Source organism: Pseudomonas laurylsulfatiphila (assembly GCF_002934665.1).
In the GTDB taxonomy this organism is placed as follows: domain Bacteria; phylum Pseudomonadota; class Gammaproteobacteria; order Pseudomonadales; family Pseudomonadaceae; genus Aquipseudomonas; species Aquipseudomonas laurylsulfatiphila.
The window spans coordinates 230,189-287,008 of sequence record NZ_NIRS01000008.1 but is presented as its reverse complement, the minus strand read 5'-3'; the positions used below and the strand labels follow the sequence as shown (position 1 = coordinate 287,008).

The following is a 56,820-nucleotide window of genomic DNA, read 5'->3' as shown; positions in this document are numbered from 1 at the left end:
TTGCTGACGTTGTAGAAGCGCATTTCATCGGGTGGTGCGGGTTGCTTGCCGGTGAGGTGGAAATCGATGGCGCGGTAGAGCGCTGAGCGATCCCTGAGTGGGTCGTCGGTGGAGGTTTCGGGGGGATCGGGAACGGATTTTTCCATGAGTGTTACTCCTATTGCTGCATGGGAGCCATCACTTATCGCCTACTAAACGATTGGGTGGCGGCTGTACGCAGGTTAGTAGGCCGGTCAATAGGAAAACCGGTGCACCCGAAGGTACCCCACGCACAGCCACCATATTCTGCATGCGGCAAAATTTGCCGGACATGAGCATGGAATCGCTATGCGCCTATTGTTCCGGGCTACTAAACCCGATCACTGATGAGCAGTGACGGACCGAGACTAGCCACCGGATTTGGCAGGCGCAAGCGAGCGAAATGATCTAGGAAATGTCCTGCAAAGGAAAGGGAACGGGCCTTCGGAAGCACTGATTTCTTTGTACGAAATATCGCCAGGATCGCCACTCGTGTAGGAGCGAGCTTGCTCGCGAAAGACCTGAGGGCGTCGTGGGGAATCAGGTTTCCCGCGTTATCGTTGACCTCCATCGCGAGCAAGCTCGCTCCTACAGGGCTACCGCTTGTTGAGGCCCCGAGCCAACCGATCCCCACCCAACTGAATCACCGCCACCAACGCCACCAGCAACACAATCACCGTCAACATGATCTGGCTATCAAAGCGCTGATACCCATACCGATAGGCAATATCCCCCAACCCGCCCGCACCAATCGCCCCGGCCATGGCCGATGAGTTGATCATCGTCACCAAGGTAATCGTGAACCCGCCGACGATCCCCGGCAGTGCTTCCGGCAACAACACATGCCAGACGATGTGCCAGCGCCGGCAGCCCATGGCTTGCGCCGCTTCGATCAACCCTTGATCGACCTCGCGCAAGCTGACCTCGGCAATGCGGGCAAAGAACGGCGTGGCCGCGATGGTCAACGGCACTACGGCCGCCCAGACGCCGTAAGTAGTGCCGACAATCAACCGCGTGAACGGAATCAAGGCCACCATCAAAATCAGGAAAGGTACCGAGCGAAACAGGTTCACGAAAGCACCCAAAACGCGGTTCAGCGCCGGGGCTTCGTAGATGCCGCCCTTGGAGCTGGTGACCAGGATCACCGCCAGCGGAATGCCCGCCAACAGCGCGATGAGCGACGACACGCCGACCATCAGGAACGTGTCGATAAAACCCTGCAGCAAGCGATCAAACCACATAACCCAGCACCTCCACCTGTTGCGCCCATTGGCTGGCGCGTTGACGCAATTCTTCGGCACCGAGGGGTGAGCCCGTCACCGCCAGCAGCAGTTGCCCGAGGGCATGGCCCTGAATCCGTTCCACGCCGCCTTGCAGCAATCGCACGCGGCCTCCGAGGGCGCTGAACAGTGCCGCCAGGTCCGGCTCGTCGCGTTGGTTGCCGGTGAACTGCAAGCGCAGGACCACGGCTGCATCCGGGGCGCTCGATTGCGGCTGCAGACGGTTTTGCAGTTCTTCCGGCAATGCGTGTTGCAACGGCGCCAGCAACGTCTTGCTGACCTCATGTTGTGGATTGCCGAAGACTTCCCACACCGGCCCCTGCTCGACGATGCGCCCGTGTTCGAGGACGACTACCCGATCACAGATCTCGCGGATCACCGCCATCTCGTGGGTGATCAGCACAATGGTCAGGCCCAGGCGCCGGTTGATCTCGCGCAGCAGGCCGAGGATCGACTGCGTGGTCTCGGGGTCCAGCGCCGAGGTGGCTTCGTCGCACAGCAGAATTTGCGGGTCATGCACTAGCGCCCGGGCAATGCCCACGCGCTGTTTCTGCCCGCCGGACAACTGCGCCGGGTAAGCCTTGTGTTTGGCTTGTAGACCCACCAGTTCCAGCAATTCACGGACTTTCAGCTCGCGTTTTTCCTTGGACACACCGGCGACTTTCAGCGGCAGTTCGACGTTCTGCCAAACGGTCTTGGCCGACATTAAATTGAAGTGCTGGAAGATCATGCCGATGCGCCGACGCAGCGCCACCAGGCGGTCTTCGTCGAAGTCGCCGATGTCGACCTGATCGATCAGTACCCGACCGCTGCTCGGTTGCTCCAGGCGATTGATGGTGCGAATCAGCGACGACTTGCCGGCGCCGCTGCGGCCGATGATGCCGAACACTTCGCCGTGCTGGATCGCCAGGTCGATGCCGTGCAACGCGGCCACCGGGCCTTGTTGGCCGTTGTAGGTTTTGCCCACGCCGATGAAGCGCACGTGGGCATGGTTGAGTTCGGGATGCAGTTCGGTGCGCTCGGCGCTTTGCGGCTCTGGATTCTCCAGTCGCCGTTGGATGGCGGCGGTCATGCTCAGCTTTCCCAGCCGGCTTGATAGAGCTTGCCGTGAGCTTTATCCAGTGCAGCGCGCACCGCAGGTGAGTGCTGGTAGATGTCGACGAACTTGATCAGGCGCGGGTCGGTTTTGCTCTTCGGCTGGATCACGAATTGAATCACGTATTCCTTGTGATCGAGGCCGTCGAACAGCAGTGCGGAGCCGGCATCGAAGGTTTTCGACAAGCGAATGTAGGCCGGGTAGCCCTGCACCAGATCGGCATCGTCATAGGCACGTACCAGTTGCACGGCTTCGACCTGGAGGATCTTGATTTTCTTCGGGTTGGCGATGATGTCTTCTTCGGTGGCCTTGTAGCCGACACCGGGCTTGAGGGTGATCAGGCCGGCCTTGGCCAGCAGTTGCAAGCCTCGACCGCTGTTGATCGGGTCGTTGGCGATGGCCACGCTGGCGCCTTGCGGCAGTTCGTCGAAGCTTTTGTATTTTTTCGAGTAGAGGCCGACGTTGTTGATGATTCCCGGCGCGAACGGCACCAGGTCGAAACCCGAGGCGGCCTTGGCGTTTTCCAGGAACGGGATGTGCTGGAAGTAGTTCACGTCGATGTCGCCGGCGGCGAGGCTGACGTTCGGCGCGATCCAGTCGGTGAACTCCACCAGCTCGACTTTCAGGCCTTGTTTGGAAGCCTCTTCGACGGCTGCTTCAAGGGGAATGGCGAAAGCGGCGGTGGTGCCGATTTTCAGCGGCGCGTCGGCGGCGAAAACCGCAGAGCTGAACAGGCCGAGGGCCAGGGCCAGTGCTTTGACTGGGTGAGAGAGGTAGTGCTTTTTCATGGTGTTTTTTCCAGTCAGGGCAATGAATTTTTGGTGTTTGGTCGGGCCTCATCGCTGGCTTGCCAGCGATGCTCTTAGCGTCGGTAAGTCGAGCCCGTATGTTGCTCAGGCAGATGCGCCTCCTGCTGAAACAGCTTTTCGCGCAAGGTGCCGCTGTCGTACGCCGTCTTGTACGACCCCCGCCGCTGCAACTCGGGAATCACCAGCTCGATGAAATCCTCATAGCTTTCCGGGGTGACGATACGGGTCAGGTTGAAACCATCCAGCCCGGTTTCGGCGATCCACGATTCCAGCTCATCCGCCACTTGCTGCGGTGAGCCGACCACGGTGATGTAGCGGCCACCGAGGGCGTGTTGCTCCAGCAATTTGCGTCGGGTCCAGTCGTTGTTTTGCAGGTGTTTGGTGGCGGACTGGATCGCGTTGCTCTTCACGTACTGGATCGGCTCGTCGATTTCATATTGGGAAAAATCGATCCCGGTGGACGCCGAAAAGTGCGCCACGCCGGCCTCGGCACTGGCGTAGCTCAGGTACTCGGCGTGCTTGGCCCAGGCCTGCTCTTCGGTGGCGCCGACGATCACGTTCAGGCCCATGAACACCTTGATGTCCTCGGGATTGCGCCCGGCTTCGACGGCACTGGCACGGACCTTGTCCACCTGCGCCTTGGTCGATGCCTTGGTCTGGCCGCTGATGAACACGCACTCGGCATGCCGCCCGGCGAACAGCAAGCCGCGATCCGAGCTACCGGCCTGGAACAGCACCGGCGTGCGTTGTGGCGAGGGTTCGCAGAGGTGATAACCCTCGACTTGATAGAACTCGCCCTTGTGCTCGACTTTGTGCACTTTCTCAGGCTGCGCATAGATCCGCTGCTGCGGATCGTTCAGCACCGCGCCGTTTTCCCAGCTGCCTTCCAGGAGTTTGTAGAGCACCTCCAGGTACTCGTCGGCCTGGTCGTAGCGACGGTCATGCTCGACCTGTTCGCTCAGGCCCATGGCCTTGGCGGCGCTGTCCAGGTAGCCGGTGACGATGTTCCAGCCGACCCGGCCACGGCTGAGGTGATCCAGCGTCGACAGGCGTCGGGCGAACAGGTACGGCGCTTCGTAGGTGAGGTTGGCGGTCAGGCCGAAGCCGAGGTTTTTCGTCACCGCGGCCATGGCCGACACCAGCAAGAGCGGGTCGTTGACCGGCAGCTGGATCGATTCTTTCAGCGGCACGTCCACCGAATTCTGGTAGACGTCGTAGACCCCGACGATGTCGGCGATGAACAGGCCGTCGAACAGCCCGCGCTCGAGCAATTGCGCCAGCTCGGTCCAGTATTCGATCGTGTTGTAGCGGGTGGACGTGTCGCGCGGATGCGTCCACAAACCGTGGTTGATGTGCCCGATGCAGTTCATGTTGAAGGCATTGAGCAGGATCTTCTTTTTAGCCATTCAGATGGTCCCCCGCAGTGGCGGGTTTTCATCGTTGAGGTAGTAGTTGCCCACGGCGTGGTACTTCCAGCGCGCCGGGTCGTGCAGGGTGTGCACCCGGGCGTTGCGCCAGTGGCGGTCGAGACCGTGTTCGATCAAGGTCGCCTGGCTGCCGGCCAGTTCGAACAGCGTGCTGCCGGCGGCCAGGGAGATTTCGGTGCTCAGGGCACGGGCTTCGGCGACGGCAATCGATGCGGCTGCGACGGTCTCGGCCTGGGTGTCGGCCTGGGCTTTGTCGAGGTATTCGCCAGCACGCTCCAGCAGTGCCTCGGCGGCGTGCAGGCGAATGCTCAGGTGGCCGAAGCTCTTGAGGGTCAGTGGATCGTCCGTGGCTTTTTCGTGGGTGGCGTCGATCCACGGCCGGGTTTTGGTGCGCACGAAGTGCAGCGCATCCTCATACGCGGCGCGGGCGATGCCGGTGTCGATGGCGGCATGGAGAATCTGCGCCAGCGGGCCGACCGGGGTCGGGCGCTCGAAGGCGCTTTGAAAGGGGATGACGTCTTCGGCAGCGACGTAGACGTCTTCGAACACCACCGAACCGCTGCCGGTGGTGCGCTGGCCGAAGCCGCTCCAGTCGTCAATTACGGTGAGGCCCTTGCTGTTGTGCGGGACGAATGCCAGTTGCTGCACACCGTTTTCATCCACCACCGAGGTGGGAATGCGCTGGGCGTAAATCGCACCGGTGGCGTAGAACTTGCGGCCATTGATGCGATAGCCGCTGCCATCGCGAGTCAGGCTGGTGATGCGATCATGGGCGGTTTTGGTGCCGAGTTCGGCGAGGGCATTACCGAAGCGCTGGCCGGCCAGCACTTCGGCATAAAGACGTTTTTTCTGCTCGTGGCTGCCGTTCACGCGCAGCACTTCGAGGGCATAAAAATGGTTCTGCGGAATTTGCCCCAGCGAGCCGTCGGCCTGGGCGATCAGGGCGATGACCTTGGCCAGGGTGACGTTGGAAACACCGGCGCCGCCATATTCCTTTGGCACGCTGATGCCCCACAGGCCCGAGCGGGAAAACACCTCCAGTTCGGGGTGTGGCAAGCGGCGCTCGCGGTCGCGCAGGGCGCTGTCGCGTTTGAAGTCTTCGGCCAGATCGCTGGCGACAATCAGGGCTTGCTCATCGCTGGTGATGACCGCGACGTGTTGAGAAATGCTCATGTGCTTCTCCAGATGTCTGGTCGTTAAATCCAGGAATGACGATTAGGCAGCGTGCCGTTGAGGCGATAGGCGCCGATGGCGTGGTATTTCCAGCGCACCGGATCGTGCAGCGTGTGCACCCGGGCGTTGCGCCAGTGGCGGTCGAGGTTGAATTCGGCGAGGGTGGCGCGGCTGCCGGCCAGTTCGAACAGCTTTTCGCTGGCCAGCAACGAAATCTCAGTGGTCAGCACTTTGGCTTCGGCCACGGCAATCGAGGCGCGGGCGGCGGACTCTGCGGTGAGCGGTGCGGCGCTGACTTCATCGAGCACCTGCCCGGCTTTGCGCAGCAGCGCTTCGGCGGCGTGCAGTTCGATTTTCAGTTTGCCGATATCGGCGATCACGTACAGGTCATCGCTGGCTCGCTCGACCTTGGCGTCGATCCACGGCCGGGCGCGGGTTTTCACGAAGTCGATGGCGTCGTCGATGGCGCCCCGGGCGATACCGGCGTCGATGGCCGCCTGAATCAGTTGAGAGACGGCGCCCTGGATGTTCGGTGTGTCATTGATCCGCCAGTTATCCACAACCAGTTCGGGGTCGACCTGCACGTTGTTGAGCAAAATCGTGCCGCTGGCGGTGGTGCGCTGACCAAAGCCGGACCAGTCATCGACGATGCGTAATCCCGGCGTGCCGCGACGGATGAACGCCAGCACTTGTTTGCCGTCGTCGTTCAATGCCTTGACCGCAACCCAATGGGCGAACAGTGCACCGGTGGAATAGAACTTCTGGCCGTTGAGGACGCCGTCGGCAGTGAGGCGAGCCTTCAGTTCCAGTGTGTTTTTGGTGCCGCGCTCCGGCCCGGCATTGCCGATGCGCCAGCCATCGAGCACGCTTTTGAACAGTTGCCTTTTCTGCGCTTCGGTGGCGCTGCCGAGGATCAGGTTAAGAATGCCGAACTGGTTTTGCGGGATCTGCCCAAGCGCCGGGTCGGCGGCGGAAATGATCGCGAAGACCTCGGCCAGGGTGACGAACGAAACCTGCGGGCCACCGTACTCGCGGGGGATGGAAATGCTGCCCAGTCCGCTGCGGGTGAACAGTTCGATTTCGGACCATGGGAGCTTGCGCAACTGGTCACGTTTGGCTGCTTGCAGGCGCGCGACGTGCGCCAGTTCGTGGGCTGCCTTGATGGCTTGGGCATCGTTGCGCAAGATTTGCGCGGGCAACAACAACGGGGCGATGTCCAGGTCACTCTGGACGATTGCATCTGCCAGACTGGACATCAGTGCCACTCCTTGGCTGCTCGCAATGCCCTGGCGATCTGCACTGGGGTGATTGTGTTCCGGACCATACCTACCTCACATCTCATGGAAGCGCCGCTTGTGGCCGCGCATGAAAACAAGAATGTCCGGTGGTCCGGTGTATATACCCTAAACGTGTATAAATATTTTATGAACTAACTTTTAGGAATATTGATAGAAGGGTGGCAATGGCGCTGTCGCCAAGATCGCAGCCTTCGGCAGCTCCTACAGGGGTTTATGCCTTAACCCTGTAGGAGCTGCCGAAGGCTGCGATCTTTTGAATTTTTACAGTAACGACATCATCGTCTGTGGGCCTCGGCAGCCTTGAGGTGCTGTCTCTTCGGGACTTTCAGATAAGGATTGGCGCAACCGATCTTCAGCGTGCGGGCCGGTGCCCAGCGGGAGTTGTTGCCCACCCGATCGAGAATGCAGTACGTCACTTCCAGCCGCAGATCTTCGCCGGCTTCGAGGATGATGGCCGGCGGTATCCAGACCTGGATCGGCTGACCCACATCGGCGGACTTGAGCGGTGGCAGATCCAGGCGCACATCGCCCCAGCGCAGGGTAATTTCGTCGTCGACGGCCATGTTCAGGTACGGCTCGATGGTCAAGGGAACACCGCGTTTGACCTGACTCGGATTGACCCCCTGACGGCGAATCGCCTCGGGAATGCTCACCGGCGCCAGGCACTGGTTTTCATCGCCGCACAGCGCCGAGGGTTGGCCGCCTGGACAGTCGAGTTTGATCTGCACGTTTTGACTGGCCGATACCGCCGGACCCCGACCAATCTGCATGACCCGGTAGTGAATGCGCGAGGTACCGTTGGCGACAAAACTCTCAGGCACCCGCAACTGCACCGGTCGGCCGACATCACTGGCCGTCAGCACGCGGGAGGCCACGTAGCAGTTGTCCCAGAACAGTTCGACCAGGTCTCCTGCGTCCATGGCGGGGTAGGGCGCCACATCGATCAGCAGGTGCGCCGCGCAGGTGACGTTGATGCCGGCCTTGTTGGATTGCGCCAGGGTTGGGGCCGCAAGCCCGGATTTGTTCGAGGTGCTATTCATGAAGTCTCCTTGAAGTCTTGCAACGAAGTCCGTTTCTGGAATATCAAAAACCAATAATCGAACAGATAAACCATTCATTACTTTGAGCGGGAATAATGAGTTAGATGTGATGAGTGTCGCTGGCTGGAGACTAGATAAGAGTCAGAGGGATCAGGTGTCAATAAGATTTATTAGTTATGGTGGTTCTATGGTGCTATTCAGAAAGTTCCTACGGTTCAAAGTAATTAAACTATGCCTGTGCGTCGAATTTTTCTGCTGAAAGCGGGGGGAAATGGGTGGAATGGTGCAAATCGTGGGCACCGTCTTACGACAGAGGAACTGATTGAATTGGCATTGCTTAATTAGCATGATGCATATATTTGTACCGTGCACGTGTACAGGAGATGCATGTTAAATAGATGAGTTTGATTTGGTATTAATGAAGCGTCTTTCGAGGGGTGTCACTTCCATCCATGGAAGTTTACCGTTGTTGCGCAGAGTTTTTAGTTGTGAGCGTTATTCAGGAACTTGCTCAGGAACTGCCGGGTTCGCTCTTCTTTCGGGTTGGCAAACAACGCCTTCGCTTCGCCTTGTTCGACGATCACGCCCTTGTCGAAAAACACCACACGGTTGGCCACGTCCCGGGCAAAACCCATTTCGTGGGTGACGATCACCATGGTGCGTTTCTCTTCGGCCAGGCCGCGGATGGTCGCCAATACCTCGCCCACCAGTTCCGGGTCGAGGGCCGAGGTCGGCTCATCGAACAGGATCACTTCGGGCTCCATCGCCAGCGCCCGGGCAATCGCCACGCGCTGTTGCTGGCCACCGGAAAGGCGACGCGGGTAAGCGTCCTCCTTGCCCGCCAGACCGACCTTGGCCAAGAGTTTTTTGCCCAGGGCTACAGCGTCGGCGTGCGGGGTCTTCTTGACCACGATCGGGCCTTCGGTGACGTTTTCCAGGGCGGTGCGATGGGGGAACAAGTTGAAGTTCTGGAACACGAAGCCCACGTGCTGGCGCAAGCGTCGCACCAGGCTCTGCTGCTGGTTCAGGGGACGGCTGGTATCGATCTCGATATCGCCGACCTTGATCCGGCCGCTGGTGGGTTCTTCCAGAAAATTCAGGCAGCGCAGAAAGGTGGTCTTGCCCGAACCGCTGGGGCCGATGATCGCGACCACCTCGCCTTCCTTGACCTCAAGATCGATGCCATTGAGCACGACTTGACCCTTGAACTGCTTTGTCAGTTTTTCCACGACAATCATGGGGTCAGGACTCCTGGTCGTGCCGATTGGCCCGCTCTTCCAACTTGTTCTGCAGGTGCGACAGCACCGTGGCCAGAATCCAGTAGATCAGCGCGGCGGCAAGATACATGGTGAAGACTTCGAAAGTCCGGGCGGTAATCAGCTGCGCCTGACGGAACAGCTCCGGCACCTGAATGGTGGCGGCCAGTGCGGTGTCCTTGACCAGCGAAATGAAGCTGTTGCCCAGCGGCGGTAGTGCCGTGCGCATCGCTTGCGGCAGGATGGCCCGGCGCAGAGTCTGTGCACGGGTCATGCCGATGCTTGCAGCGGCTTCCCACTGGCCGCGTTCGATCGATCCGATCGCCGCGCGCAGGATTTCACAGGCGTAGGCGGCCATGTTCAGCGAGAAGCCGATCAGGGCCGCTGGCAGCGGATCCAGTTCCAGACCCAGTTGCGGCAAGCCGTAATAGATCACGAACAGTTGCACCAGCAACGGCGTGCCGCGAAAGAACGACACGTAGATGCGGGCAATCCAGCTCACCAGTTTGAAGCGCGACAGGCGCATCAATGCCAAGCCGAAGCCCAGCAGCAAGCCGAAGAACATGCCACCCAGACTGAGGATGACCGTGTAGTACGCGCCCTTGAGCAGGAAGGGCGCGGAGTCCAGTGCGAGTTGGAAAGCTTCTTCCATTATTTAGTGACGTCAGCTTGGAAGTATTTTTCCGAGATCTTGGCCAGGGTGCCGTCGGCACGCAGCTCGTCGAGGGCCTTGTTCACGGCTGCCAGTAGTTCCGGCTCACCTTTGCGCAGGGCAATACCGGACTCCTGACGGGAGAACGCTTGGCCGGCAGCGACGGTTTTCGGTGCTTTCTTGGCGTATTCAAGCGCGGCCAGGCGATCGATCAGGATGGCGTCGGTACGACCGTTGTTCAGGTCGGCGAACTTGGTCGGATCATCGTCGTAGGTGCGCACGTCAGCACCCGGCACGTTGGTTCGGACCCACTGCTCGTAGTTGGTACCCAGGCCCACACCGACCTTCTTGCCGGACAGGTCAGCGGCGGTCCTGATGTTCAACGCGGCTTCTTTGCTCTTCAATACCAGCGCCTGAATCCCGGAGACGGTGTAGGGCTCGGAGAAGTCATACTTCTTCTTGCGCTCGTCGGAGATGGTGACCTGATTGACCACAACGTCCAGGCGCTTGGATTCCAGAGCAGCGAGGATACCGTCCCACTTGGTTGGCTGAATCTTGGCTTTGACACCCAGTTTTTGCGCCAGTGCTTCGGAGAGTTCGACTTCGAAGCCGGCCAGTTTGCCGTCGGCATCGACGAAACTGAACGGTGGGTAAGTGCCTTCCAGGCCAACGTTGATCACGCCGGCGTCTTTGATTTTTTGCAGTTGCTCACCGGCAACGGCTTGGCCAATCAGGCCGGCGCTCAGTGCCAGGCCCAGCGAGCCCACCAGCAGATTGCGACGTAGTGCGGAAAAATTCATGACAAGCCCCTGTGTTTTCTTATGGAAGACGCTTAAGGAAAGTTGGCAAATTCGGGATTCGGACGACTGCGATATCCTGCCCTAATGCAGCTTATGCGTCTCGCTGCAAATTCGCCTGTAGCATGACTATATGATGGCGTTTTTAGAATGGAAAATAATAATTATTCTTCTGGTTATTCCATTTTTGAATAGCTTGCGTTTCTACTACTGTAGGAGCGAGCTTGCTCGCGATGGTCGTCAACGATAACGCGGGCAACCTGACACCCCGCGGTGCCCTGTCGTCCATCGCGAGCAGGCTCGCTCCTACAGAAAATCCTTATAGGCAAACAACGCCGGCGCCCCGCCAGTGTGCAGGAAGATAATCGGACCTTCGTCGAAACGCTGACGCCCGATCCCGTCCAGCAAGCCCGCCATGGCCTTGCCAGTGTAGACCGGGTCCAGCAGCAAGCCTTCCTGACTCGCCAGCAGCTTCACCGCCGCCAGTGTTCCGGCATTCGGCTCGCCATAACGAGGGGCGAAGTATTCGTCCCACAACTCGACCTTGAAAGCATCCGGCAGGTCCACGCCCAACAGCTCGGCAGTGCGTTCGGCCAGGCCTTGTACCTTTGGCCGCTGATCTTCATCGCTGCGCGAGACCGTCACGCCGATCACTGGCAGATCCGGCAGTGCTTCACTCAAGGCCAGTGCCAGACCGCTGTGGGTGCCGGCACTGCCCGAGGCCAGGACCACGGCGGCGAACGTCAGGCCGGTGTCCTTGATCTGTTCGGCCAGTTCCAGCCCGGCACGTACATAGCCGAGTGCGCCCAGCGCGTTGGAGCCTCCGATCGGCACCAGGTACGGCTTCTTGCCGTTGTTGCGCAGTCTGTCGGCCAGGGCTTGCAGTTGTTCGTCGGCGTTGTCGAGGTTTTCCACCAGTTCGACCTTGGCATCGAACAGATCGAGCAGCAGGCGGTTGCCGTTGCCGGTGTAATTGTTGTCATCGGTGCCGAGGGGGTTTTCCAGAAGGGCTACGCAGCCCAGACCCAGTTTCGCCGCAATGGCGGCCGTCTGGCGCACGTGGTTCGATTGCAGCGCGCCGGCGGTGATCAAGGTGTCGGCACCCTGGGCCAGCGCATCGGCGGCCAGGTATTCGAGTTTGCGCAGCTTGTTGCCGCCCATTGCCAGCGGTGTCAGGTCATCGCGTTTGACGTATACGTCGCGACCCAGCCAGGTCGACAGGCGTTCGAGTTTTTCCAGGGCGGTGGGTTGACCGAGTAGGTCGAGGCGGTTAAAGCGGGCGAGCTGTTGTTTGATCATGGGTCCGTACTGGCCGTGGAAGATCTCAGGACTATAGGCACGCGAAAAAGGCTGGGCAACCGTCAATTGCTTATAGCTAATCGTAATGAGCACAGCATTATTGGTTCTTAATTTGCCTCGCTGCCCTTGCCGTAAAGTAATCGCCGTCAGTGCGGCCAGACAGTCCGGTCGCCCGTGAGGAGTTTTTACCGTGAGTGAGCGTTCCAGCCATTGGCAATTGCAGACCATCGTCAGCCAGCTGCGCACCGCGCGTGAGCAGTGGCGAGCGCAAAATGGCCGGGCCAGTACTGAGCAGGGCGGTCGCGAGCTGCCCTCCCGGGCGGCCATGGCAGAGATTCTCGAAGCCTTGTGCGGTGCGTTGTTCCCGATGCGCCTGGGGCCGGTTGATCTGCGCGAAGAGAGTGAAGACTTCTACGTCGGCCACACGCTGGATGTGGCGTTGAATGCACTGTTGGCCCAGGCTCGACTCGAATTGCGCTATGCCGCGCGCCACAGTGCCCAGGCCGATACCGAAGTCGAAGCCAAGACCATCCAGATCATTCAGGACTTCGCCCTCGCCCTGCCGGGGTTGCGCAGCCTGTTGGACACCGACGTACTGGCGGCCTATCACGGCGACCCGGCGGCGCGCAGTGTCGATGAAGTGCTGTTGTGCTACCCGGGGATCCTGGCGGTGATTCACCATCGGCTGGCCCACCATTTGTACCGTGCCGGGCTGCCGTTGCTGGCGCGTATCAGCGCGGAAATCGCCCACTCGGCCACGGGCATCGACATTCACCCCGGCGCGCAGATCGGCCGCAGTTTCTTCATCGACCATGGTACCGGCGTGGTGATCGGTGAAACCGCGATCATCGGCGAGCGTGTGCGGATTTATCAGGCCGTGACCCTGGGCGCCAAGCGCTTCCCGGCGGACGAAGACGGCCAGTTGCAGAAAGGCCAGCCGCGGCATCCGATTGTCGAGGATGACGTGGTGATTTATGCCGGGGCGACGATCCTGGGGCGGATCACCATCGGCCAGGGTTCGACCATTGGCGGCAACGTCTGGCTGACCCGCAGCGTGCCGGCGGGCAGCAACCTGACCCAGGCGAATCTGCAGCATGAGGATGGGGCGCAGAAGTAGTCTCCTGAATCTTCTTTGACTAGTCTGGCCTCATCGCGAGCAAGCTCGCTCCCACAATGTTTTTCGTCGTTCACAACGCTTGCGTCCGGCGCAAATCAACTGTGGGAGCGAGCTTGCTCGCGATTGGATTTCAAGCCGAATCGAGCCAGTGGCCCTGATCCAATCCCGCGTCAACCTCTTGCTTGAGCTAGCGTACAACCACTACCGCCGAGCCCTGCGATTAGTCCTTAGCCCCCTATCCATGTTTAACTTGAACGTTCATTCAAGTTAAACCGGTGGTTCGCCGCCCGCTCACAACAGGAGGCTTGCCTTTGCTGAGTCCGATTTCTACAGCCACGTTTTACCCCTTCGAGGTGCACCGTACATGAGTGCATCGTCCATCCCTCCAAGCGGCCTGGTCCGCATGAATCCGCCGGTGTTCTGGTTCTCGGCGAGTTTCATTCTGTTGTTTGGTGTCGTTGTCATCGCCATGCCCGAGCAGGCCGGTGCCTGGTTGCTGGCGGCGCAAAACTGGGCGGCCAACACGGTTGGCTGGTATTACCTGCTGGCGATGACGCTGTATCTGGTCTTCGTGGTGGTCACCGCCTTGTCCGGCTACGGCAAGATCAAGCTCGGTGCCGACCACGACGAGCCCGAATTCAGCTATTTGTCATGGGCCGGCATGCTGTTCGCCGCGGGGATCAGCATCACCCTGTTTTTCTTCTGTGTGTCCGAACCGTTGACCCACATGCTGCAGCCGCCGCAAGGCGAGGCCGGCACGGCGGATGCGGCGCGTCAGGCGATGCAGATACTGTTTCTGCACTGGGGCCTGCATGGCTGGGGCGTGTTCGCCTTTGTCGGTATGGCGCTGGCCTATTTCGCCTATCGCCACAACCTGCCGCTGGCCCTGCGCTCGGCGCTGTATCCGCTGATCGGCAAGCGCATCAATGGCCCCATCGGCTACGCGGTGGATGGCTTCGGCATCATCGCCACGGTGTTCGGCCTCGGTGCGGACATGGGCTTTGGCGTGTTACACCTCAATTCGGGCCTCGATTTCCTGTTCGGCATCGCCCACACCCAGTGGGTTCAGGTCGGCCTGATCACCCTGATGATGGGCGCGGCGATCATCGTTGCGGTGTCGGGCGTCGACAAGGGCGTGCGGGTCATGTCCGACATCAACATGCTGCTGGCTTGTGCACTGTTGCTGTTCGTGTTGTTTGCCGGCCCCACGCAGCACTTGCTCAACACCCTGATTCAGAACCTCGGCGATTACCTCGGCGCCTTGCCGATGAAGAGTTTCGACCTCTACGCCTACGACAAACCCAGCGACTGGCTGGGCGGCTGGACTGTGTTTTATTGGGCCTGGTGGATCGCATGGTCGCCATTCGTGGGCTTGTTCATCGCGCGGATTTCCCGTGGCCGCACCATCCGCGAATTCGTCTTCGGCGTGTTGCTGATTCCGCTCGGCTTCACCCTGGCGTGGATGTCGATCTTCGGCAACAGCGCCATCGATCAAGTGCTCAACCACGGCATGAGCGCGCTCGGCATGTCGGCTATCGACAATCCGTCGATGACGCTCTACCTGCTGCTGGAAACCTACCCGTGGAGCAAAACCGTCATCGCGGTGACGGTGTTCATCAGCTTTGTGTTCTTCGTCACCTCCGCCGACTCAGGCACGGTGGTGCTGTCGACACTGTCCGCCAAGGGCGGCAATCCCGATGAAGACGGGCCGAAATGGCTGCGGGTGTTCTGGGGCGCAATGACCGCTCTGGTGACCAGCGCGCTGCTGTTTTCCGGCAGCATCGATGCGTTGAAGTCGGCGGTGGTCCTCACTTCGTTGCCATTCTCGCTGATCTTGCTGTTGATGATGTGGGGTCTGCACAAGGCGTTTTATCTGGAGTCGCAGAAGCAAATTGCGCAGATGCATTCGTTGGCGCCTGTGTCCGGGTCACGACGCGGCGGCTGGCGGCAACGCCTTAGCCAGGCCGTGCATTTCCCGTCGCGCGACGAGGTTTATCGCTTCCTCGATACGACGGTGCGACCGGCCATTGAGGAAGTGTCGGCGGTGTTCCGCGAAAAGGGGCTGCACGTGGTGATGCACCCGGACCCGGCCCATGACAGCGTCAGCCTGGAAATCGGCCACGGCGATCAGCATCCGTTCGTTTATCAGGTGCAGATGCGCGGCTATTTCACGCCCTCGTTTGCCCGTGGCGGCATGGGTTCCAAGCAACTCAACAATCGCCGTTACTACCGGGCCGAAGTGCATTTGAGCGAGGGCAGCCAGGACTACGACCTGGTGGGCTACACCAAGGAACAGATCATCAACGACATCCTCGACCAGTACGAGCGGCACATGCAGTTCCTGCATCTGGTGCGTTGATCGCGGGCAGGGCGCCGGGGCTTTTCAGCTCTCGGCGCTCAGCACCATGAACAACACCAGCGCCGCCACCGGGATGCTGAACACCATCGTGCCGATCCCCAGTTCCGTACTCAACGACTGGCCGGCGGTCACCACGCCGATGGCGCCATTGATCACCGTCAGCGCCAGCCACAGGATCACGAAACTGTAGGTGAGTGTCTGGCGGCTGAAGCCGAGTTTCTCGCCGATGAACAGCATCATCGCGAGCAGGACCAGGCCGAAGGTGATGATGATGGTGGTGTGCATGGCTCTTCCATCCTTGCGATCGTTATCGCTTCTTCGTTGCTTTGGCGACTGTGTTCCTGTCGGCCCGGATCACGCAAGCCTGTCGCGGTTTTGTTGAATTCTCCGGGCAGATTAAATTTCTGTGAAACGTTTCAGCATTTAGTCGAATCCCGGGTTTTCTGGTGTCCGTCCGGGCGTATGCTGGGCGACTGGCGAAGCAGTCGATACCAGATTCAAGATAGACAAGAGAGGATTCGATGACTTACACCGCTGCCGAAAACCGCTACGACTCCATCCCTTACCGCCGCGTGGGCCGCAGCGGCCTGGTGCTGCCTGCGCTGTCGTTGGGCCTGTGGCACAACTTCGGCGATAGCACGCCGATCGATACCCAGCGCGCGTTGTTGCGCACGGCGTTCGATCTGGGGATCAACCATTTCGACCTGGCCAACAACTACGGCCCGCCCTATGGCAGCGCCGAAATCAACTTCGGCCGTTTGCTGCGTGAAGACTTCAAGCAGTACCGCGACGAGTTGATCATCTCCAGCAAGGCCGGTTGGGACATGTGGCCGGGGCCTTACGGTCAGGGCGGCGGTTCGCGCAAGTATGTGCTGGCCAGCCTCGACCAGAGCCTGCAGCGCTTGGGCGTGGACTATGTCGACATCTTCTATTCCCACCGTTTTGACCCGGACACGCCACTGGAAGAAACCGCCAGTGCGCTGGCCACCGCGGTGCAGCAGGGCAAGGCGTTGTACATCGGCATCTCGTCTTATTCCGGGGTGAAGACCCGCGAAATGGCGGCGTTGCTCAAAGAGTGGAAAGTCCCGCTGCTGATCCACCAACCGGCCTACAACCTGCTCAATCGCTGGGTGGAAAAAGACCTGCTGGACACCACTGACGAACTCGGCACGGGCGTGATTGCGTTCACGCCGCTGGCGCAGGGATTGCTGACCGACAAGTACCTCAACGGCGTGCCGGCGGATGCGCGGGTCAATCGTCCGGGTGGTGGTTCGTTGCAGGCATCGCACTTGTCCGAGGCCAACATCGCCCAGGTGCGCGCACTCAACGAAATCGCCAAACGTCGTGGCCAGAGCCTGGCGCAACTGGCGCTGGCCTGGACCCTGCGCGATCCACGGGTCACTTCGGCATTGATTGGCGCGAGCCGGCCGGAGCAGATCATCGAGAACGTCGGGGCGTTGAAGAACCTGAGCTTCAGTGCAGAGGAACTGGCGGAGATTGACCGGTTTGCCCAGGAGGGCGGGATCAATCTTTGGGAGAAGCCTTCGACGGCTGAGTAAGCGCACCGGGCGGTCCTGCGGACCGCATCGCCGGCAAGCCCGCTCCTACAACGGATCGCGTTTGTAGGAGCTGGCTTGCCAGCGATCGACTGCGCAGCAGTCGGCTTATCGGAAAAACGGCACGTCCCCCAACACCGTCGCCCGCTGCATCACCCGCCGCGCCGGCCGGTAATCATCCACCGCGTAATGCTGGGTCACGCGGTTGTCCCAGAACGCGATGTCATCCTGCTGCCAGCGCCAGCGAATGGTGAATTCGGGCCGCGTGGCGTGGGCAAACAGAAACTTCAGAATCGCCTCGCTTTCGGTTTCCGACAATTCGTTGATCTTCGAGGTGAAGCCTTCGTTGACGAACAGCGAGCGGCGACCGCTCACCGGGTGTGTGCGGATCACCGGGTGCGACAGGGGCGGATTCTTGCGCCGTGCTTCCTCCCACTGGGCCAACGCTTCGGGCGTGTTGCCATAGCGCTCCAGCGGGAACGAACGGGTGAAATCGTGGGTGGCGGTCAGGCCTTCGAGCAAGGTTTTCATCGGCGCCGAGAGGGCTTCATACGCGGCAATTCCACTGGCCCACAAGGTGTCGCCGCCAAACTCCGGCAGCAGCTTGGCGCTGAGCACCGCGCCCATGGCCGGGGTCGGCAGGAAGGTCACGTCGGTGTGCCAGATCGCGTTATCGCGCACGTCGGTGACGGCGGTGTCGAGGATCAGCACTTCCGGCTGTTCCGGCACATTGGGGTAGATCGGGTGAATGTGCAGGTCGCCGAAATTCGCGGCGAATCGCGCCTGTTGCTGTGGCGTGATCGGCTGGTCGCGAAAGAACAGGACCTGATGCTTGAGCAGGGCCTGTTCGATGGCGTCGCGTTGTTCCGCGCTCAGCGGCTGGCTGATGTCGACGCCGCTGATTTGCGCGCCGAGGGCCGAGCTTAAGGGGACAATGGTTGGGTGGCTCATGGTGGTTCTCATTGATCCGGGGTGTCGAGCTTTTGTGGGAGCGAGCTTGCTCGCGATAGCGGACTGTCAGGCGACACAAGTGTTGAACGTGCAACCGCCATCGCGAGCAAGCTCGCTCCCACAGGGTACTCACAGGGCAATTATTCAGTGGGCCTGGCCGTGCCATGGCACCAGTTTGCGTTGCAGGGCGCGCAGGCCCAGCTCCATTGCAAAGGCGATCAGTGCGATCACCAGAATCCCCAGGACCACCACATCGGTGACCAGGAACTGCGCGGCGGACTGCACCATAAAGCCAAGACCGCTGGTGGCGGCGATCAATTCGGCAGCGACCAGGGTCGACCAACCGACACCGAGGCCAATGCGCACCCCGGTCAGAATGTCCGGCAAGGCACTCGGCAAAATCACGTGACGGATCAACTGTGCGCGAGTGGCACCCAACGACTGCGCGGCACGCAGTTTGGCCGGGTCGACCGTGCGCACGCCGGTGGCGGTGGCGATGGCAATCGGGGCGAAGATCGCCAGGTAGATCAGCAGCACTTTCGACAGTTCGCCGATACCGCACCAGATCACGATCAACGGCAGGTAGGCCAGCGGTGGAATGGGTCGGTAGAACTCGATCAGCGGGTCGAGCACGCCACGGGCGATACGGTTGGCGCCGATGGCGATGCCCACCGGTACGGCGGTGAGTATCGCAAAGCCGAGGCCCAGGCCGATGCGGCTCAGGCTCGCGCCGAGGTGCTGCCACAGGGTTGAGTCCATGTAACCCGAGGTTGCCAGCAGCCAGCCTTTTTGCAGCACGGCGGAGGGTGGCGGCAGGAACAGCGGCTCGATCAAGCCGGTCGCGGTCACGGCCCACCAAATGACAATGAGCGCGGCCAGTGTCAGCACGCTGATCCAGCGAGTGCTCAAGCGGCGTCGTGCCGCCGGCACAGGAGTGCCTGGCTTGATCGCGGCGACGGGAATTTCGTAACTGCTCATGCGCGCTCCTGCCGCTGGGCGGCACTGCGTTGGGAGAACACTTTGGCGAGTACGTGTTCGCGGGTTTCGATAAAACGCGGATCGGATTTGATTGAGCGGGCCGACTCACCGGCGGCATAACGTTGACCGAAGTCGAGGCTCAGGCGCTCGACGATTTGCCCCGGGTTCGGCGCCAACAGAATCAGGTCGGTGGCGAGGAACACGGCTTCTTCGATGTCGTGGGTAATCAGGAACACCGGCTTGGCGGTGCGTTGCCAGACTTGCAGCAACAGTTCCTGCATCTGCTCGCGGGTGAAGGCGTCGAGGGCGCCGAAAGGTTCGTCCATCAGCAACACGCGCGGGTCGGCGGCGAGCGCGCGGGCCAGGCCGACACGCTGCTTCTGGCCGCCCGAGAGCTGCCAGATGCGGCGTTGTTCAAAACCGGAAAGATCGACCAGGGCGAGCATTTCCCGGGCACGAGCTTCGCGTTTGTCCCGGGCAATACCGGCCAGTTCCAGGCCGAAGCCGACGTTCGCCAGCACGTCTTGCCAGGGCAGCAGCGCGTCGTCCTGGAACACCACGCCACGTTCGGCGCTCGGGCCTTTGACCGGCACGCCGTCGAGGGTGATGCGCCCGGCGCTGGGGTCGACGAAACCGGCAATCAGGTTCAACAGCGAAGTCTTGCCACTGCCGGACGGGCCGAGGGCGACCAACAATTGCCGGGGCCCCAGGCTCAGGGAGATATCCGCCAACACCGGTTCCGGGTTGCCGGGGTACTGTGCGCTGATGCGCTCCAGCTGTAGCAAAGCCATCGCAGTCAACTCCCGATCAATTGGTGATGAACTTGGCGCTGACGTACGGCGCGTAGTCCGGCAACACGGCCTCGACCTTGCCTTGTTCCTTGAGGAACGCCGCGGTGTCGGTGATGGCTTTGGTGGTCGGCGCGCCGAGGGTGAGCACCTGGTCAGCCGCCAGTGGGTAGACGTTGCCTTGCAGTAGCAGCGGAATATCGCTGGCCTTGGCGCCGGACAGTTTTACAAGCTTGTCGACGTTGCCCTGGTTGGCGAGCCAGGCTTGTGGGTCTTTGCGGTAGTCGGCGTAGGCGTCGAGGGTCACTTTGGCGAACGCGGTGACGATCTCCGGATGCTTCTCGGCGAAATCCTTGCGCACGATCCAGGCATCGAAGGTCGGAGCACCGAACTTGGCCAGTTCACCGGAGGTGATCAGTACCTTGCCGTTTTCCTTGGCCACGCCCAGAGCCGGATCCCACACGTAAGTGGCGTCGATGTCACCGCGTTTCCAGGCGGCGATGATCGCCGGTGGTGTCAGGTTGAGAACGGTGACTTTCGAGGGATCGATGTTCCAGTGCTTCAGTGCCGCGAGCAGGCTGTAGTGGCCGGTGGATACAAACGGCACGGCGATTTTCTTGCCGATCAGGTCTTGCGGGGTCTTGATCCCGGAGCCGTCGCGGGCGACCAAGGCTTCGGCGGCGCCGATCTGGGTGGCAATGAGGAAAGTTTCCACCGGGACTTTGCGAGTGATTGCAGCGGTCAGAGGGCTGGAACCGAGGTAGCCGATCTGTACGTCGCCGGAGGCGATGGCGGCGATGATATCGGCACCGTTGTCGAATTTGCGCCAGCTGATATCGGCCTTGGTGGCCTTTTCGTAAGCGCCGTCGGCCTGGGCGACTTTCGCCGGGTCAACGGTGGTCTGGTAGGCGACGGTGACGTCGGCCGCCTGGGCAAAGAAACTCGCGGTAGCCAGGGTTGCGGCCGCCAGCAAGCGTAGAGGGAAAGTCAGTTTCATCAGAAAGCTCCTTGTCAGGCGACCGAATGTCGGCGTGAGAAAGAGACTAAATGATCTAAGAATTCGAAAATAAATAACTTTTTCGAATTAGCTTATGAGAGGAAAACTTGAGGAGCGACCGCTACGCGGTCATCGCGAGCAAGCTCGCTCCCACAGTGGATCTTCGGTCTGAGCACAATCGTGCAAACACCATTGAACCCTGTGGGAGCGAGCTTGCTCCGGGCGGCGTTCCGACGATAAGGTCCGAAGGACCTTCAGTTGCTGATAGCCAGAATGCTCGCCTGGTAAGCCCCGACAAACACATCGAAATCACCGACTTCGTTCTGTTCCAGCTCAGCCTGTTGAGCCAGCGATGAACGCGCTCGCTCTTCAAACTGCGCTTGTTCTTCAGCCGGCAACGGCTCGCTGCGGAAGAACTCGGCATGCGCCTGGCTTTGGCGCAGGGAGAACTGGGCAAAGCTCTCCTTGTGCTCGGCCATGGCCGCCAACACCTGGGCCGACGGCGTCAGGGACGGGTCCCGGACCTTGGCCATCTGGGCGTCCAGCGCCTTGCTGTGGGCATCGCCGCCATGGCTCTGGTCGAGCAGCGCCGCCAGCGGAGCGATTTTTTCCAGCAGCTCACCGGCCCATTCCTTCAGGTCAACCGGCTGGCCGTCGCGTTGCAGTTGCAGGCCTGGACGACGACCTTCCTTGACCACGCTGAGGAAGTTCGAGGTCGCGTTGCCGCAGCTGGTGTTGGTCAGCAGCGGGCTGTCGTTGAGCGCGCAGTACAGCAGGAACGCATCGAGGAAGCGCGACTCGGTAAGGTCGATGCCCATCGGCAGGAACGGATTGATGTCCAGGCAGCGCACTTCGACGTACTGGATGCCCCGGGCCATCAGCGCCTGGATCGGCCGCTCGCCGGTGTAGGTCACGCGTTTCGGGCGGATGTTGGAGTAGTACTCGTTTTCGATCTGCAGGATGTTGGTGTTGAGCTGTACCCACTCGCCATCCTGGTGGGTGCCGACTTCGACATAGGGTGCGTACGGCGTGGCCACCGCTTTGCGCAGGCTGTCGGTGTAGCTGGCCAGATCGTTGTAGCACGGCGTCAGGCCGGCCTGGGCGTTGCTCTGGTAACCCAGGTCGCTCATGCGCAGGCTGGTGGCGTACGGCAGGTACAGCGTGTGCGGGTCCAGTTGTTCCAACTGGTGCGAACGACCGCGCAGGAAGCCGGCGTCCAGCGCTGGCGACGCACCGAACAGGTACATCAGCAGCCAGCTGTAGCGGCGGAAGTTGCGGATCAGCGCGATGTAGGACGACGACTGGAAATCGCGGTCGCTGCCGACAAAGCCTTCGGCCTGCCTGAGCAGCGGCCAGAGTTTTTCCGGCAGGGAAAAGTTGTAGTGGATGCCGGCAATGCATTGCATGGTCTTGCCGTAACGCAGGGCCAGGCCCTTGCGATACACGTACTTGAGCTGCCCGATATTGGACGTGCCGTAATAGGCGATCGGGATGTCTTCCTCGGCCGGCAACGGGCACGGCATCGATGGGCTCCACAGGTACTCGTTGCCGAGCTTGCTGTAGGCAAAACGGTGAATGCTGTCCAGGCTCGCCAACGTGTCCGCCGGGTCTGGCAGGGCCGGAGTGATGAACTCCAGCAGCGACTCGGAGTAGTCGGTGGTGATCTGTTCGTTGGTCAGCGCGGAACCCAATTCTTCCGGGTGCGGCGTTTGCGCCAGGCGACCTTCGCCGGTCACGCGCAGGCATTCACGTTCGATGCCGTGAAGGCACTGTTCGAGCAGAGAGAGGTTAGCGCGCTCGCCGAGCAGGGCCAGGCGGCGGTTGAGAAGTTCGCTCAAGTTGGATTCCTTCACGCGTCAGTCGCCCCAATATGGGGGTGGGCAAGACGGTCTACAAGGGTGAAGTTAAAACTGGCGTTTTCGCCTCGTTTTGGCGCCGCACAGGCCTCATGCCGATCGGTCAGGAATTGCACAATCCCTGTGGGAGCGAGCCTGCTCGCGAAGAGGGAGTATCAGTCAGCATCGACTTCGACTGACACATCGCCTTCGCGAGCAGGCTCGCTCCCACAGGAAACTCCGACGCTGCGGTCACAACGCCGAAATTAACTCAAATTGATGACGACTAGCTACAGGACAGCGAACGTGCCTTGTGCTTTTGCGACGAGTTTGTCGCCTTGCATCACGTCAGCTTCGACCACCAAGGTGCGGCGACCCGGGTGGATCACCCGCGCCGTGCACATCACCTCGCCGTCAGAGACGGCGCGGATGTAGTTGATCTTGCACTCGATGGTCGCGCTCTGCTGGTCAAAGCCGTGGGTGCTGGAGCAGGCCAGCCCCATGGCAATGTCCACCAGGCTGAACAAGGCCCCGCCGTGCAGCTTGCCACCGCGATTGCGCAGCTCGGGCTCCAGCGCCAGGGCGACGTGCGCCACCCCGGTTTCCAGACTGTGCAAGCGGCAGCCCAACAGCTTGAAAAACGCGCTTTCGGTCAGCCCGGCGGGAATGTCCATCAGCGTTTCTTCAACTGCTTGGCATTGGCGAACAGCGAAGCCATGGCGTTGTTACTCGGTGCTGCTGCCGTGGTTTCCTTGCGCGGTGCAGTGTTCTGGGATTGGCGTGGCGCCGACCCCGGACGCGCGCCGCGAGCGCCGTCGATTTTCTCGCCCGGGGTATCGCTCATGCGCATCGACAGGCCAACGCGTTTGCGCGGGATGTCGACTTCCATGACCTTCACTTTCACCACGTCACCGGCCTTCACCGCTTCGCGCGGATCCTTGATGAACTTCTCCGAAAGCGCGGAGATGTGCACCAAACCGTCCTGATGCACGCCGATATCGACGAAAGCACCGAAGTTGGTCACGTTGGTCACCACGCCTTCGAGGATCATGCCCAGTTGCAGGTCCTTGAGGTCTTCGACGCCTTCCTGGAACTCGGCGGTCTTGAACTCGGGACGCGGGTCGCGGCCGGGCTTGTCCAGTTCCTGAAGGATGTCGGTAACCGTTGGCAAACCGAAGGTTTCGTCAGTGAATTTTTTCGGGTCCAGGCGCTTGAGGAAACCACTGTCGCCAATCAACGAACGAATATCGCGATCGGTCTCGGCGGCGATACGCTGCACGAGTGGATAGGCTTCCGGGTGCACCGCGGAGGCGTCCAGGGGGTTGTCGCCGTTCATCACGCGCAGGAATCCAGCGGCCTGTTCGAAGGTTTTTTCACCGAGGCGCGCGACTTTCTTCAGCGCAGCGCGGGTCTTGAACGCACCGTGCTCGTCGCGGTGGCTGACGATGTTCTGCGCCAGGGTCGCGTTGAGACCGGAAATGCGTGCCAGCAGCGCCACGGACGCGGTGTTCACATCCACGCCGACGGCGTTCACGCAGTCCTCGACCACGGCATCCAGGCCACGGGCCAGTTTCAGCTGCGACACGTCGTGCTGGTACTGGCCGACACCGATGGATTTCGGGTCGATCTTCACCAGCTCGGCCAGCGGGTCTTGCAGGCGACGGGCAATCGATACGGCGCCACGGATCGACACGTCGAGGTCCGGGAATTCCTTGGAAGCCAGCTCCGACGCCGAGTAAACCGATGCACCGGCCTCGGAGACCATGACCTTGGTCATCTTCATCGCTGGGTATTTTTTGATCAGCTCGGCGGCCAGCTTATCGGTCTCGCGGCTGGCAGTACCGTTGCCGATGGCGATCAGGTCCACCGAGTGCTTGGCGCACAGGGCGGCGAGTACGGCGATGGTCTGGTCCCACTTGTTGTGCGGCACGTGCGGGTAAACCGTGGCGTGATCCAGCAGCTTGCCAGTGGAATCAACCACCGCCACCTTGCAGCCGGTGCGCAGGCCAGGGTCGAGACCCAACGTGGCGCGCGGGCCGGCCGGGGCCGACAGCAGCAGGTCGTGCAGATTGTGGGCGAACACGTTGATCGCTTCGGTTTCCGCGCCATCGCGCAGCTCGCCCAGCAGGTCGGTTTCCAGATGGGTGTAGAGCTTGACCTTCCAGGTCCAGCGCACCACTTCGCCCAGCCATTTGTCGGCGGCGCGGTTCTGGTTCTGGATGCCGACATGCTGGCCGATCATGCCTTCGCACGGGTGCATGGTGCCCGGCAGTTCGTCGCCGACTTTCAGCGCGGAGCTGAGGATGCCTTCGTTGCGGCCACGGAAAATCGCCAGCGCGCGGTGCGACGGCATGCTTTTGAGCGGTTCGTCGTGTTCGAAGTAGTCGCGGAACTTGGCGCCTTCCTCCTCCTTGCCGGCAATCACGCGGGCACTGAGGGTGGCTTCCTGCTTGAGGTAGTTGCGCAGCTTGTCCAGCAGGCCGGCGTCTTCGGCGAAGCGCTCCATGAGGATGTACTTGGCGCCTTCGAGGGCTGCCTTCACATCGGCCACGCCTTTTTCGGCGTCGATGAAACGTGCGGCTTCGGTTTCCGGGCTCAGGGACGGGTCGTTGAACAAGCCGTCGGCCAGGTCGCCGAGGCCGGCTTCCAGGGCGATCTGGCCCTTGGTGCGGCGCTTCTGCTTGTACGGCAGGTACAAGTCTTCGAGACGGGTCTTGGTGTCGGCGAGCTTGATGTCGCGTTCAAGTTGCGGCGTCAGCTTGCCTTGCTCTTCGATGCTGGCAAGGATGCTGATGCGCCGTTCGTCGAGTTCTCGCAGGTAGCGCAGGCGCTCTTCCAGATGACGCAATTGCGTATCGTCGAGGCTGCCGGTCACTTCTTTCCGGTAACGGGCGATGAAGGGAACGGTAGAGCCTTCATCGAGTAGCGCGACGGCCGCTTCGACCTGTTGTGGGCGTACACCGAGTTCCTCGGCGATGCGGCTGTTGATGCTGTCCATAAAACCACCTGACAAATTGTGAAAGCAGGCTCGCAGGCGCAAGGATAAGGGCTCGGCGAGTCTGGTTGAGCGGCCTGGCCTGCGCCGCTACCTGGATCAAAAGGTATCCCGTTGACCCGTGAAATCGAACAATTACTGCCGACGCCATGAAAATAAATGGCGTCTGTCTGTAGTACCTGTCTGATGTTGCCTGACACAAAAGGCCGCGCATTATAACCAGCGTTCTGTCGTTCGGGGGCATCACGGGTTGCCGGTGCAATGGCCGGTTTTCTGGCACTAAAGGAAAAATCTGCTAACAATGCACACGGTGCGTATAACGGCAGCTACGCCATAATGCGCGCCGAGATCAAAGGAGCATCCAATGAGCAGCACTGCACAAACTGCTGAAGGCGAGAAAATTCTTATCGTTGACGACGATCCGGGGCTGAGTAGCCTGCTGGAACGTTTTTTCGTCAGCAAGGGCTACCGCGCCCGCGCCGTACCGAACACCGAGCAAATGGATCGCCTGCTGGCGCGCGAAGTGTTCAACCTGGTCGTCCTCGACCTGATGTTGCCCGGCGAAGACGGCCTGACCGCCTGCCGCCGCCTGCGCAACGCGAACAACCAGATTCCAATCATCATGCTCACCGCCAAGGGCGACGAGCTGAGCCGCATCAAGGGCCTGGAACTGGGCGCCGACGATTACCTGGCCAAGCCGTTCAACCCGGATGAGCTGATGGCTCGCGTCAAGGCGGTACTTCGTCGCCAGTCGGCCCCGGTGCCTGGCGCCCCGGGCAGCGAAGACGAAAGCGTGACCTTCGGTGACTACGAGCTATCCCTGGCCACCCGCGAGCTCAAGCGCGGCGAAGAAGTGCACATGCTCACCACCGGTGAATTCGCTGTGCTCAAGGCCTTGGTGATGAACGCGCGTCAACCGCTGACCCGCGACAAACTGATGAACCTGGCCCGTGGCCGCGAGTGGGATGCCCTGGAGCGTTCCATCGATGTGCAGATTTCCCGTCTGCGCCGGATGATCGAGCCCGATCCGTCCAAACCGCGTTACATCCAGACTGTCTGGGGCGTGGGTTACGTGTTTGTACCGGATGGTACCGCCACCAAGTGATTGGCGATTTGTAGGAACGGGTCATGCGGACACCGGATCAATCGATCCTGTCCGCAGACTCGCAAACCGCAATATGCGAGCATCGCTCTCTCCTGCAAGTGTTTAACGGTTATCCATGAAGACCCCCGTTTGGTTCCCCCAGAGCTTCTTCTCCCGCACCCTTTGGTTGGTGCTCATCGTCGTACTCTTCTCCAAGGCGCTGACCCTGGTTTATCTGCTGATGAACGAAGATGTGCTGGTGGACCGCCAGTACAGCCACGGTGTCGCCCTGACGCTGCGCGCCTATTGGGCCGCCGATGAAGAAAACCGTGACAAGATCGCCGGCGCCGTGCCCCTGATACGAGTGGTGGGAGCCGGGGTGCCGGAGGGCGAGCAACACTGGCCCTACAGTGAGATCTATCAGCGGCAAATGCAGGCTGAGCTGGGGGCTGACACCGAAGTGCGATTGCGCATGCATTCACCGCCGGCGTTATGGGTTCGAGCGCCAAGCCTGGGTGAAGGCTGGCTCAAGGTTCCGCTGTATCCGCACCCACTGCGCGGTCAGAAAATCTGGAACGTGCTTGGCTGGTTTCTCGCTATTGGATTGCTGTCCACTGCGGCGGCATGGATCTTCGTCAGCCAGCTCAACCAGCCCTTAAAGCGCCTGGTGTACGCCGCGCGGCAACTGGGCCAGGGACGCAGCGTGCGCCTGCCGATCAGCGATACGCCGAGTGAGATGACCGAGGTTTACCGCGCCTTCAACCAGATGGCCGAAGACGTCGAGCAGGCTGGTCGCGAGCGTGAGCTGATGCTGGCCGGGGTTTCCCATGATTTGCGCACGCCGTTGACCCGCTTGCGTCTATCCCTGGAGTTGATGGGCGATCGCACCGACCTGACCGACGACATGGTGCGCGATATCGAAGACATGGACGCGATTCTCGATCAGTTCCTGGCGTTCATTCGTGACGGGCGCGACGAGTCGGTTGAAGAGGTTGACCTGAGCGACCTGGTCCGGGAAGTCGCGGCGCCCTACAACCAGAATGAAGAGAAAGTGCGGCTGCGCCTGGAGCCGATTCAGCCGTTTCCGTTGCGTCGTGTGTCGATGAAGCGACTGCTGAACAACCTGATCGGCAATGCGCTGCATCATGCCGGCAGCGGTGTGGAGGTGGCGGCGTATGTGTCCGGGGACACCAGCGCGCCGTATGTGGTGCTGAGTGTCATGGACCGTGGTGCCGGGATCGATCCGTCGGAGCTGGAAGCGATCTTCAACCCGTTCACCCGCGGTGATCGTGCCCGAGGCGGGAAGGGCACCGGGTTGGGGCTGGCGATCGTGAAGCGGATTGCTTCGATGCATGGCGGGAATGTTGAACTGCGTAACCGCTCTGGCGGTGGACTGGAAGCGCGGGTGCGCTTGCCGTTGGGGTTGATGTTGCCGAGGGATGCGGTTTAAGGGTTGAAAAGATCGCAGCCTGCGGCAGCTCCTACATGGGAATGCGAACCCTGTAGGAGCTGCCGAAGGCTGCGATTTTTTGCTTTTAACCCTTACCTTTGGTCCGGGTCATATTCGGCCCGCCATTCTTCTCCAGATGCTCAATGATGATCCCCGCCACGTTCTTCCCGGTGGTCGTCTCGATCCCTTCCAGCCCTGGTGACGAGTTCACTTCCATCACCAGCGGCCCGTGATTGGAGCGCAGGATGTCCACGCCCGCTACCGCCAACCCCATGACCTTGGCTGCACGCAACGCCGTCATGCGCTCTTCCGGCGTGATCTTGATCAGGCTCGCGCTGCCGCCGCGATGCAGGTTGGAGCGAAACTCGCCGGGTTTGGCCTGGCGCTTCATTGCCGCAATCACCTTGTCCCCGACGACGAAGCAGCGAATGTCCGCACCGCCGGCTTCCTTGATGTACTCCTGAACCATGATGTTCTGCTTGAGGCCCATGAACGCCTCGATCACCGATTCTGCGGCGGTCGCGGTTTCGCACAGCACCACGCCGATGCCTTGGGTGCCTTCCAGCACCTTGATCACCAGCGGCGCGCCGTTGACCATTTCGATCAGGTCGGGAATGTCATCGGGGGAGTGGGCAAACCCGGTCACCGGCAAGCCGATCCCGCGACGGGACAGCAATTGCAGCGAACGCAGCTTGTCCCGCGAGCGGGCAATGGCCACCGATTCGTTGAGCGGAAATACCCCCATCATTTCGAACTGGCGCAGCACGGCGCAGCCATAAAAGGTCACGGACGCACCGATCCGTGGAATCACCGCATCGAAACCTTCCAGCGGCTTGCCGCGGTAGTGGATCTGCGGCTTGTGGCTGGCGATGTTCATGTAGGCGCGCAGGGTATCGACCACCACCATTTCATGGCCGCGTTCAGTACCGGCTTCAACCAGGCGGCGGGTGGAATACAGACGCGGGTTCCGCGACAGCACAGCGATCTTCATGCAACACCTGTGGAGGAGGTAGATACCGGGAACACCGGCTTGTCTTGTACATACTTGATGCCCGGATTGACCACCAACTGGCCGTGGATCAGGGCTTTGGAGCCGAGCAGCAGGCGATAACGCATGGACTTGCGGCAGGCGAGCGTGAACTCGACCCGCCAGACCCGATCACCGAGGGCCAGGGTGGTGCTGATCACGTATCGCACCTGCGCGTGACCGTTTGAGCTTTTAATGGTTTTCATCGTCACCAACGGTGCTTCGCAGCGTCGGTGGCGCAGTTGTACGACGGAACCCAGGTGGGCGGTAAAACGCACCCACTGCTCACCATCGCGCTCGAACAGCTCGATGTCGGTGGCGTGGAGGCTTGAGGTGCTGGCACCGGTATCGATTTTTGCCCGAAGGCCGGCGACTCCCAAATCCGGGAGCGCCACCCACTCGCGCAGACCGACAACGGTCAAATGGTCAAATGTCTTCAAAAGTGCTCAACCGGTAGAAACCGCTCGGGCCGCACGCGGCCGGATTCGCGGTATTCACGCAGAATAATGATTAAAAGGCGACAGATATCTACGGCCCGGATTTCCAGCCTCGCAGGGAGGTTATGGAATGTCAGTATTGTAATCCGAGCCGGTGAAATTCTTGGTACGTCAGAAACGGTAGTACAGTTCACCAATATTTCAGAATGAGGAAATCCCATGGCACAAAAAAACGAAGAGGACGACAAAGTCCGCCTCGATAAATGGTTGTGGGCTGCACGATTCTACAAAACCCGTGCCCTGGCCAAGGCGGCGATTGAAAGCGGCAAGGTGCATTGCCGGGGCGAACGCTGCAAACCGGGTAAAGAGCCACGGGTCGGCGACGAGTTTGTGATCCGCACCGGTTTCGAGGAGCGCACGGTGGTGGTCCAGGCGTTGTCGATCGTTCGCCGTGGCGCACCGGAGGCGCAGATGCTGTACGCCGAAACGGAAGCCAGCATCGCCAAGCGCGAAAACGCCGCCGCCGAGCGCAAGGCAGGCGCCCTGGGCGTGAGCACCGATGGCAAACCGAGCAAGAAACAGCGACGGGATCTGTTCAAGTTTCGTGGCAGCAGCAACGAATGATTGACCGGGTCCGTCGATCACTCAAGCAGGCAAAGACTTGTAATTGTGCTTGCGCGTAGCCATATGGGGTAATTCGCCTACCCTACATGAGCCATTGGCAGTGCCATTCGTCGTAAAGCACACACAGTCGCCGGCCTGTAAGCCATAACCAGGCAACAAGACGCTATGACCAAGGCGTAACCTCGAATTCTGTCATCACTTTTGTCACCACTTCAGATACCCAGACTTATGACTGACCTACCGGATAACGACTTCACCCAACGCTTCATCTTCGATGACAGCGACACCCGTGGCGAGCTGGTCTCGTTGGAGCTCAGCTACGCCGAAGTCCTGGCCAAACACGCCTACCCGCAGCCGGTCGCGCAACTGCTCGGCGAGCTGATGGCGGCCGCATCGTTGCTGGTCGGTGCGATGAAGTTCGATGGCTTGCTGATTCTGCAAGCCCGCTCCGAAGGCCCGATCCCGCTGCTGATGATCGAGTGCTCCAGCGAGCGCGACATCCGTGGCCTGGCCCGTTACGACGCGGACCGTATTGCGCTCGATGCCACCCTGGCCGACCTGATGCCCGATGGCGTCCTGGCATTGACCATCGACCCGAAACAGGGCCAGCGCTATCAGGGCATCGTCGACCTCGATGGCGCCACCCTGTCGGAATGCTTCACCAACTATTTCGTCATGTCCCAGCAAGTCGGCACGCGTTTCTGGTTGTACGCCGACGGCCGTCGCGCCCGTGGCCTGTTGCTGCAACAGCTGCCTGCCGACCGTTTGAAGGACGAGGACGAGCGCGCCGCCAGCTGGCAGCACCTCACCACCCTGGGCGGCACGCTGACCGCCGATGAACTGCTGGGCCTGGACAACGAAACCGTGTTGCATCGTCTGTACCACGACGAGCAGGTGCGCCTGTTCGATGTACAGAAGTTGCGCTTCCGTTGCAGCTGTTCGCGCGAACGCTCGGCCAATGCGCTGGTCAGTCTGGGTGTGGAGGATGCGCAGCAATTGGTGGTCGAACACGGTGGCAACATCGAAATCGATTGCCAGTTCTGTAACCAACGCTACCTGTTCGATGCCGCCGATGTCACCCAATTGTTCGCCGGCGCGGGTATCGAGACGCCGTCAGATACCCGTCACTAAAACGGTTCAGCGCAGGTAAATTCACTGCCTTGCGCCGGATTAACGCCGTTACGACAGGAGGGGCCTACTATTTTTGGGCTTTTCTGGCATAATCCGGCCCACTTTTTTCGCGGTAGTAGTGCACGACTTTCTACTACAAAAACGTTTGGAGCACTCGGCCACTGGCCGACGGGGAACCTCATGACGCAAGCCAACAATGCCGTGTACACCGATCTGAGTGTTGATGATCTGGTTAAAGAAGCCCTCAATCGCGGTGAAGGCGAGCTTGCCGATACCGGCGCACTGGTTGTTCGTACCGGTCACCGTACCGGCCGTTCGCCAGTCGATCGTTTCATCGTTGATGAGCCGAGCACCACGGGCGCCATCGCCTGGGGCCCGATCAACCGCAAGTTCCCGGCCGACAAGTTCGACGCCCTGTGGAACCGTGTTGAAGCTTTCAACAACGCGCAAGAGCATTTCGTTTCCCACGTGCATGTAGGTGCGGCTTCCGAGCACTACCTGGCCGTGAAGATGACCACCCAGACTGCCTGGCAGAACCTGTTCGGCCGTTGCCTGTTCATCAACCCGGCTCAGTACAACCCGGCGGGTCGTGACGAGTGGCAGGTCCTCAACGTTGCCAACTTCGAATGCGTGCCAGAGCGTGACGGCACCAACTCCGACGGCTGTGTGATCATCAACTTCGCACAGAAGAAAGTGCTGATCGCCGGCATGCGTTACGCCGGTGAGATGAAGAAAGCCATGTTCTCGGTGCAGAACTTCCTGCTGCCGGCTTCCGACGTACTGCCAATGCACTGCGCCGCCAACATCGGCGAAGAGGGCGACGTGACCCTGTTCTTCGGTCTGTCCGGTACCGGCAAGACCACCCTGTCCGCCGACGAAAGCCGTTACCTGATCGGTGACGACGAACACGGCTGGGGCGAAGGCGTGGTGTTCAACATCGAAGGCGGTTGCTATGCCAAGTGCATCGACCTGTCCGAGAAGAACGAGCCGGTTATCTGGAAAGCCATCAAGCACGGCGCGGTATTGGAAAACGTCGTTATCGACGATGCCAAGCACGCCGACTACGCCGATGTCAGCCTGACCCAGAACAGCCGCGCCGCCTACCCGCTGGAGCACGTTGCCAAGCGCTCCGAGAAGAACCTCGGTGGCGAGCCGAACGCTGTGATCTTCCTGACCTGCGACCTGACCGGCGTGCTGCCGCCAGTGTCGATCCTCAACGAAGAACAAGCGGCCTACCACTTCCTGTCCGGCTACACCGCACTGGTGGGCTCGACTGAAATGGGTTCGGGCAGCGGCATCAAGTCGACCTTCTCCACCTGCTTCGGCGCACCGTTCTTCCCGCGTCCGGCTGGCGAATACGCTGAGCTGCTGATCAAGCGCATCCGCGGCTTCGGCTCCAAGGTTTACCTGGTCAACACCGGCTGGACCGGCGGTGGCTACGGCGTCGGCAAACGCTTCAACATCCCGACCACCCGTGCCGTGATCGCAGCGATCCAGAGCGGCGCGCTGATCGGTACCGAGACCGAGCACCTGGACACCATCAACCTCGACGTGCCAGTGGCCGTACCGGGCGTTGAGACTGGCCTGCTGAACCCACGCAACACCTGGGCCGACAAAGCCGCCTACGACGAAGCCGCCAAAGCACTGGCCGGCCTGTTCATCGAGAACTTCAAGAAGTTCGAAGTGAGCGACGCGATCAAGGCTGCGGGTCCAAAGTTGTAAGTGTTGGATTGAGCTAACGAAAAAGCCGCCCTTCGGGGCGGCTTTTTTGTGGGTGCGATTCGGAGGATGTGAGGCGCAGCTAGCATTATTCCAGCTGAAAAGGCTTCAAACGGCCAGAATAATGGTACTTACGCGTTCAATCGATCCCTTCCAGCTTTCGCGTATCCCAACGTTGCGCTTTTATCGCTTGGTAAAGCATTTCGATAGTCAGTGGAACCTTATCGCCACGCCCCCTCGCCCGTCGCTTGAGAAACACATCAAAGCCTTCAGGCTGGAAGTAGCGATAGGCATCGTAGTCGACGAAGTCGATGGCGAACTGTTCTTCCAGTGCTTCCATCAGGTGCCTGGCATCAGCGCCTTCGCAGCCAAGATCAAAGTTGATCGAGGTGTTCAGGCTAATGGTTTTGCGTTCGGGCAGACCGATTTCTTCGTGCAGCAACTGCATGAGCAGTTGCATGGCGTGGTCGTCCGGGAAGTTGGGGGCGAGGTTCATTGCGGGGTGTCCGGTTGGGCTTGGGCGGATCTTATGGGTTGCCGATTGCGAGAGGAAGGAGCGACTGACTTGATCGTTCCTGGGCTCAATGTTTTCAGGTCGCGGGGAAGGCTGACGTTCATCCCGCAGGATCTCGTTCATCTGTTGCACGCTTTCCATTAGCTCATTAAAAAATTTGCTCATGGTTATCTCCTGCGCTCGATGACGGCTTTCCATGCTTTTTGTCCGTTGGATCAGATTTTGTTGTTTTGATCGTTCCCATGCAGAACATGGGAACTGATCTTCACGCAACGTCAGACCGGGGCTTTCAAGTTGAGCATTCGTTGCTGGGCGACTTTGAGCAGGTCGCAGCCGTCCTGGGTCAGCAGGTAGAGCGCATGAGTGATGTGCGGGATGTCTTCGAGGTCGCCTTGGTAGAAGCTTTGGCAGTGCAGGGTTCGGAGCAGATCGCTGGAGGCCCGGATGCGTTGGAGGGCGGCTTCAAGGATATCTTGGGGGTTGGCTTCTGTGTCGATGATCAGAGGCGGGGAATCGGTGAGGTTGGTTTGGAGTGGGAGATAGCGTTCGTTGGTGAACGGATTCCATTTATTCATGATGTGCAATCTCAGATGTGCCAGAAAGGACCGCCATCATCGTGACCAAACGATGGGAGGCGACTGTGTTCGGGTTGGTCAACCGGTGAGATCTACGCACAGAACCGGCATGCCCGAAGGCATCCCAAACACAGCCACCATATAGCGTGCAGACACAAAAAAGCGTCGGCAGCATACAACGGGTGAGTACGTAGATCTAATTCGGGTGACCAAGCCCGAGTCGCTGATTTGGCAACGACAGCCCGGACTATAGGATTGGGTGACTGGTCATCGATAGCCGACAAGGTGTCTTGTTTTGTAGGACCTTGCCGAAGCTTTCATAGGTCGTTGCTGACGGCGCTATCCACAGTGGACCGCGTTATCGTTTTTCGCGAGCAAGCCCGCTCCCACAGGGAGTTGTGGTGGGGCAAGCAACGTGTTTCGGCAAGCGCTGGCGGGCGATGTCGAGCAGGTCGTTGCCGTCCTGGGTCAGCAGGTACAGGGCGCTGACGATATTGGGGATGTCGCTCGCTTCGGCCTGTTTGAAGCAGGTGCAATAGAGGGTTTCGAGCAGGTCGCTGGCGGCGCGGATGCGTTGTCGGGCGGCGTCGAGGATCTCGTAGGGGTCGGCCTCGGTATCGATGACCAGCACCGGGGTTTCGCTGTAGCGGGTCTTGAGCGGGTGGTAGCGGGCTGTCAGTGAGTCGGGGTTTTTCATTGAGTGCGTCCTGTGCGAAATCGGCAAGTGTTCCCGGCAGGCCGAGACACTGTTTTCAGCCGCGCAGGAAACTATAGGAGGGGATGGCGCTGGGGGACAAGACGGCTGAGGTCGACAGGCTTTGTAAGGGTTTTGTCATATTTGGAGGAAGGGGACTACAGGTTGTTGGTGGGTTTTCAACGTGAAATGGCGAGAGGTAAAAATGCTTACAGCGTTCTCAGTCGTTTCGCAGTAAATCTCGGTAGAGGGTGCCTCGGACAATGTCGGGTGTTTCGAGTTTTACAGTGGCTGTGCTGGCCTCTTCGTCGGAGCGCCGCCCGGAGCAAGCCCGCTCCCACAAGGGGCCTGAGCCGTGTGGGTGGTTCAGACTGGGGAGGTTGTCTCGACGCTGCCGAACGACCCATACAGACTTACTCGGTCATGACCTTTGGCGCTTGGCGCGAGGCTGCTTCCAGATCCATCAAGCCTCTACCGTACGCTTCACTGTTGGCATAGAGGCCAGTCCGGTTCGCCGTCGCCAGCAGACGCTCGCGCACTTGCTGCGCAGTGAGCTCGGGGTAACGACTTTGCAGTGCCGCCAATGCTCCGCTGACCAGCGCGGCAGCAGGCGAGGTGCCAGCCGTCTGGGTGTAGGTGCCATCCCTGTTGGTGGTCAGCAGGCCTTGCCCTGCACCGGAGTCGCCACCCGGTACAGCAATGCACCAGGCTGCCGCCACGCCACAATAGTTGGATTTGGCATTGATGGCGCTGCCGTCGTTTTTCAACGCAACCACCGCGATCCAGCCTTTTTCCAGTTCGGGTAGGGCGACAGGTAAGCCGGGTTCAGCCAAGGGTTCTCGTTTCAGTTCATTGCCGGTAGGAAAAACAAAGACGGCGCCGTCCTCCACCAGTTTGCGCGCGGTCACCATTGATTGCGGCATGACTTGCTTGTAACGCGCCTCGTTGATTTCGGTCGCAGGAATGGCGTTGGCCCACGAGTTGTTGAGAATTCGCGCGCCCTTGTCGAAACCTGCTTGCCAGGACTGAGCGATTTCACCATCGAAGTAAAAGGGCTCGTTATCGTCGCCGAAGCGATAGGGGATCAGCTGCGCGTTGAACGCGACGCCATGCATGCCCTGATCATCCTTGTTGGCTGCGAGGATGCCGGCCATCTGGGTGCCGTGGCCGACCCGATCAAAAGTGCCGACCTGATTCTCGACATGGTCAAAACCCGGATCACGGAGCCTTTCTAGAAACGCCGGCAGGCTGCTGTTCAAACCCGAATCGATCAGTGCGACAGCCACACCCTGGCCGGTGCCGCCGCGGGCATAAAGACTTGATGCGTTGACAATCGCCAGGCCTTTTTGGGCCTGATACTCCGGCGTTTCAAATGCTGCTGTGTCCAGGGAAGGCTGTTCCGGGACGGTCAGGCATCCGTTCAAAAGAAGGGGGAGTGCGAGCGTGCAGGCAAGCGGAAAAAAGTGTCTTTGGGACATGGTCGTTCCTTGATAAAGGTCCGCGTATCTCACGCTTCCTGCATGATGGATAACCGGCGGAAGTTGATGGCGGTAAACCATACCCGTTGACGGAAGGCCGAGATCAGTGGGCAAAGTGCCTCCTGTGTTTCAACCTATGGCCAGGGATCGGTGGGTTGGGACGCTGTATCATCCCGTATCGTTTTCACCCCCGACCTTTTCTCGACTCGCTGCAATCGCCGGCTAGGCTTTTGACTCCGCAGCGGTCAATGGAGTGACAGCTTATGCACAACACCCTGGAACAGGTTTTCGGTTATCCACAGTTTCGACCCGGGCAGGAGGCCGCTGTCAGTGCCGTGTTGGCCGGGCGTTCGGCGGCGGCGATTTTCCCCACCGGTTCCGGCAAGTCCCTTTGCTACCAATTGCCGGCGCTGTTGCTGCCGCACCTGACGCTGGTGGTCTCGCCGTTGCTGGCGTTGATGCAGGATCAACTGGCGTTCCTGCAACGCCACGGCATCTCGGCGGGCAGTATCGATTCGGCCCAGAGCCGCGATGACGCCAGCGACGTCATGGCTCGGGCAAAATCCGGCGAACTGAAAATTCTGATGATCTCGGTGGAACGCCTGAAGAACGAACGCTTCCGGCATTTTCTGCAGCAAGTACCGATCTCCCTGCTGGTGGTGGACGAGGCGCATTGCATCTCCGAATGGGGCCATAACTTTCGCCCGGACTACCTCAAGCTCCCCGACTATCAACGCCAGTTCAATATCCCTCAGGTGCTGTTGCTGACCGCAACAGCGACGCCCAAAGTCATCGCCGACATGCAGGCGAAATTTGCCATCGCCGCCGACGATGTGGTGACCACCGGTTTCTATCGCCCGAACCTCAATTTGCTGGTGGAGCCGGTTCGTGGAGCGGACAAGCGCAGACGCCTCGTCGAGTGGATGAGCCTGCGTGCGGACCAGCCGAGCATCGTCTACGTCACCCTGCAGAAGACGGCGGAACACATCGCCGAACACCTGAACCGCAACGGCATTCAGGCCGAGGCCTATCACGCCGGGTTGCCCCATGATCAACGAGAAGCGATCCAGCGTCGCTTCATGGGCGGGCAGTCCAATTGCATCGTCGCCACCATCGCTTTCGGCATGGGCATCGACAAAAGTGACATCCGCAATGTGGTGCATTTCGACCTGCCAAAATCCATCGAAAACTACAGCCAGGAAATCGGTCGCGCCGGGCGTGACGGGCAGCCGTCGGACTGCCTGGTGTTGGCCAACCGCGACAGCCTCAACGTGCTGGAGAACTTCGTCTACGGCGACACCCCCGAGCTCGATGGCATCCGTTGCGTGCTGGACGAGATGCTTGCCGCAGCACCCGAAGGGCAGTGGGAGTTTCTGCTGGGGCCGTTGGCGGATCAGAGCAATATTCGCCAATTGCCGCTCAAGACCTTGCTGGTGCAACTTGAATTGCGCGGGTTGATCGCCCCGCGTTACGCGTACTACGCCGAGTATCGATTCAAGTATCTGGAGGAGCCCGAGGCACTGTTGGCGCGTTTTGAAGGCGAGCGCAGGGATTTTGTCGCTGGGATCATCCAGACCTCCAGCCGCGCCCGGACCTGGGCCACGGTGAATTTCGAGGCGTTGTACGAGCAGCATCAGGCCGAGCGCAGTCGGGTGGTCAAGGCGCTGGACTACTTCCAGGAGAAGGGTTGGGTGGAGCTCGAAAGCAAGCAGATGACCGAGGTCTACAGCGTGCTGCAAAGCGGGTTCGACAGCGCCGCGTTGAGCGAAGAGCTGCACCGTTATTTCACTCGGCATGAACACACCGAGATCGCGCGGATTCACGCGATGCTGGATCTGTTCGCCACCGACCGTTGCCTGGGCTATCGCCTGGCCGAGTATTTCGGCGACCACAATGCTCCGCAGCAATGTGGCCATTGTTCGGTGTGTCATGGGCAGATCGCGCGGCTACCGGCACCACCGGAATTGCCGGCGCTTGTGGATAAAAATTTCGAGGCGTTGTGTGGCGACTTTATCCACAGGCACGAGCAGCACACGGGCAACGTGCCTTCGGCTGAACGCGTCACGCGGTTTCTGTGCGGGATCAGCGTGCCGCTGTTCACCAAACTGAAGGTGCGGGCGATTCCCGGGTTTGCGGCGCTGGAAGATTATCCGTACGCCGAGGTACGCGGGTGGGCCGAAGCGCACCTCTAACCCGTTAAACCGTAGGAGCTGCCGAAGGCTGCGATCTTTTGATCTTTAACGTGAAGATCAAAAGATCGCAGCCTTCGGCAGCTCCTACAGGGCTCATCCATCCGCTGAATGTTGCTCATCACAGGAATAAATTTCAAAAAAACGCGGTGGCTGACTATGGTGATGGCTGTCTTCGGATCGCCAACAAGAGAACAAAACATGAGCCAGACACCGTCGAATATTCAGCGCGCCGCCGTCATCGGCGCGGGCACCATGGGCCGTGGCATTGTCATGTGCCTGGCCAATGCCGGAGTGGCCGTGCAGTGGGTCGACAACAATCCGCAAATGCTGGAACAGGCTATGGCAACCGTGACGGACACCTATGCCCACAGTGTGCGTCAGGGCCGCATTGATCAGGCAGAAGCCGACGCCCGTATCGCGCGGGTAACGGCGGCCGATGGTTATGTGGCCATCCGCGATGTCGACCTGGTCATCGAAGCGGTGTACGAAAACCTTGAGCTCAAGCAGAAAATCTTCCGTGAACTCGATGGCTTGCTCAAGCCTGAGGCGATTCTGGCGAGCAATACTTCGGCGCTGGACATCGACGCTATCGCGGCGGTCACACGCCGGCCACAGCAAGTGCTGGGCCTGCATTTCTTCAGCCCGGCGCACATCATGAAGCTGCTGGAAGTCGTCCGTGGCGCGCAGACTGCTCCAGCAGTCCTCGACGCGGCGCTGGCGCTCGGCCAGCGCATGGGCAAGGTCAGTGTGGTGGCGGGCAATTGTGACGGTTTCATCGGCAACCGCATGCTCAATACCTATGTGCTCGAGGCGCGGAAAATGCTGCTGGAAGGTGCTTATCCCTACCAGGTGGACGCAGCGCTGCAAGGGTTCGGTTTCGCCATGGGGCCGTTCCGCATGTTCGACGTGGTAGGCGTCGACCTGCAGTGGCGCGCGCGGCAACTGTCCGGTGTCGGGCAGGACGCGCCTGAAGTTCAGGTGGATAACCGACTGTGCGAGATGGAACGTTTCGGCCAAAAGAGTGGCAACGGTTATTACCACTATGAACCGGGCAGCCGTCAGGCCGAGCACGATCCGCAGGTCGATGCACTGGTGCTTCAAGTCAGTGAGGAGCTGGGGTTTCAGCGTCGCGAGATCGGCCCCGAGGAGACTCTCGAGCGCTGCTTGCTGGCACTGGTCAACGAAGGCGCGAAGATCCTGCAGGAAGGCATTGCCGGATCGGCTCGGGATATCGATCTGGTCTACCTCAATGGTTACGGTTTCCCGGCGGACAAGGGCGGGCCGATGGCCTGGGCGGATCAGCAGGGGTTGGCGGACATCCATCGGCGCCTGATCGACCTTGAGACGCGTCAGGGCGATCACTGGAACCCGGCGCGGTTGATTGGTGAATTGGCGGCGGCGGGCAAGGGGTTTGCTGACATGTGATTGATGTGGCGCCTGCAAGGGTGCCTTCGCGAGCAGGCTCGCTCCCACATTGTTACTTCATTGTTTGCAAAATGTGTGTTCGGCGATGATCGAATGTGGGAGCGAGCCTGCTCGCGAAGAACGATAACGCGGTTTTCGCCTTAGACTTGGTGAACCCATTCCAGGATGCAACGCTGATGCCCCAACGCACCGACTACCCCCACTTCCAGTCCATCACCACCCGCTGGCACGACAACGACGCCTACGGTCACGTCAACAACGTCACCTATTACAGCTTCTTCGATACGGCGGTGAACACTTACCTGATCGAAGTCGGCGGCCTGGATATCCATGATGGCGAGGTGGTAGGGTTCGTGGTGAGCTCCTCCTGTGATTACTTTGCTTCCATCGCGTTTCCGGACCGTATCGAGATCGGTCTACGCGTGGGCAAGTTGGGCAACAGTTCGGTGCAGTACGAACTGGCCGTGTTCAAGCAAGGCGAGGATGAGGCCTGTGCGGCAGGGCGCTTCGTGCATGTGTTTGTCGATCGTGCGTCGAATCAACCCGTGGCGATTCCTGTCGGGTTACGCGGGGCGCTGGAGCGTCTGGTGGTTCAGTAAGGCAAAAAAAATCGCAGCCCTTGGGCTGCGATTTTTGTTGTACTGATCAGCGAGGCGCTCGAGGCCTTAGTCGCGGTAGTACTTGTGGTGGTGCTTGCGATGGCCATAGGCATGACCGCGGCCTGGATGGCCGTCACGGTAGTAACGACGATCACCATGGCCGCGATACGAACGACGATCGTCGTCGTCATCATTATCGTACTCTTTGCCCATGTAGTTACCCAGCGCGCCACCGGCGCCGCCGCCAGCTGCGGCGCCGATCAGGCTGCCGGTGGTGCCGCCCACGCTGCGGCCGACCACGTTACCGCCCGCAGCACCCAACGCACCGCCAATGGCCGCTTCGCCACGGCTGTGTTTGTTTGCGCCGACGGCGCTACCACCCGCGCCACCCAGGGCCGCGCCGATGGTGGAACCTGTACTGCCGCCTAACGACTGACCGACGACCGAGCCTAGAACCCCGCCCAATGCGCCGCCTACACCGGCTTCGGTGGTGCCGCCAGCAGACGCGATACCGCTGACCAGGCCAAGGGACAACAAGAGAATCGAGGAGAACTTCATGGAGGAACCTCAAGGGGATGACGGCGCGATCCTGAGGCTCTGGAATGGGCGTGACAATCGAAATCCGACGAATAACACGACTTGTATACAATATTGCAAGTTACTGTTTTTTGGGCGGAACTTAACGTTTTTTTGCCGGTCTTTTACTACTTCGCAAAGGCCGCTTTCATCAGGAAACGGCCTTTTTTGTGGGCGAAAGGAAAGTGCAGAATTCGGAAAGTTTGTTGTTTGATCTATCGCATTCGCGAGCAGGCTCGCTCCCACATTTGATCTTCAGTGAGCACAGCATTTGTGTTCGACAATGGTTCCCGGTGGGAGCGAGCCTGCTCGCGAAGAGGCCGGCTCAGACGACGTGTTAAGCAGACCTGGCCATGATCAACCCGGTCTCGCTCGCCGCTTCCAACCGGATCGCCACGAATTTCGATGTCGGGGTATGGCTGCCATCGCCGGTGCTTTCCAGCGGCACCAGCGGATTCACTTCCGGGTAGTACGCCGCCGCTTGCCCGGCCGGGATGTCGAATGCCAGCAATGTGAAGCCTTTCACCCGACGTTCAACACCATCGTCCCAGAGCGAAACGATGTCAGCCTTCTGCCCCGGTTTGAAGCCCAGGCGAATGATGTCGGCCTCGTTGACGAACAACACGTCGCGTTGTCCCTTCACCCCGCGATAGCGGTCATTCAGGCCGTAGATCGTGGTGTTGTACTGATCGTGGGAGCGCATCGATTGCATGATCAGATCCGGCAGTACCCCGGTGGCGCGGGTGCGTTCGTGCACCAGGTCTTTGGGCAGTGCGTTGGGGCGGAAATTGGCCCGGCCCGAGGCGGTGCTCCACTTGCGTGCGCCGGCACTGTTGCCCAGGTAGAAACCGCCGGGATTCTTGACCTTCTCGTTGAAGTCCGTGAAACCGGGAATGGTCTCGGCGATCAGGTCGCGGATGCGGCTGTAGTCGGCTACCAGCCAGTTCCAGTCCACCGGGTGGCTGCCCAGGGTCGCGGCGGCGATGCCGGCCAGGATCACCGGTTCCGAGCGCATCTGGTTCGACAGCGGCTGCAGCTGGCCATTGGAGGCGTGGACCATGCTGAACGAGTCTTCGACGGTTATCGCTTGCGGGCCTTCGTTCTGGATATCGATGTCTGTGCGGCCCAGGCACGGCAGGATCAACGCGTCCTTGCCGTGGGTCAAATGGCTGCGGTTGAGCTTGGTGCTGATCTGCACGGTCAGGTCACAGTTTTGCAACGCCTGGAACGTGCGCGGGCTGTCCGGCGTGGCTTGGGCGAAGTTGCCGCCCAAGCCGATGAAGACTTTCGCCCGGCCTTCGGCCATGGCATGAATAGCCTCGACCACGTTGTGGCCGTTGTGGCGTGGCACCTTGAACTGGAAGCGGCGCTCCAGAGCATCGAGAAAGGCTGCCGGCGGACGTTCGTTGATGCCCATGGTGCGGTCGCCCTGCACGTTACTGTGGCCCCGAACCGGGCACAGGCCGGCACCTGGACGGCCAACGTTGCCGCGCAGCAGCATCAGGTTGGCGATCTCCTGGATGGTCGCCACCGAATGGCGATGCTGGGTGATACCCATGGCCCAGCACATGATGACGTTCTTGCCCTTGGCGTACATGCGCGCCGCTTGCTCGATCTCGACCAGGGTCAGGCCGGACTGCTCGACGATCTGCTCCCACGGCGTGTCGTCGATGACCGCCAGGTACTCCAGCACATTGGCGCTGTGCTCATTGAGGAAGTCATGGTCGAACACCGCGGGTGCGCCGGTTTTCTGTGCGTCGCGTTCCCACAGCAAGAGAAATTTCGCCATGCCGCGCATGATCGCCATGTCACCGCCCAGAGCCGGGCGGAAGAACGCGGTGTTGGTCGGCTTGTCGCCGTTGGTGAGCATTTCGATCGGGTGCTGCGGGTGCTGGAAACGTTCCAGGCCGCGTTCCTTGAGCGGGTTGATGCACACCACTTGCGCACCGCGTTTCACCGCTTCACGCAGCGGTTCGAGCATGCGTGGGTGGTTGGTGCCGGGGTTCTGGCCCCAGACGAAAATCGCATCGGCGTGTTCGAAGTCGTCGAACGTCACGGTGCCTTTGCCGACGCCGACACTTTGCGACAGCGCCACACCGCTGGCCTCGTGGCACATGTTCGAGCAGTCAGGGAAGTTGTTGGTGCCGTAGGCGCGCACGAACAGCTGGTACAAATAAGCCGCTTCGTTGCTGGCACGGCCCGAGGTGTAGAACTCGGCCTGGTCCGGGCTGGACAAGCCGTTCAGGTGTTTGGCGATCAGCGCGAAGGCGTCGTCCCAACTGATCGGTTTATAGCGATCCGTTTCGGCGTCGTAGCTCATCGGCTCGGTCAGGCGACCCTGGTATTCGAGCCAGTAGTCGCTCTGCTCCAGCAATGCAGTGACGCTGTGTTTGGCGAAGAATTTGCCGTCGACGCGGCGCTTGGTCGCTTCCCAGTTCACCGCCTTGGCGCCGTTCTCGCAGAACATCACCATGCCCTTTTCCGGCGAGTCGCCCCAAGCGCAACCCGGGCAGTCGAAGCCACCGTTCTGGTTGGTCTTGAGCATGATGCGCAGGTTTTTCAGTGCGTTGTCGCTGGTCAACCAGGCCTGGGCCACGCTGATCAGAGCGCCCCAGCCACCGGCAGGACCTTTGTAGGGCTTGTAGCGAGGGACGGGGGTCTGGTCGGCTTGACGGTGTTGACTCACGCTTGATTCTCCAACGTTGGGCTGTAGACCCGCGGCGCATTCTTCTGTGGCAAATGGATAAGGTTGAGGTTGTGGCGCCGAGCCCATTGCACGGCAAGGCCCGTGGGCGACGACAGGCTGACCAGGGTCTGGATGCCGGCGCGCAGGACTTTCTGGATCAACTCGAGACTGCAGCGGCTGGTGACAATCGCCAGCCCGCCGGCGGTCGGGATGTTCTGGCGGACAAGGCCGCCGATCAGCTTGTCGAGGGCGTTGTGTCGGCCTATGTCTTCACGGCCCATCAGCAACTCGCCCTGATCGTTCATGAACACCGCTGCGTGCACTGCACCGCAATGCTGGCCCAACGGCTGGAAGGCGCCGATGCGCTGGCGCAGGCCATCGAGCCATTCAACGGGTGGCAGCGGGGCGCCGGGCAAAACCTGAAGGTCCGGTAAGGCCTGCTCGACCGCTTCCACGCCGCACAGCCCGCAACCGCTGGTGCCGGCCAGTTGCCGACGCTGTTGCTTGAGGTTCCAGAAGGCGCGATTGGCGATGGTCACTTGCGCGTATTGCGCCGAGCCCGAGCCGGTCAGTTGCAGGTCGTAGATGTCCGAGGCGTCCTGGATGATGCCGCTGCCCAGACTGAAGCCAACAATGAAGTCCTCCAGATCCGTCGGCGTTACCAGCATGACCGCCTGGCTGATGCCGTTATAGGCAATCGCCAACGCGACTTCCTCGGCCAGCGCGGTGCTGTCCGATTCCGAGTATTCAAAGTTGCTGTAGCTGTACGTCTGGCTGGCGGCGGGCGCGGGCGTTTCGAGGGCAGGCGCCGCGCAGACAGGGCGCTTGGTGTTCATGGCATCACCCACGGTTTGATCAGCTTTAAGACTAGGCGCGGCAAACTGTCGCGTCTAATCGCTAATACTGATCTACCGATAGATCCCGTCGATCAAGCGCTCGTCAGTGATTGCTGATAAATCGCGAAACAGGCTTCCGCCAGGGCCGAGCGTGGTGCGCTGCGACGCATGATCAACCCCAGGCGGCCAAGGGTCTGGGCGTTCTCGATCGGTTGCAGGCGCAAGTGGTCGGTCAGCCCTTCGAGGCCACCGTCCAAGGGCATCACGGCGCAACACAGGCCGCCGTGCACGGCTTGAAGCAGTTGATGGACGGCGTCGGTCTGCAGTAACGGTTGTGGCGTGAGGCCGCGGCTATGGAAGTTATGGTCGATGGACTGGCGAAAGTGCATGCCGCTGGTGAGCATGCCCAGTGGCAGTTCGATCAATGATTCCCAGCTCAGCGGCGCCTCGCCAAAGGTGAAGAAGCGTTGATCGTAGAGCAGGCCCATGCGGGTTTCGCTGAAGGCCAGGGAGTCGAAATGGTCGGCGTCCAGGCGTTCCAGGTAGGAAACACCGAGATCCAGGCGATTGTTCGCCAGTTGTTCGAGGATCTGCTCCGAACTCAAGGCTGAAAGTTCGAAGCGCAGGTTCGGGTGTTCGGCGTGCAGGCGTTGCAGCAGCGGCAGCGGATCGAAGCTCGACAACGGCACCATGCCCAGGCGCAACGTGCCGACCAGATTGCCGCGACAGGCGGCGGCCTCGGCATACAAGCCGTCATAGGCCGCCAACACCGTGCGTGCCCAGGCCAGCACCCGCTCGCCCGGCGCGGTGAAGCCTTCGAAGCGCTGGCCGCGATTGACCAGCGGCAGGTCGAGTTCTTCTTCGAGGCTGCGCAGGCGCATGGACAGGGTCGGCTGGGTGATGTGGCAGCGTGCGGCGGCCTGGCCGAAATGGCGGGTTTCGTCGAGCGCGATGAGGAATTTCAGCTGCTTGATGTCCATCTTCGCTCCTGGGCGCGGGAAGGTGCGGATTCTATCGCAAGCGGGGTCATTGGTCGGGTTGGATTCGCAAGTGACGGCCGTGGTCTAGGCTTTTGCGTCTGGAACCCCAAACCCAAGGAGAGTGCACCATGAGTCTTTTGAGCTTTGTGAAGGAAGCAGGCGAAAAACTGCTGGATTTGCTGACGCCAGGCAACGCCAATGCCAGTGAGCAGTTGAAGGAGCACATCAGCAAGGTCGGCCTGGGCAACCCGAATGTGCAAGCGACGGTTGATGGTGACAAAGTGACCGTGACCGGTGAGGTGGCAAGCCAGGAAGAGAAGGAAAAAATTCTGCTGGCCGTGGGCAATATTGCCGGGGTTGGCAGCGTGGATGATCAGATCACTGTGACCGGGCCGGTGGTGAAGGCCGCGGTGTTTGTCACCGTCGTGAAGGGCGACACCCTCAGCGCGATTTCCAAGCGCGTGTACGGCGATGCCAACCAGTACAACAAGATTTTCGAAGCCAACAAACCGATGCTGTCGCACCCGGACAAAATCTACCCGGGTCAGTCGTTGCGGATTCCTGAGTAATCTTCAAGACCGCTATCGCGAGCAAGCTCGCTCCCACACTGAATTCCGTCGTGAGCAAATATTGTGTTCACCGAAACTCCAATGTGGGAGCGAGCTTGCTCGCGATTGCAGGCAACTCGGTCTAGAGCCCCGCAATCAAATCCCGATAATCCCCGACCGCCGCAAACTCCGCCGTGTCCTTCGGCCCCTTGCGACTATCCGGTTCACGCACGGCCAGCAAATGCGCTACGCCAAAATCCCGCGCACTGCGCAGGATCGGCAAGGTGTCGTCGATGAACAGGCTGCGTGCCGGTTCGAAATCGATATCGGCTTGCAGCGCATCCCAGAACTGCGGGTTTTCCTTGGGGAAACCGTAGTCATGGGAACTGATCAGGCGCTCGAAGTAGGGCGCCAGTTCGATTTTTTCCAGCTTCAACGACAGCGCATCCCGATGGGCATTGGTGATCAACACCACGCGCTTGCCGGCCCGTTTGATCGCCGCCAGAAAGGTGTCGGCATCCGGGCGCAGGGCGATCAGGTGCGCGGTTTCCAGTTTCAGGTCGCGCACCGACAGCTTCAGTTCGGCACTCCAGAAGTCCAGGCAGTACCACTGCAACTGGCCGGCATTGCGCTCGAACAACGGCTGCAATTCCATCTCGGCCATGGCCCGGCTGACCCCGTGCAATTCGGCGTAACGCTGGGGCAGGTGTTCCATCCAGAAGTGGTTGTCGAAATGCAGGTCCAGCAACGTGCCGTCCATGTCCAGCAGAACGGTATCAATGTCGGACCAGGGTAATGAAGGCATGGCAACGTCTCGGGCAGTAGAAAGATTTCTGGCGTAAACAAACGGGAAAGCCGCGTTATAGTAGCGCGTTCACGCCAAGGAGCTTTGCATGCGCCAGAAACCCACCATACTCGCCCGCGAAATTGTCGCCACCAGTCGATTGTTCTGCGTGGAGGAGCTGAAACTGCGCTTTTCCAATGGCGTGGAGCGTACGTATGAGCGCCTGGTTGGCAAAGGGGCCGGGTACGGCGCGGTCATGATCGTGGCGATGCTCGATGCCGAGCATGCGGTGCTGGTCGAGGAGTATTGCGGCGGCACCGATGAATACGAAATGTCTTTGCCCAAGGGTTTGATCGAGCCCGGTGAAGACGTGTTGGCGGCGGCCGAGCGTGAGCTCAAGGAAGAGGCCGGGTTCGGCGCGCGACAGCTGGAGCACCTGACCGAGCTGTCGCTGTCCCCTGGTTACATGAGCCAGAAGATTCAGGTGGTGCTGGCCACCGACCTCTACGAAGCGCGCCTGGAAGGCGACGAACCCGAGCCGATGCGGGTGGACAAGGTCAATCTGCGTGAACTCTCGGCGCTGGCGCAAAACCCGCAATTTACCGAAGGCCGTGCCTTGGCGGCGCTGTACCTGGCCCGAGACCTGTTGACTCAGCGCGGAGCGTTCCAGTCATGAACTTCCCGCATCCGTTGATGGCACCGGTCATTGAGCTGGCCCTGCGGGCCGGTGATGCGATCCTGCCGTTCTGGCGTACAGGCACGGCCGTCACGGCGAAGGCTGATGATTCGCCGGTGACCGCTGCCGACCTGGCCGCCCACCACCTGATTCTGGCGGGGCTGACGGCGCTGGATCCGGGCATCCCGGTGCTCTCCGAAGAGGACGCCAACATTGCGCAAAGCGTGCGGGCCGGATGGCAGCGCTGGTGGCTGGTCGATCCGTTGGATGGCACCAAGGAGTTCATCAGCGGCAGCGAAGAGTTCACCGTCAACATCGCCCTGATCGAAAACGGTCGGGTGGTGTTCGGCGTGGTGTCGATGCCGACCAACGGTCGCTTCTATGTCGGTGGCGCCGGTCTCGGCGCCTGGCGCGGCGATAAAGGTGGCACGCTCGTGGCGATCAAGGTGCGTGATGCGCTAGCGCCCGGCGAGTCGTTCACCGTGGTGGCCAGCCGTCGCCATTCGAGCCCGGAGCAAGAGCGTTTGCTGGCTGGGTTGAGCGCCAGTCTTGGCGAGCTGCAATTGGCCAACATCGGCAGTTCGCTGAAGTTTTGCCTGCTGGCTGAAGGGGCCGCGGATTGCTATCCGCGCCTGGCACCGACTTCGCAGTGGGACACGGCGGCGGCGCAAGGTGTGCTGGAAGGTGCGGGCGGTGAAGTGCTGGAGTTGAGCGGAGAGCCGTTCAGCTATCCGGCGCGGGAGTCACTGTTGAATGCGTTCTTTCTGGCGTTGCCAGCAAAGGCGGCTTGGCGGGAGAAGCTGCTGGAACTGGCACGCGCATAAGATCGTTCCCGCGCGCTGATGCAAAATCCTTGTGGGAGCGAGCTCGCTCCCACAGGTTTTGTGGTGGTCCCGATTTAGCGGTGCAACACGTACTGCCCGACAAACCTCACCGCATCCTCATCACGGCCTTCATTGACGACCCGCGTATGCAACGTCAACCGCGCTCGGCTGTACCGCTGGAACGTGGTCAAAAATTTCTTCCAGATCACCGGATCCGGCGCCTGGCAAATGGCGTGGGCATCGCCCGTCACCGGCAGCGGATAGCTGATCTGCCCTTCCTGAATCACGATGTGCCCGTCCGTGATGCCTTCTTCCTTGAGGCGCAGATGCAGCCAGCCCCAACCGGCCAGGACCGCGCCGCAATACAGGCTGCCGCCGAACATGGTGCTCTTGTGGTTGACGTTGGCGTCCAGCGGCAAGTGCAGGCGCAGTTGCTGGTCATGCCAGTCGAGCACTGTGAGGCCCATGTCCCGGGTAAGGGGAATGTCGTGATGGAGGACTGATTCCAGTTGTCGACTGTCGCGGCTCATTCAGGGGCCTCTTGTTTGAATTGGATGATTGGACGGTAGCTCAGTCGAGGTCGTCGGGGTGGGCCGAAGCGCCACTGTCCGAGAAGCTCAAACCGTGCTTGCGCAGTTTGTCGTGCAGGGTCTTGCGCGGAATGCCGAGGGCTTCGGCGACGCTGCGCACGGAGCTGTGCGAGCGCGCCAGTTCGGCGGCGATGAGGGTTTTTTCGAAGTTCTCCACTTGCTCGCTCAAACCACCGCTGACCACTTCGACGCTATTGCCAGCGTCGCCTTCCGACGTGCTGTTGTCGAGGGCCAGTTCTAGCCCGAGGGCAAAACGCTCGGCCGCATTTTGCAATTCGCGCACGTTGCCGGGCCAGGTGTGGCGCAGCAGCAAGGCGCGTTGTCCCGGTTGCAGTTCATGGGGCGGCAAGCCGTGGCGGGCACTGGCTTCATCGGCGAAATGCTGGAACAGCATCAACGCATCTTCGCCCCGTTCGCGCAGGGGTGGTATCCGCAGCGGCGCGACGTTCAGGCGGTAATACAAGTCGGCACGGAAGCGCCCTTGATCCGCTGCCTGGCGCAGGTCTTCCTTGGTCGCGGCGATGATGCGGATATCCAGGGGGATCAGTTGATTGCCGCCCAGGCGTTCGACCACACGCTCCTGCAGCAAGCGCAGCAATTTGACCTGCACATCCAGGCTCATGCTTTCGATTTCATCGAGGAACAAGGTGCCGCCATTGGCGAATTCGAACTTGCCGATGCGGCGTTTCTGCGCGCCGGTGAAGGCGCCGGGCTCGTGGCCGAACAGCTCGCTTTCGACCACTGATTCGGCCAGGGCACCGGCATTGATCGCCACGAACGGACCGTTGCGACGGCCCGATAGATCGTGCAGTGCCCGGGCCACGACTTCTTTGCCGGCGCCGGTTTCGCCGAGGATCAGCACGTCGGCCCTGGTCGCGGCCAGGGCGCCGATCTGCTCGCGCAGGCGCAGCATCGAAGGTGAGTGGCCAACCAGGCGGGCGCTCAGCTCGTTGCGGTCGCTCAAGGCCAACCGCAGGCTGCGGTTGTCCAGCACCAGCCGGCGCAGGGCCAGCGCGCGGCGCACGCTGTCGAGCAGGGCGTCGCTGGCGAACGGCTTCTCGAGAAAGTCATAGGCCCCGGCGCGCATGGCCTGCACCGCCAGTGGCACATCGCCGTGGCCGGTGATCAGCAGCACCGGCAGTTCAGGGTCCTGGGCGTGCAGTTCGGTCAGCAGTTCCAGACCGTCCATGCCGGGCATGCGGATGTCGCTGACCACCACACCCGGCCAGTCGCGCTCCAGTTGCGCGGCCAGGCCCTTGGCTTCGGCCAGCGGCAGGATCTTCAGGCCGGCCAGATCCAGCGTCTGGCTCAAGGCCTGGCGCAAGTGGGGATCGTCGTCGATCAACACGACCTGAACGCGGTTGTCGATGGTCATGCACTTCGGTCCTCGGACGGTTGCAGGCTCACGCCTGGTGCGCCTGCGCGCAGCTTCAGGGTAATCAGGGCGCCGCCTTCCTTGTGGTTGGCGAACGACAGTTCACCGCCGAAGGCGCGCATCAGCGTTTCACAAATCGCCAGCCCCAAACCAAGGCCCTGGGTTCGGGTCTTGGTGGTGTAGAACGGCTCGCTGGCGCGTCCAAGGGCCTCCATGCAAAAGCCCGGGCCGTTGTCGCGAATGTACAGGTTGACGCCATCGGCCGTGGATTGGGCACTCAGCCAGAGTTTACGTGGCGGGCCTTTTTCCGTCAGGGCATCCAGGGCGTTGGCCAGCAGATTGCCGAGTACCTGGCGCAGACGGGTTTCCCCGGCCTCGACCCACAGGGTGGCGGCGGGCAGATCACGGATCAGCTCGACGTCCATGCTGCGTCGGCGCTTGGCCAACAAGGCCAGGGCATCATCCAGCGCCGGTTGTAGGGCAACGCTTTCCGGGGCATGCCGGTCGCGCCGGGCAAAGGCGCGCAGGTGCGCGATGATCGAGGCCATGCGACCGGTCAGTTCGCTGATCAGCTTGAGATTGCCGCGGGCATCGTCGGTGCGCTGGTGGTCGAGCAAAACCTCAGCGTTTTCCGCGTAGCTGCGAATCGCTGCCAGCGGCTGATTGAGTTCATGGCTGATGCTCGCCGACATGGTGCCCAGTGCCGAGAGTTTGCCAGCCTGCACCAGATCGTCCTGGGCACGTACCAGCTCCTGCTGGGCCTGCTCGCGTTCCAGCACTTCCTGTTTCAGGCGCCGGTTCAGGCCTTCGAGATCGCTGGTGCGCTCGGCGACCCGACCTTCCAGTTCGCGGCGGGCCTTGGCTTCGAAAGCAATGCGTTCGAGGTAATGGCGGCGGCGCTGCATCATGAGGCCAAGCAACAGCATCAACACCAACAGCGTTGCACCGCCGATGGCCACCACCGTGCGCACCGGACGGTCGATCAAGGTGCGCGGGGCGAGGATACTGACATTCCAGCCGGTTTCGGCGATCTGCTGGGTCTGGGTCAGCCAGGCATTGGGATTGAGCTCCAGCGGTTTGGGCTCGCGGGTTGGATAGGGCTGGATCGCAGCGATGGCTTTGTTTTCGGCCTCGCTCAACGGACGGGTCGAGCGGAATCGCCACTCCGGTCGCGAGGTGAGAATGACCACGCCGTTGTGGTCGGTCAGCAGCAGTTGTTCCGGGGTTTTGCCCCAGAGGCTTTCGGTGTGGTCAAGGTCGACCTTGACCACCAGCACACCGACGATTTTTTCGCCGTCGCGCACGCCGGCGGCGAAGAAGTAGCCGCGCTTGGCGGAGGTGGTACCCAAACCAAAGAAGCGCCCGAGCCGCCCGGCCATGGCTTCGCTGAAATACGGCCGGAAGGAAAAATTGCGCCCCACGAAACTGTCGTGCTTGTCCCAGTTGGAGGCGGCCAGCGTCTTGCCGGTGGCGTCCATCAGGTACATGACTTCGGCACCGGTCTGGGTGGCGATATTTTTCAGCAGGCGGTTGGCATTGCCCTGGGTGACGCCATCGTCCGGCGCGCCGACAACAGCGCGCAGGGCCGGCAGGTCACCGAGGATTTGCGGCAACACTTCATAGCGGTGCAGGGTGCCCAGCAGGTTGGCGACATAGAGGTCGAGGGTCTGACGATTCTGGCTGGCCAGTTCGCTGCGGTAATAGCGCTCGGCCAGATGCTCCAGCGGCCACAGCAACGGCGCCAGGCACAGTGCCAGCAGGGCCAGGCTGCGCCAACGGGGTCTGGGGGGAAGAGTCGGTTTCATGAGCAGCATGCGCCTGTGGGTACAGGCGCATTATGCCTAGGCTTGCCCGCCTTGGGTCAGCGGCATCTTGATAGGCGAGTTTGCGCCGGCCTTTCAGGCAAAGACGTCGGCGTCCTTGAAAAACACGCCGGCCTGATCTTTGGCCGACAGTTGCGGCGTGCCTTCCAGTTGCCAGTCGATGGCCAGGTCCGGGTCGTCCCAGCGAATGCTGCGTTCGGCCGATGGCGTGTAGTAGTCGGTGGTTTTGTACAGGAACTCGGCAAATTCGCTCAATACGACGAACCCGTGGGCAAAACCTTCCGGGACCCAGAGCTGCCGATGATTGGCGGAGGACAGCCGCACGGCGACCCATTTGCCGAAGTGCGGCGAGCTGCGACGGATGTCCACGGCGACGTCCAGCACTTCACCGACTGTGACGCGGACCAGTTTGCCCTGGGTATTTTCCAGCTGGTAATGCAGGCCGCGCAGCACACCCTTCTGCGAACGGGAGTGATTGTCTTGAACGAATTCGGTGTCCAGCCCGGTGGCCTCTTTGAAGGCCCTGGCGTTGAAACTCTCGTAGAAGAAACCACGCTCGTCACCAAAGACCTTGGGTTCGAGGATCAGAACACCGGGCAGGTCGGTGGTCACTACGTTCATGGAGGCTCTCCAGTTGCATGCGTTTAATGGCCGCCATTCTTGCGCAAAGTGCCATTCGAGGCGAGTGCCAGAACACTCATACCGGCTTGCGGGGGGTTGCGTATCGCCCGAAGCAGTGGCGATATAGGCGCCTAATAAAATTTCAGGGGTTGTTGTATGCCGCTCGCCACGTTGATTCATCGCGCCAGTTTGCCCAGCCCGCAGGTGTCTGCGGAGCAAGCGTTAGAGCTGCTGGAAGAACATTACGGGCTCAGCGGCAAACTGCAGGCCCTCGGCAGCCAGCAAGACCTGAACTACCGCGTCGACAGCGAGCGGGGACGTTTCGTCCTGAAAATCTGCCGTGGCGACTACTCGGTCGTTGAGCTTCAGGCACAGCATGCCGGGCTCAAGCACTTGGGCGCGCACCCCGATGTCCATGTGCCGCGCGTTATCGCGGCGAAAAACGGTGCAGACCTGCTGTCTCTGGACGTGGGTGGCCAGGCGGTGCACGTTCGCCTGCTCGACTACATCGAAGGTCAGCCGCTGACGAGCCTTGGCCATTTCAACCCGACAGTGGTGTCCGGCTTTGGTCGTCTGTGCGGTGAAATGGACCTGGCCCTGGCGGATTTCGACCATCCGGGCCTGGTGCGAACCCTGCAATGGGACGCCCGCCACGCTCACGCCCTGATCGCGCACTTGCTGCCGGTGATCAAGGATGAAGCCCAGCGCAAACTGATCGTCGACGCGTGCGCACAAGCGGAGCGGCATTTGCAGCCGCTGGAAGCCAAACTGCCGGTGCAGGCCATTCATATGGACATCACCGACGACAACGTGGTGTGGCAGCGCGATGCGCAACGCCATTGGCAACTGCAAGGCGTGATCGATTTCGGTGACCTAGTGCGTACCTGGCGCATTACCGATCTGTCGGTGACCTGCGCCGCGCTGCTGCATCATGGCGAGGGCGATCCGTTCTGCATTTTGCCGGCAATCCAGGCGTACCACGCGGTCAACCCGTTGCAACACGAAGAGCTGCTGGCGCTGTGGCCGCTAATCGTCGCGCGTGCGGCGGTGCTGGTGCTCAGTGGCGAACAGCAGGTCAGCATCGATCCGGGCAATGCCTACAGTCGCGATAACCTGGTCCATGAATGGGAAATCTTCCGTGTGGCCACGTCGGTGCCGTTGGCATTGATGGAAGCGGCGATCCTCACTGCCGTCGGGCAGAACCTGCCCACCATCGGCAGTGAAGGCTTTGCACCGCTGTTGCCAAGCCTGGTGGGGCGTGAGTTCGCCTTGATCGACCTGGGGGTGCTCAGCCCGCATTTCGAGGCCGGGAACTGGGAGCAGGCGGGTGTCGATCAGCGCCTGCTGGATGAAGCGGCCGCGGCTCATGGCCTGGCGGCCAGTCGTTATGGACAGTATCGCCTGTCCCACACCCGCCCGGACAGCGCCACTGAACCGGACACTTGCCCCTTGCACGTTGAATTGCGTGTACCTCAGGGCACGACGGTCGAAGCACCGTTTGCCGGTGTGGTGCACCACCCGTCGGCGGGCGTGCTGCAACTGGACGGCCCGCAATTGAGCGTGCGGCTTTGGGGCGTCACGCCGTCGCTGCACAGTGGTGCGGCGCTGGTCAAAGGCCAGGTGCTGGGTTCGGTCAGCGGGCCGTTGATCGTGCAGTTGAGCCGTGGCGCGTCGATCGATGCGCCGTTGTTCTGCACGCCATCGCGCGCCGCTGCCTGGCAGGCACTGTGCCCATCACCTGCGGCACTGCTGGGGCTGGCCTGTGATGCCGAAGCAGAACTCGACGGCGCGACTTTGCTGGCCCGGCGTGACGCCAGTTTCGCCCGTACGCAAAAGCATTATTACGTCGACCCGCCGCGCATCGAGCGTGGCTGGCGCAATCATTTGATCGACATGCAGGGGCGCTCCTACCTCGACATGCTCAACAACGTCGCGGTATTGGGCCACGGTCATCCGCGCATGGCGGCGGTCGCCAGCCGCCAGTGGTCGTTACTCAACACCAACTCGCGTTTCAACTACGCGGCCGTGGCCGAGTTTTCCGAACGCTTGCTGAAACTGTCCCCTGATGGCATGGACCGCGTGTTCCTGGTCAACAGCGGGAGCGAGGCCAACGACCTGGCGATTCGTCTGGCGTGGGCCTACAGCGGCGGCCGCGACATGCTCAGCGTGCTGGAGGCCTATCACGGCTGGACAGTGGGCGCGGACTCGGTGTCGACCTCGATCGCCGACAACCCCCAGGCCTTGAGCAGCCGCCCGGACTGGGTGCACCCGGTGACCGCGCCAAACACCTATCGCGGTGAGTTCCGCGGGCCGGACAGTGCGCCGGATTATGTGCGCAGCGTCGAGCACAACCTGGCGAAAATCGCCGAGCAGAAACGCCAACTGGCGGGCTTCATCTGCGAACCGGTGTACGGCAATGCCGGCGGTATCTCGCTACCACCCGGCTATTTGAAGCAAGTCTATGGCATGGTCCGGGCCCAGGGCGGCGTTTGCATCGCCGACGAAGTGCAGGTCGGCTACGGACGCATGGGCGATTTCTTCTGGGGCTTCCAAGAGCAGGGCGTGGTGCCGGACATCATCACCATGGCCAAAGGCATGGGCAACGGCCAGCCTCTGGGCGCGGTCATCACCCGCCGGGAAATCGCCGAGGCACTGGAGGCCGAGGGTTACTTCTTCTCCTCCGCCGGTGGCAGCCCGGTCAGTTGCCAGGTCGGCATGGCCGTGCTGGACGTGATGGAAGAGGAAAAACTCTGGGAGAACGCCCAGGTCGTTGGCGGCCACTTCAAACAGCGCCTCGAAGCGTTGATCGATATTCATCCGTTAGTGGGCGCGGTGCACGGTTCCGGGTTCTACCTGGGCGTCGAGTTGATCCGCAACCGCGACACACTGGAGCCGGCCACTGAAGAAACCACCGCACTGTGTGATCGTTTGCGCGAGCTGGGGATCTTCATGCAGCCGACCGGCGATTACCTGAACATCCTCAAGATCAAGCCGCCGATGGTTACTTCGCGCCAGAGCGTGGATTTCTTCGTGGACATGCTGTCGAAGGTGCTGGTGGAAGGGCTGTAGACACAATCCCCCTGTGGGAGCGAGCTTGCTCGCGATAGCGGTCTTTCAGTCGAAAAATCTGTGACGGGAATGGCCTCATCGCGAGCAAGCTCGCTCCCACAGAGGTGGTGGTGTTAATTCGATTGATATCGGCTTTTTGTCGATTATTTTTGTAGCTAAGGATTGGTTGTGCTTTAAAAGCCGATATTTATCGGTTATAAAGTGACCAGTCCACGGCGTGTACCCATGCGCTTTCTTTTCTGTCAGGCATCAACGCCACTCTGGAGTCCTGAGTCATGACCACGTTGAACAGCACCCCTCGCGCCGACGGCTTCTACATGCCAGCCGAATGGGCACCCCAAACCCAGACCTGGATGATCTGGCCCGAGCGCCCGGACAACTGGCGCCTGGGTGGCAAACCGGCACAGTCCGCACACGTGGCGGTGGCCAAGGCCATCGCCCGTTTCGAACCGGTCACCGTGGCGGTATCCGCGGGCCAGTACGAAAACGCCCGTGCCCGTCTGGACGTGCCGAATATTCGCGTAGTGGAAATGTCCAGTGACGACGCCTGGGTTCGCGACTCGGGGCCGACTTTCGTCATCAATAACAGTGGCGAAGTCCGTGGCGTGAACTGGGACTTCAATGCCTGGGGCGGTTTTGACGGCGGCCTGTATTCGCCGTGGAACCGTGACTCGCAGGTCGGCGGCAAGATCCTCGAGATCGAGCGCAGCCCGCGTTACCGCACCGAAGGCTTCGTACTTGAAGGCGGTTCGATTCACGTCG

General features: G+C 60.8%; 51 protein-coding genes (2 of these 51 only partly in view). 16 read left to right on the top strand and 35 right to left on the bottom strand.

The window, feature by feature from the left end; translation table 11 throughout:
• The 12 genes from CD175_RS27825 to CD175_RS27765 all read right to left on the bottom strand — a co-directional run.
• Positions 1-146: the beginning of a DUF6124 family protein gene (locus tag CD175_RS27825; RefSeq protein ID WP_104451237.1), read on the bottom strand. It extends 193 nt beyond the left edge of the window; only the first 146 of its 339 coding nucleotides appear in the window; it begins with the start codon at positions 144-146; its stop codon lies beyond the left edge, outside the window.
• A gap of 468 nt (positions 147-614) precedes the next feature.
• Positions 615-1,259 (bottom strand): methionine ABC transporter permease, encoded by a 645-nt coding sequence (locus tag CD175_RS27815; RefSeq protein WP_104451235.1) that lies wholly within the window; start codon positions 1,257-1,259, stop codon positions 615-617.
• Positions 1,249-2,370: a methionine ABC transporter ATP-binding protein gene (locus CD175_RS27810; RefSeq protein ID WP_104451234.1), complete on the bottom strand. Its 1,122-nt coding sequence runs from the start codon at positions 2,368-2,370 to the stop codon at positions 1,249-1,251. The genes CD175_RS27815 and CD175_RS27810 overlap by 11 nt, the downstream gene beginning before the upstream one ends.
• A gap of 2 nt (positions 2,371-2,372) precedes the next feature.
• Positions 2,373-3,182, bottom strand: coding sequence for a MetQ/NlpA family ABC transporter substrate-binding protein (locus tag CD175_RS27805; protein WP_015093004.1), 810 nt, complete (start codon positions 3,180-3,182; stop codon positions 2,373-2,375).
• A 74-nt stretch (positions 3,183-3,256) separates the two neighbouring features.
• A complete protein-coding gene (locus CD175_RS27800) occupies positions 3,257-4,609 on the bottom strand; it encodes an LLM class flavin-dependent oxidoreductase (protein WP_104451233.1) in 1,353 nt (450 codons plus the stop codon).
• Positions 4,610-5,803 carry an SfnB family sulfur acquisition oxidoreductase gene (locus CD175_RS27795; RefSeq protein ID WP_104451232.1) on the bottom strand — a complete coding sequence of 398 codons (1,194 nt, stop codon included), beginning with the start codon at positions 5,801-5,803 and terminating at the stop codon, positions 4,610-4,612.
• A gap of 23 nt (positions 5,804-5,826) precedes the next feature.
• Entirely contained in the window at positions 5,827-7,059 is a 1,233-nt protein-coding gene (locus CD175_RS27790) for an SfnB family sulfur acquisition oxidoreductase (RefSeq protein WP_104451231.1), read from the bottom strand.
• 317 nt (positions 7,060-7,376) lie between these two features.
• Positions 7,377-8,141 (bottom strand): hypothetical protein, encoded by a 765-nt coding sequence (locus CD175_RS27785; RefSeq protein WP_104451230.1) that lies wholly within the window; start codon positions 8,139-8,141, stop codon positions 7,377-7,379.
• 482 nt (positions 8,142-8,623) lie between these two features.
• Complete coding sequence (tcyN, locus tag CD175_RS27780; protein WP_104451229.1) at positions 8,624-9,379, bottom strand: L-cystine ABC transporter ATP-binding protein TcyN; 756 nt, start codon at positions 9,377-9,379, stop codon at positions 8,624-8,626.
• A 4-nt stretch (positions 9,380-9,383) separates the two neighbouring features.
• Positions 9,384-10,049 carry a cystine ABC transporter permease gene (gene tcyL, locus CD175_RS27775; RefSeq protein WP_003220607.1) on the bottom strand — a complete coding sequence of 222 codons (666 nt, stop codon included), beginning with the start codon at positions 10,047-10,049 and terminating at the stop codon, positions 9,384-9,386.
• On the bottom strand, positions 10,049-10,849 hold the full coding sequence (gene tcyJ, locus CD175_RS27770; protein ID WP_104451228.1) for a cystine ABC transporter substrate-binding protein: 801 nt from the start codon (positions 10,847-10,849) through the stop codon (positions 10,049-10,051). Before tcyJ ends, tcyL begins: the two co-directional genes overlap by 1 nt.
• Positions 10,850-11,152: 303 nt before the next feature.
• On the bottom strand, positions 11,153-12,145 hold the full coding sequence (locus CD175_RS27765; protein ID WP_104451227.1) for a D-cysteine desulfhydrase: 993 nt from the start codon (positions 12,143-12,145) through the stop codon (positions 11,153-11,155).
• A 190-nt stretch (positions 12,146-12,335) separates the two neighbouring features.
• Here CD175_RS27765 and epsC point away from each other — a divergent pair, with 190 nt between their 5' ends.
• Positions 12,336-13,262, top strand: a complete 927-nt coding sequence (gene epsC / locus CD175_RS27760) for a serine O-acetyltransferase EpsC (RefSeq protein WP_007972891.1) — start codon at positions 12,336-12,338, stop codon at positions 13,260-13,262.
• A 403-nt stretch (positions 13,263-13,665) separates the two neighbouring features.
• A complete protein-coding gene (gene betT, locus CD175_RS27755; protein WP_167399557.1) occupies positions 13,666-15,621 on the top strand; it encodes a choline transporter BetT in 1,956 nt (651 codons plus the stop codon).
• A 24-nt stretch (positions 15,622-15,645) separates the two neighbouring features.
• On the opposite strand, the gene CD175_RS27750 is transcribed toward betT, so the two are convergent.
• Positions 15,646-15,906, bottom strand: a complete 261-nt coding sequence (locus tag CD175_RS27750) for a hypothetical protein (protein ID WP_007972888.1) — start codon at positions 15,904-15,906, stop codon at positions 15,646-15,648.
• Between the two features lie 236 nt (positions 15,907-16,142).
• Between CD175_RS27750 and mgrA the strand changes: the two genes are divergently transcribed.
• On the top strand, positions 16,143-17,180 hold the full coding sequence (gene mgrA, locus CD175_RS27745; protein WP_104451225.1) for an L-glyceraldehyde 3-phosphate reductase: 1,038 nt from the start codon (positions 16,143-16,145) through the stop codon (positions 17,178-17,180).
• A gap of 105 nt (positions 17,181-17,285) precedes the next feature.
• Here the strand turns inward: mgrA and tauD are convergent, their stop codons facing one another.
• The 7 genes from tauD to CD175_RS27710 all read right to left on the bottom strand — a co-directional run bounded on the left by tauD (position 17,286) and on the right by CD175_RS27710 (position 25,724).
• Positions 17,286-18,128 (bottom strand): taurine dioxygenase, encoded by an 843-nt coding sequence (gene tauD / locus CD175_RS27740; RefSeq protein WP_104451224.1) that lies wholly within the window; start codon positions 18,126-18,128, stop codon positions 17,286-17,288.
• Positions 18,129-18,272: 144 nt separating this feature from the next.
• Positions 18,273-19,106 (bottom strand): taurine ABC transporter permease TauC, encoded by an 834-nt coding sequence (gene tauC / locus CD175_RS27735; protein ID WP_104451223.1) that lies wholly within the window; start codon positions 19,104-19,106, stop codon positions 18,273-18,275.
• Positions 19,103-19,897 carry a taurine ABC transporter ATP-binding subunit gene (gene tauB, locus CD175_RS27730; RefSeq protein ID WP_104451222.1) on the bottom strand — a complete coding sequence of 265 codons (795 nt, stop codon included), beginning with the start codon at positions 19,895-19,897 and terminating at the stop codon, positions 19,103-19,105. The genes tauC and tauB overlap by 4 nt, the downstream gene beginning before the upstream one ends.
• Positions 19,898-19,913: 16 nt before the next feature.
• Complete coding sequence (gene tauA / locus CD175_RS27725; protein ID WP_104451221.1) at positions 19,914-20,891, bottom strand: taurine ABC transporter substrate-binding protein; 978 nt, start codon at positions 20,889-20,891, stop codon at positions 19,914-19,916.
• A 254-nt stretch (positions 20,892-21,145) separates the two neighbouring features.
• Positions 21,146-22,729: a glutamate--cysteine ligase gene (gshA, locus tag CD175_RS27720; RefSeq protein ID WP_104451220.1), complete on the bottom strand. Its 1,584-nt coding sequence runs from the start codon at positions 22,727-22,729 to the stop codon at positions 21,146-21,148.
• A 287-nt stretch (positions 22,730-23,016) separates the two neighbouring features.
• Positions 23,017-23,400 carry a PaaI family thioesterase gene (locus tag CD175_RS27715; RefSeq protein WP_104451219.1) on the bottom strand — a complete coding sequence of 128 codons (384 nt, stop codon included), beginning with the start codon at positions 23,398-23,400 and terminating at the stop codon, positions 23,017-23,019.
• Positions 23,400-25,724 carry a Tex family protein gene (locus tag CD175_RS27710; RefSeq protein WP_104451218.1) on the bottom strand — a complete coding sequence of 775 codons (2,325 nt, stop codon included), beginning with the start codon at positions 25,722-25,724 and terminating at the stop codon, positions 23,400-23,402. Before CD175_RS27710 ends, CD175_RS27715 begins: the two co-directional genes overlap by 1 nt.
• Before the next feature lie 361 nt (positions 25,725-26,085).
• On the opposite strand from CD175_RS27710, the gene ompR reads away from it, so the two are divergent.
• Positions 26,086-26,826 (top strand): osmolarity response regulator transcription factor OmpR, encoded by a 741-nt coding sequence (gene ompR, locus CD175_RS27705; protein WP_007972873.1) that lies wholly within the window; start codon positions 26,086-26,088, stop codon positions 26,824-26,826.
• A 115-nt stretch (positions 26,827-26,941) separates the two neighbouring features.
• Positions 26,942-28,255, top strand: coding sequence for an ATP-binding protein (locus CD175_RS27700; RefSeq protein ID WP_104451217.1), 1,314 nt, complete (start codon positions 26,942-26,944; stop codon positions 28,253-28,255).
• Between the two features lie 85 nt (positions 28,256-28,340).
• Here CD175_RS27700 and rimK read toward each other — a convergent pair whose 3' ends face one another.
• Positions 28,341-29,246, bottom strand: coding sequence for a 30S ribosomal protein S6--L-glutamate ligase (gene rimK, locus CD175_RS27695; RefSeq protein ID WP_007972871.1), 906 nt, complete (start codon positions 29,244-29,246; stop codon positions 28,341-28,343).
• A complete protein-coding gene (gene rimB, locus CD175_RS27690) occupies positions 29,243-29,722 on the bottom strand; it encodes a retropepsin-like aspartic endopeptidase RimB (RefSeq protein WP_007972870.1) in 480 nt (159 codons plus the stop codon). The genes rimK and rimB overlap by 4 nt, the downstream gene beginning before the upstream one ends.
• A 216-nt stretch (positions 29,723-29,938) precedes the next feature.
• Here rimB and CD175_RS27680 point away from each other — a divergent pair, with 216 nt between their 5' ends.
• The 3 genes from CD175_RS27680 to CD175_RS27665 all read left to right on the top strand — a co-directional run bounded on the left by CD175_RS27680 (position 29,939) and on the right by CD175_RS27665 (position 33,196).
• The gene (locus CD175_RS27680; RefSeq protein ID WP_104451215.1) at positions 29,939-30,343 is read left to right on the top strand and encodes an RNA-binding S4 domain-containing protein; all 405 of its coding nucleotides are present in this window, start codon (positions 29,939-29,941) and stop codon (positions 30,341-30,343) included.
• Positions 30,344-30,571: 228 nt separating this feature from the next.
• Complete coding sequence (gene hslO / locus CD175_RS27675; protein ID WP_104451214.1) at positions 30,572-31,474, top strand: Hsp33 family molecular chaperone HslO; 903 nt, start codon at positions 30,572-30,574, stop codon at positions 31,472-31,474.
• 180 nt (positions 31,475-31,654) lie between these two features.
• Entirely contained in the window at positions 31,655-33,196 is a 1,542-nt protein-coding gene (locus CD175_RS27665) for a phosphoenolpyruvate carboxykinase (protein WP_104451213.1), read from the top strand.
• A 136-nt stretch (positions 33,197-33,332) separates the two neighbouring features.
• On the opposite strand, the gene CD175_RS27660 is transcribed toward CD175_RS27665, so the two are convergent.
• The 4 genes from CD175_RS27660 to CD175_RS27645 all read right to left on the bottom strand — a co-directional run bounded on the left by CD175_RS27660 (position 33,333) and on the right by CD175_RS27645 (position 36,454).
• Positions 33,333-33,689 (bottom strand): DUF1493 family protein, encoded by a 357-nt coding sequence (locus CD175_RS27660; RefSeq protein WP_104451212.1) that lies wholly within the window; start codon positions 33,687-33,689, stop codon positions 33,333-33,335.
• Positions 33,690-33,982: 293 nt separating this feature from the next.
• Complete coding sequence (locus tag CD175_RS27655; RefSeq protein WP_104451211.1) at positions 33,983-34,282, bottom strand: hypothetical protein; 300 nt, start codon at positions 34,280-34,282, stop codon at positions 33,983-33,985.
• A 358-nt stretch (positions 34,283-34,640) separates the two neighbouring features.
• Entirely contained in the window at positions 34,641-34,979 is a 339-nt protein-coding gene (locus CD175_RS27650) for a hypothetical protein (protein ID WP_104451210.1), read from the bottom strand.
• Between the two features lie 410 nt (positions 34,980-35,389).
• Positions 35,390-36,454, bottom strand: a complete 1,065-nt coding sequence (locus tag CD175_RS27645; RefSeq protein ID WP_104451209.1) for a S8 family peptidase — start codon at positions 36,452-36,454, stop codon at positions 35,390-35,392.
• Positions 36,455-36,717: 263 nt separating this feature from the next.
• On the opposite strand from CD175_RS27645, the gene CD175_RS27640 reads away from it, so the two are divergent.
• The 3 genes from CD175_RS27640 to CD175_RS27625 all read left to right on the top strand — a co-directional run bounded on the left by CD175_RS27640 (position 36,718) and on the right by CD175_RS27625 (position 40,670).
• Complete coding sequence (locus CD175_RS27640) at positions 36,718-38,646, top strand: RecQ family ATP-dependent DNA helicase (RefSeq protein ID WP_104451208.1); 1,929 nt, start codon at positions 36,718-36,720, stop codon at positions 38,644-38,646.
• A 198-nt stretch (positions 38,647-38,844) separates the two neighbouring features.
• Positions 38,845-40,071 (top strand): 3-hydroxyacyl-CoA dehydrogenase, encoded by a 1,227-nt coding sequence (locus CD175_RS27630; protein WP_104451206.1) that lies wholly within the window; start codon positions 38,845-38,847, stop codon positions 40,069-40,071.
• 176 nt (positions 40,072-40,247) lie between these two features.
• Positions 40,248-40,670, top strand: a complete 423-nt coding sequence (locus CD175_RS27625; protein ID WP_104451205.1) for an acyl-CoA thioesterase — start codon at positions 40,248-40,250, stop codon at positions 40,668-40,670.
• Between the two features lie 66 nt (positions 40,671-40,736).
• Here the strand turns inward: CD175_RS27625 and CD175_RS27620 are convergent, their stop codons facing one another.
• The 4 genes from CD175_RS27620 to CD175_RS27605 form a co-directional block, all read right to left on the bottom strand.
• Entirely contained in the window at positions 40,737-41,228 is a 492-nt protein-coding gene (locus CD175_RS27620; RefSeq protein ID WP_104451204.1) for a glycine zipper domain-containing protein, read from the bottom strand.
• A gap of 355 nt (positions 41,229-41,583) precedes the next feature.
• The gene (locus tag CD175_RS27615) at positions 41,584-43,932 is read right to left on the bottom strand and encodes an FdhF/YdeP family oxidoreductase (protein WP_104451203.1); all 2,349 of its coding nucleotides are present in this window, start codon (positions 43,930-43,932) and stop codon (positions 41,584-41,586) included.
• Positions 43,929-44,768, bottom strand: coding sequence for a formate dehydrogenase accessory sulfurtransferase FdhD (fdhD, locus tag CD175_RS27610; RefSeq protein WP_104451202.1), 840 nt, complete (start codon positions 44,766-44,768; stop codon positions 43,929-43,931). The genes CD175_RS27615 and fdhD overlap by 4 nt, the downstream gene beginning before the upstream one ends.
• Before the next feature lie 92 nt (positions 44,769-44,860).
• Positions 44,861-45,748, bottom strand: coding sequence for a LysR family transcriptional regulator (locus CD175_RS27605; RefSeq protein ID WP_104451201.1), 888 nt, complete (start codon positions 45,746-45,748; stop codon positions 44,861-44,863).
• A 128-nt stretch (positions 45,749-45,876) separates the two neighbouring features.
• Here CD175_RS27605 and lysM point away from each other — a divergent pair, with 128 nt between their 5' ends.
• Positions 45,877-46,317, top strand: a complete 441-nt coding sequence (gene lysM, locus CD175_RS27600; RefSeq protein ID WP_104451200.1) for a peptidoglycan-binding protein LysM — start codon at positions 45,877-45,879, stop codon at positions 46,315-46,317.
• Between the two features lie 121 nt (positions 46,318-46,438).
• Here lysM and yrfG read toward each other — a convergent pair whose 3' ends face one another.
• A complete protein-coding gene (gene yrfG / locus CD175_RS27595; protein WP_104451199.1) occupies positions 46,439-47,101 on the bottom strand; it encodes a GMP/IMP nucleotidase in 663 nt (220 codons plus the stop codon).
• A gap of 88 nt (positions 47,102-47,189) precedes the next feature.
• Between yrfG and nudE the strand changes: the two genes are divergently transcribed.
• Together nudE and cysQ are read left to right on the top strand one after the other, a co-directional pair.
• On the top strand, positions 47,190-47,756 hold the full coding sequence (nudE, locus tag CD175_RS27590) for an ADP compounds hydrolase NudE (RefSeq protein WP_007972833.1): 567 nt from the start codon (positions 47,190-47,192) through the stop codon (positions 47,754-47,756).
• A complete protein-coding gene (gene cysQ, locus CD175_RS27585; RefSeq protein WP_104451198.1) occupies positions 47,753-48,580 on the top strand; it encodes a 3'(2'),5'-bisphosphate nucleotidase CysQ in 828 nt (275 codons plus the stop codon). The genes nudE and cysQ overlap by 4 nt, the downstream gene beginning before the upstream one ends.
• A 74-nt stretch (positions 48,581-48,654) precedes the next feature.
• Here cysQ and CD175_RS27580 read toward each other — a convergent pair whose 3' ends face one another.
• From CD175_RS27580 to rfbC, 4 genes are all read right to left on the bottom strand, one after another.
• Complete coding sequence (locus CD175_RS27580; protein ID WP_104451197.1) at positions 48,655-49,110, bottom strand: YiiD C-terminal domain-containing protein; 456 nt, start codon at positions 49,108-49,110, stop codon at positions 48,655-48,657.
• A gap of 40 nt (positions 49,111-49,150) precedes the next feature.
• Positions 49,151-50,545 carry a sigma-54-dependent transcriptional regulator gene (locus CD175_RS27575; protein ID WP_104451196.1) on the bottom strand — a complete coding sequence of 465 codons (1,395 nt, stop codon included), beginning with the start codon at positions 50,543-50,545 and terminating at the stop codon, positions 49,151-49,153.
• Positions 50,542-52,350, bottom strand: coding sequence for a sensor histidine kinase (locus CD175_RS27570; protein ID WP_104451269.1), 1,809 nt, complete (start codon positions 52,348-52,350; stop codon positions 50,542-50,544). The genes CD175_RS27575 and CD175_RS27570 overlap by 4 nt, the downstream gene beginning before the upstream one ends.
• Before the next feature lie 93 nt (positions 52,351-52,443).
• Positions 52,444-52,989 carry a dTDP-4-dehydrorhamnose 3,5-epimerase gene (gene rfbC / locus CD175_RS27565; RefSeq protein ID WP_102700239.1) on the bottom strand — a complete coding sequence of 182 codons (546 nt, stop codon included), beginning with the start codon at positions 52,987-52,989 and terminating at the stop codon, positions 52,444-52,446.
• Positions 52,990-53,145: 156 nt separating this feature from the next.
• Between rfbC and CD175_RS27560 the strand changes: the two genes are divergently transcribed.
• Both CD175_RS27560 and aguA read left to right on the top strand, forming a co-directional pair.
• A complete protein-coding gene (locus CD175_RS27560; protein ID WP_104451195.1) occupies positions 53,146-56,058 on the top strand; it encodes an aminotransferase in 2,913 nt (970 codons plus the stop codon).
• 275 nt (positions 56,059-56,333) lie between these two features.
• A protein-coding gene (aguA, locus tag CD175_RS27555; protein ID WP_104451194.1) for an agmatine deiminase crosses the window boundary here: on the top strand, positions 56,334-56,820 show its 5' end (the start). 620 nt of this gene lie beyond the right edge of the window; only the first 487 of its 1,107 coding nucleotides appear in the window; it begins with the start codon at positions 56,334-56,336; the stop codon falls past the right edge of the window.

What these genes read in the sequence shown, in the direction of transcription:
- CD175_RS27805 (WP_015093004.1), bottom strand. Translation starts at nt 3,182, where the DNA reads ATGAAAAAGCACTACCTCTCTCACCCAGTCAAAGCACTGGCCCTGGCC.
- CD175_RS27680 (WP_104451215.1), top strand. Translation starts at nt 29,939, where the DNA reads ATGGCACAAAAAAACGAAGAGGACGACAAAGTCCGCCTCGATAAATGG.
- CD175_RS27640 (WP_104451208.1), top strand. Translation starts at nt 36,718, where the DNA reads ATGCACAACACCCTGGAACAGGTTTTCGGTTATCCACAGTTTCGACCC.
- tauC (WP_104451223.1), bottom strand. Translation starts at nt 19,106, where the DNA reads ATGAGCAGTTACGAAATTCCCGTCGCCGCGATCAAGCCAGGCACTCCT.
- CD175_RS27785 (WP_104451230.1), bottom strand. Translation starts at nt 8,141, where the DNA reads ATGAATAGCACCTCGAACAAATCCGGGCTTGCGGCCCCAACCCTGGCG.
- nudE (WP_007972833.1), top strand. Translation starts at nt 47,190, where the DNA reads ATGCGCCAGAAACCCACCATACTCGCCCGCGAAATTGTCGCCACCAGT.
- yrfG (WP_104451199.1), bottom strand. Translation starts at nt 47,101, where the DNA reads ATGCCTTCATTACCCTGGTCCGACATTGATACCGTTCTGCTGGACATG.
- rfbC (WP_102700239.1), bottom strand. Translation starts at nt 52,989, where the DNA reads ATGAACGTAGTGACCACCGACCTGCCCGGTGTTCTGATCCTCGAACCC.
- cysQ (WP_104451198.1), top strand. Translation starts at nt 47,753, where the DNA reads ATGAACTTCCCGCATCCGTTGATGGCACCGGTCATTGAGCTGGCCCTG.
- CD175_RS27560 (WP_104451195.1), top strand. Translation starts at nt 53,146, where the DNA reads ATGCCGCTCGCCACGTTGATTCATCGCGCCAGTTTGCCCAGCCCGCAG.
- CD175_RS27665 (WP_104451213.1), top strand. Translation starts at nt 31,655, where the DNA reads ATGACGCAAGCCAACAATGCCGTGTACACCGATCTGAGTGTTGATGAT.
- CD175_RS27575 (WP_104451196.1), bottom strand. Translation starts at nt 50,545, where the DNA reads ATGACCATCGACAACCGCGTTCAGGTCGTGTTGATCGACGACGATCCC.
- CD175_RS27655 (WP_104451211.1), bottom strand. Translation starts at nt 34,282, where the DNA reads ATGAATAAATGGAATCCGTTCACCAACGAACGCTATCTCCCACTCCAA.
- CD175_RS27620 (WP_104451204.1), bottom strand. Translation starts at nt 41,228, where the DNA reads ATGAAGTTCTCCTCGATTCTCTTGTTGTCCCTTGGCCTGGTCAGCGGT.
- tcyL (WP_003220607.1), bottom strand. Translation starts at nt 10,049, where the DNA reads ATGGAAGAAGCTTTCCAACTCGCACTGGACTCCGCGCCCTTCCTGCTC.
- CD175_RS27750 (WP_007972888.1), bottom strand. Translation starts at nt 15,906, where the DNA reads ATGCACACCACCATCATCATCACCTTCGGCCTGGTCCTGCTCGCGATG.
- CD175_RS27800 (WP_104451233.1), bottom strand. Translation starts at nt 4,609, where the DNA reads ATGGCTAAAAAGAAGATCCTGCTCAATGCCTTCAACATGAACTGCATC.
- mgrA (WP_104451225.1), top strand. Translation starts at nt 16,143, where the DNA reads ATGACTTACACCGCTGCCGAAAACCGCTACGACTCCATCCCTTACCGC.
- tcyJ (WP_104451228.1), bottom strand. Translation starts at nt 10,849, where the DNA reads ATGAATTTTTCCGCACTACGTCGCAATCTGCTGGTGGGCTCGCTGGGC.
- CD175_RS27625 (WP_104451205.1), top strand. Translation starts at nt 40,248, where the DNA reads ATGCCCCAACGCACCGACTACCCCCACTTCCAGTCCATCACCACCCGC.
- lysM (WP_104451200.1), top strand. Translation starts at nt 45,877, where the DNA reads ATGAGTCTTTTGAGCTTTGTGAAGGAAGCAGGCGAAAAACTGCTGGAT.
- rimK (WP_007972871.1), bottom strand. Translation starts at nt 29,246, where the DNA reads ATGAAGATCGCTGTGCTGTCGCGGAACCCGCGTCTGTATTCCACCCGC.
- CD175_RS27580 (WP_104451197.1), bottom strand. Translation starts at nt 49,110, where the DNA reads ATGAGCCGCGACAGTCGACAACTGGAATCAGTCCTCCATCACGACATT.
- CD175_RS27605 (WP_104451201.1), bottom strand. Translation starts at nt 45,748, where the DNA reads ATGGACATCAAGCAGCTGAAATTCCTCATCGCGCTCGACGAAACCCGC.
- CD175_RS27630 (WP_104451206.1), top strand. Translation starts at nt 38,845, where the DNA reads ATGAGCCAGACACCGTCGAATATTCAGCGCGCCGCCGTCATCGGCGCG.
- CD175_RS27715 (WP_104451219.1), bottom strand. Translation starts at nt 23,400, where the DNA reads ATGGACATTCCCGCCGGGCTGACCGAAAGCGCGTTTTTCAAGCTGTTG.
- CD175_RS27645 (WP_104451209.1), bottom strand. Translation starts at nt 36,454, where the DNA reads ATGTCCCAAAGACACTTTTTTCCGCTTGCCTGCACGCTCGCACTCCCC.
- hslO (WP_104451214.1), top strand. Translation starts at nt 30,572, where the DNA reads ATGACTGACCTACCGGATAACGACTTCACCCAACGCTTCATCTTCGAT.
- CD175_RS27660 (WP_104451212.1), bottom strand. Translation starts at nt 33,689, where the DNA reads ATGAACCTCGCCCCCAACTTCCCGGACGACCACGCCATGCAACTGCTC.
- fdhD (WP_104451202.1), bottom strand. Translation starts at nt 44,768, where the DNA reads ATGAACACCAAGCGCCCTGTCTGCGCGGCGCCTGCCCTCGAAACGCCC.
- CD175_RS27765 (WP_104451227.1), bottom strand. Translation starts at nt 12,145, where the DNA reads ATGATCAAACAACAGCTCGCCCGCTTTAACCGCCTCGACCTACTCGGT.
- CD175_RS27810 (WP_104451234.1), bottom strand. Translation starts at nt 2,370, where the DNA reads ATGACCGCCGCCATCCAACGGCGACTGGAGAATCCAGAGCCGCAAAGC.
- CD175_RS27795 (WP_104451232.1), bottom strand. Translation starts at nt 5,803, where the DNA reads ATGAGCATTTCTCAACACGTCGCGGTCATCACCAGCGATGAGCAAGCC.
- CD175_RS27650 (WP_104451210.1), bottom strand. Translation starts at nt 34,979, where the DNA reads ATGAAAAACCCCGACTCACTGACAGCCCGCTACCACCCGCTCAAGACC.
- betT (WP_167399557.1), top strand. Translation starts at nt 13,666, where the DNA reads ATGAATCCGCCGGTGTTCTGGTTCTCGGCGAGTTTCATTCTGTTGTTT.
- CD175_RS27815 (WP_104451235.1), bottom strand. Translation starts at nt 1,259, where the DNA reads ATGTGGTTTGATCGCTTGCTGCAGGGTTTTATCGACACGTTCCTGATG.
- CD175_RS27700 (WP_104451217.1), top strand. Translation starts at nt 26,942, where the DNA reads ATGAAGACCCCCGTTTGGTTCCCCCAGAGCTTCTTCTCCCGCACCCTT.
- tauA (WP_104451221.1), bottom strand. Translation starts at nt 20,891, where the DNA reads ATGAAACTGACTTTCCCTCTACGCTTGCTGGCGGCCGCAACCCTGGCT.
- CD175_RS27790 (WP_104451231.1), bottom strand. Translation starts at nt 7,059, where the DNA reads ATGTCCAGTCTGGCAGATGCAATCGTCCAGAGTGACCTGGACATCGCC.
- ompR (WP_007972873.1), top strand. Translation starts at nt 26,086, where the DNA reads ATGAGCAGCACTGCACAAACTGCTGAAGGCGAGAAAATTCTTATCGTT.
- tauB (WP_104451222.1), bottom strand. Translation starts at nt 19,897, where the DNA reads ATGGCTTTGCTACAGCTGGAGCGCATCAGCGCACAGTACCCCGGCAAC.
- tcyN (WP_104451229.1), bottom strand. Translation starts at nt 9,379, where the DNA reads ATGATTGTCGTGGAAAAACTGACAAAGCAGTTCAAGGGTCAAGTCGTG.
- CD175_RS27710 (WP_104451218.1), bottom strand. Translation starts at nt 25,724, where the DNA reads ATGGACAGCATCAACAGCCGCATCGCCGAGGAACTCGGTGTACGCCCA.
- CD175_RS27570 (WP_104451269.1), bottom strand. Translation starts at nt 52,350, where the DNA reads ATGAAACCGACTCTTCCCCCCAGACCCCGTTGGCGCAGCCTGGCCCTG.
- tauD (WP_104451224.1), bottom strand. Translation starts at nt 18,128, where the DNA reads ATGAGCCACCCAACCATTGTCCCCTTAAGCTCGGCCCTCGGCGCGCAA.